The sequence below is a fragment of the Ensifer sp. ENS07 genome, from assembly GCF_014852185.1.
Lineage (GTDB): Bacteria > Pseudomonadota > Alphaproteobacteria > Rhizobiales > Rhizobiaceae > Ensifer > Ensifer adhaerens.
On the sequence record NZ_JACVBE010000018.1, the window covers coordinates 1 to 55,768 of the forward strand.

Consider the following 55,768-nt stretch of genomic DNA (forward strand, 5'->3'; position numbering starts at 1 on the left):
ATCCTTCATCCATGGCCGAATGTACGCTTCGCCGTCAAACACCCGAGGTAAGAGCCACGTGCGGGAAACCCGCCCGCGTGGATCTGTGCGGGGGGCGCTCAGTAATGGGCGTCCCTACCGCAATACGCGCTCACCGTGATTGCCGCCGCGCAAAAGTCACGCTCAACCTCGTCCAGGTCGTCGAACTGAAGAGTGAAAGAGGATGCAAGGATAGTCGCTAGAGCAGCTCCGCGTATATACGGTCCTGAAGCCAACGTGGAAGTGCGGCTCGTCGACGCTTCGCGATCGACCAAGGGTGACGCGCACCTCAATGTGACAATGGCTAACCAGGAAGAGATCTTTCCTTCTTGGCGAGGATTGGGGCTCGGTGACTGATCGAGAGAAGGTTGCAGCCAGGAGGTCCGCCAAAGCCTCCTGGAGTCGGTCTGCGGGATGGCCAACATCGATTTCCTTCCTATATGAAACCAACCAATGCGAGGGGACGTTTGGTGGGCAGCCCCGCGCACACTGGCCTTCAAGGCTGAATTTGGTGGTTGTCATGGAAGCTCTGGCAAGGCTCGACCAAGCACTCATCGACGCCGCGGAGAAGGCCCTCTTCGCAGGCAGGACCAAGCTTGGTTTATCCTTCCCGCGGGCGGTCAGCCTATGTGCTTCGATGACGGTCGTGATGTTGGCATTTTCAACCTTCCTTTCGTCCGGCGATTTTCTCACAGTGAAAATTCCGCTTTTGGCACAGTACGCGGTTCTCGCGCTCGCCATGGGGAAGACGCTCTTTCGACAACTCGCATATTTCGACGCGAACTGGACCTCCGAGATCGAAAGAGGCTTCGCGAAGAGCGCCATGGAAAACAGAGTGAAGCTCCGACCCGTGCGCACCGTATTAGCTAGGAGTTCTTGCCTTGATGTCGGTCCTTTTCTCGTTGACCTTCTCGCTGAGGCTTCTTGAAGTGGGTGCGATTTCCACGATGCCGGTCGCGACGTTCTTAGTAGTCTTCTCGGGATGCCGGTTCTTCTGACCTATCAGTACATAATGTGCGCCCGACCTTCCGGCAGGGTCACGTTTTAGACCCGGGTTTCCGGATGCGGCATGAATTATCGATGTCAGCGTGCGAATCACCAATGAGACACGCGTCCGCGAGCCAACAGAGAAATATTGCCCCAGTATAAGCCTATCAGTCGCTGCCGAGCCCGCGGCAGATGGCTTGATCTCGGTGTCAGTAGACGAACGCTCAGAAGGCCAGACGTGATCTGCTGAAGTTCGGGCACACTGAACTCCGGCGGCCATGGACGAAGGGTTCGCCTCAAAAGCATGGGGCCGCCGCCGGACGCCAGTTGATTGGTTTTTCGCCAATACGTTCTTCGAGGAGTGCTGCTTCGAGTTCCTCCTCCACACGCTTGTCTCCAACATCGGGATTTCGGTCGACGAAGCGATCGTGCGATATGACCTCCACCTGCTCGCCGTGATGCGCCAGTGCCTGCGCCACATGTAACCGCGCACGTCGGCGAACCGTCATGATGGATGAAAGCAGTCATAGCGGTCAGATCCGCCGTTGATGGATCTACCGCGCTTCTCGCAGCCAGGCTTCAAGTCGTTTTCCGATTCTTTTGCGAAGATCGTCTTTCAACGCATCGTTTCGCTCACTTTGAGGAACATTGGCAGGAAAATGAAAATCATGCTCGACATGGCCAATCCCACCAAGTGCCGCTCTCATTTTCGGAATTATCGTCGCTTTTTCGGTCCGATAGGTCCGCCAAGAGAAACCCATGGTTTCCACGATAATATCGGCGCGCCACCTCACCGGCAGGTCAGGGAAACGAACGATGAAGTCAGGGATAAGCACCGGGTGAGAGCCATTCTGCTCGACATGCCGACGGTCCTGCTCAAGCGTGGAATGATCGCTGTGCGGGGTCAGGCTCATGTCGAAAAGAGGCTTCTCGATATCAATCCGAATTCGATCTCGAAACTCCAGTTGAAGAATACGCAGCTCTCTGAAAGTCTCGCGCTCATAGTTGCTGTCCACCAGCATGAGGTCAGCCGTGGAACGGCAAGGATGGAGATAGGTTTCAAGTATCGTGGGCTTATCTCCAGGATGGGGTTTGCCGATAATCGCTATCGCTAAGTACGTACTGGATCGAGTGACGGGAGCGTTGGATCGACCAAAAATTGATATGCTTCCCGATAATTCAATGGGGTCACCTTTCCGCAAGATGAGTTTATCATCGTCAATGCCGGCCGCCACCGCTAGAGCGATGGCATGTGGGCGGGTTCCATTAGGCCAAGCAAACCCGGCCGCCTTGTTGTCGAACTCAGTGATGAATTGCTTATAGTCAGCCGCGTATCGACACAACATCGATGATACGGGAACATTTTTCACTAAGAAGAAGTCCTCGGCCTGTTTTGCAATGGAGCGAAACTGGTCGCTTACATTGAAATCGCCGGAGGCACGTTTTTGGACCCCAGATTTTTCCAAGAGAGACATCAGCAGTTTCGCGAGCCTTGGCCGTCGTGTGTTAGGTGTAACGCTGCTGTAGTTACGATCACCGGTCGTTGCCCTCGGGGCGTCACGGTCTTCAGCGAACGCCCGCAAAAGGTTGAATGGCTGATTCCTCGGCTGCGGCTGCATGCTTCGTGATATGGCAAACTGTTCTACCGGCTCGACGGAAAACGGGCAATTATCATCGTGTGCCGGTGATTTGTGATGCCTCCGATGCACGAATTCATGCTCGTATGGAATCAGAAGCGCACCTTTCCGACATGAGCAGAAAATCCATCTGCCGGAGTTTTGCGTCTCTCTTATGAACGGGACCGCTGCCTCCCTGCTGCTCTTCGCCCCGCCGAATCTTCCGAAAGCAGCGACCAGCGTCTTGGTTTGTGTTTCCGAAATCGGTGAGCGTTCAACACCGTTGTGTTGGGCTGTCCACAGATTTAGTTCGTTTGTCATATGCAGACCAAGAAGAGAGCCTCCTCGGCAGGGGAGAAAAATATGGACATCGTAGCCGCAAAACTACTGCTCGACTCGGTTGCGGAAGTTGAGAACGGAACTAGGCTTGAACTTCTAAGGAAACGTGAAGATTGCTCGGTAGTTCTCTTCATGGTGGTTTCTGATGAGTATGTGGCGTCGGGCGTTTGGCTAGACATTTCGTGGGAAGAGGAGGGGCGTAGGGAGGGGATTAGCCGCGGCGCCTATCCATCTCCATCAGCAGCTACCGACGATCTCCGAAAGATCGGGAGCGACCTTATGTTAGGCGACTTTACGCTTGTTCATCCGACCTTGCCCTTTTTGGAGCGCGCGTGGGACCAAGCGAATTCCCAAGCGTATTATGACGCATTCGACGTTTTGATGCGACACATCTCCAGCGAGCTAGAGGAGGAGGCGAATCAACGGCTAGCCTTAGCCTATATCCAATGAATGCATAGGTTTCGCGAAGTTGGCGCGGGCGGCGATTATAATCGACACTTTGTGGCTGCCGTGGAACAGGATTCGATGCCTCCGCGTGAACTGGTGGTTGAAGCCAGTTGTTGGCACAAGAGCCTGATCCGGCGTGATGTCTACCAACTACTGGGATCCGCACGTTGAGGGTAAACGAAAGTCACGCGTGGCAGCTCAGAGGGGGAACGCGCTTCCACGAAAATCCCGATGGGCGAGTGGGTGGCCCAGCCCACCCTGGCAAAGCCTCACGGTACCCGGCAGCTGGCCGGGAACGTCTCAGATCTTGATATCGATCGTGCTCACGCCTGGTCGAATTCGGAAGTGCTCCGTCCTCTTTGTAGCGCCTGGTGCGCTTTTAAAACCGGCCGATGAAAGCATCCCGTGTTCAATGACCTTCCTCCGGAAATTTTGGCCAATAGAGCAGCTGGAAGTCACCGCGGAATACACCCGGTTCAACTGCGAGATCGTAAATTCTTCATCTAAAAAGTGAGCTGGAATGATTGACCAAGCGCCCTTGCTGCGGAGGCGCGATACGGCGACCTCGATTATCCGGCTATGATCGAATGGCAGAACTGGAAGGTCATCCACGGGAACCGTTATCAGGCCATTTCCCGTTTGCTCAGCCCGGGCCAGTTTGGACGGGGGAGCCAGCGCCAGGTACGCTACGCTGATGGACAGGGAACGCGGTTCGCGCTTGTCGATATCGCGATGGGAAAATGTGAAAAGTTGCTCGAAGTACACGTCGCTGAGACCGGTGTAGTCAAACAGCGTGCGCTTGACGACAGTTTCTAGCTCGATGTCCCCTCCGCCGGTTAAAGGCCTCCCGAGCAGACACGGGGCGCCGGCTATTCCCTCTAACGGTGCCAGCGCGACGTGCAGCCGATCTTCCTTTAAAGTCAGGAGGACAGTGTCCACACTCACTTTGACTTCGTCGCGAGCCGTCATCAATTCACTTCCAGATAGGTGAGGGCGCAAAGCTGCCAGCCTGATTCCACCTCGGCCAATGCGTGCATGCAGGACGGGTGCGCGATGGGACTCCATTGTGCGAGATGATCGCCGGTCACGAGTGGAATTAGGTGTTAACTTCTAAGGAAGCGTGAATGCCACGGCAGACACGCGCCGCTGTGCCAAATGTCAGTAGCAAGCGGTGTTTGCGTTCACCCGCGGCGGCCGTAGATCGATCAAAACCCGGATCTGATGAGCCTAAATCCGGCCCACTACCCGCTTATTTTGATAGCGGCGCTGAGCCGCGCTAACCTGATGGAAATGGGCGTTTTTTCGCCCTGGGAAGAATGAGGCTTCTTTTTGAGGAAGCTTCAGCTTGCCGTGGGCAATAACAGCTTACTTTTAACAGTTTGCAGGCCTCTCTGGCCGGATTTGGATTATGAGTATTTTCAGATTGTATATTGGATCCAATTTTTCTAATAGTCGTTTCGTCGACGGGCGACGCCATCGCGTCACCCGGTGAAATGGGGGAGCGGCCGCAAGTGAAGGGCGCGCCCGGGTGGCGTCCGTCCACCGTCACGGAAGGAGAAAGCGCATGCGCAGCAACAAGGTCGTTCATATCGTTTCCTGCCACGCGGAAGGGGAAGTCGGCGACGTCATCGTCGGCGGTGTCGCGCCGCCGCCTGGAAACACGCTCTGGGAACAGCGCCGCTTCATCGCCGAAGACCAGACGCTGCGCAATTTCGTGCTCAACGAGCCGCGCGGTGGCGTCTTCCGCCACATCAATCTGCTTGTGCCGCCGAAGGACCCGCGCGCGACCATGGGCTTCATCATCATGGAGCCCGAAGATACGCCGCCGATGTCCGGTTCGAATTCGATCTGCGTCTCCACCGTTCTGCTCGACAGCGGCATCGTACCGATGCAGGAGCCGGAAACGCGCATGGTGCTGGAAGCGCCCGGTGGACTGGTCAACGTCGTTGCCGAGTGCCGCAACGGCAAGGCCGAGCGCATCACCGTCACCAACGTGCCGTCCTTTGCCGACAAGCTCGACGCCAAGCTTGAAGTCGAGGGTCTGGGCACGTTGACGGTCGATACCGCCTATGGCGGCGACAGCTTCGTCATCACCGACGCTCGCGCTCTTGGTTTCTCGGTGACGCCAGACGAGGCGCGCGAGCTTGCCGAAACCGGTATCAAGATCACCCGCGCGGCCAACGAACAGCTCGGCTTCACCCATCCGGAAAATCCGGAATGGGATCATATCTCCTTCTGCCAGCTGACGATGCCGGTCGAAGAAAAGGACGGCATTCTGCATGGCCGCAACACGGTGGTCATCCAGCCGGCCAAGCTCGACCGCTCGCCGACAGGCACCGGCTGCTCGGCGCGCATGGCGGTGCTGCACGCGCGTGGGCTGATGAAGGTCGGCCAGCGCTTCAGCGGCCACTCCATCATCGACTCGACCTTCAATTGCCGCATCGTCGGCGAAACGACGGTCGGCGGACGCCCAGCGATCGTGCCTGAGATCTCCGGACGTGCCTGGATCACCGGCACGCACCAGGTGATGCTCGACCCGGCCGATCCGTGGCCAGCCGGCTACCGCCTTGCCGACACCTGGCCGCGCAAGCAGTAAGGTCTGCCTTTGCGGGCCGCCTCGTTGCGGCCCGTACCTTTCGGCCCAGGCCTTTGGATTGTTCTGCCGGTTCAGTCTTCCTTGATGATCCGGGTGGTGCCGACCCAGAGTTCGCGGGCCGGTCCCGCGCCGACATTGCGGGCGCGGTGCGGCAGCGAGGCGGGGAAGTGCAGCGTGTCGCCGGCCTTCAGCAGATAGTCCTTGCCATCGATCTGGTAGAGCATCTCGCCCTCGATCAGGTAAAGGAAGTCCTCGCCCTCGTGGCTGGTCAGTTCCGACGCATAGCCCGGCGGCATATGGGTGATGCAGCCGTTGAGCGCCGCGCCCGGAAAGCCGCGTTCGATCAGTTCGTAGACGCGCTCCTTGGTCTCGACATTGTAGCCGGGGCGTTCCCCTGCGTGCGAGACCATCGAATGCGAATGCTGCGGCGGCTGCGACAGGAAGGTGTCGACGCTAGTGCCGAGCGCATTGGCGACGTTGTACAGCGAGATTAGCGACGGGGTGGAAATGCCGCGCTCGATCTGGCTGATGAAGCCTTCCGTCAGCCCGGCCTCGCGCGCCACGTCCTTCATGGTCTTGCCGATTTCCTTGCGGCGGGCTCTGAGCATTTGCCCGAGCGAGGCGGGTGTCGAGGCTTCGGGGAGGGAGGCGCCTTCATGGGCTCCGGGCGCCTCTTCGATCTTCAGGGGCATGACTTTCTTTCCGCTTGACTCACGTCTATCGATGTACTTTAGTCCAGCTAAAGTTGGTTCGGCAAGCCGATCAGATCGTATGCCAGCCTTCTTGAAAAGGGGAACTACAAGAACGTCTTCGCGGCAATCCGTCGGCGGCAAAAAATACTAAGAAAAATTGGATCCAATATCCAATAAACGTGTTCAGCGCGCGATCGATGTCGGCTGCGGTCAAAAGGAGGAGTGAGATGAAACCTATATTGCCTATTCTGCTCGGCACGACGCTGGGTCTGCTTGCGGCCACCTCGGCGTTTGCGATCGAACGCGGTGGCGCGATGACATTCGCCCGCTACGACGACTCGACCGTCATCGATCCCGTTTACGCCGACCGCAATCCCGATCTCTGGATGGTGAACGGTCTCTACGAAACGCTGCTCCGCAACGGTCCTGATGGTTCGATCGTGCCGGGTCTCGCCGAGGCTCACGAGGTTTCGGCAGATGGCAAGACCATCACCCTGACGCTTCGAAGCGGCCTCAAGTTTTCCGACGGCTCCGACCTTACCGGCGCCGACGTCGTCTTCTCGCTGGATCGGGCACGCAATGCCGAACTCGGCCCCTGGGCGGGGCTGCTCGGCGCCGTCGACGCGGTCACGGCCGATGGCAACAAGATCACTGTGTCGCTGAAAAATCCCGACCCGACGATCATCTCGATCCTTGCAACTTTCAACACCGGCATCATGCCAAAGGCAGCCTTCGAAAAGGCGGCCGGCGCGACCGACCAGGAAAAGGCGCGCGCCTTCTTCTCGGCTGGTCCGGTGACATCGGGGCCCTTCGTCATGAAGAGCCATGTGCAGGGCTCGAGCATGAGCTTCGAACGCAACCCGAACTACTGGCGCCAGGGCGAAGACGGCAAGCCGCTGCCCTATCTCGACCGGGTGGAATTCCTCGTCATTCCAGATGACGCGACCCGCATCCTCAAGCTTCAGGCCGGCGAAGTCGACGCCGCCGAGTTCATTCCGTTTGCCCGTGTCGGCGAGCTCGGCGCCGATCCGAACCTGAAGATGGAGCTCTTCCCCTCGACCCGCATCGTCTACGCGCCGATCAATACGCGCGAGGCGAAGAAGGACGGCGCGAAGAACCCGCTTGCCGACGTCAAGGTGCGCCAGGCGCTGAACTATGCGACCGACAAGAGCGTGCTGATCAAGCTCGTGACCTTCGATACCGGCAAGCCGATGACCTCGCTGATGTCGGCTGCGACGCAGCTGCATTACGGTCCGGCGCCGCTTTACCCCTACGATCCGGAAAAGGCCAAGCAGTTGCTGTCGGAAGCCGGCCTCAGCGGCGGCTTCGAGGTTAAGCTCACCACGCTTGCCGGCAGCGCCGACGATGCAACATTGTTTACCGCACTTCAGCAGATGTGGGCGCCACTCGGCGTCAACCTCAAGGTCGAGCAGGTCGACAACCCGACCCGCGGCGAGAAGAACCGGTCCGGCGATTTCGACATCCATACGTATGGCTGGGCGAACGACGTCAACGACCCGGCGCAGGTGACCGGCTGGCTCGGCTATTACAAGCAGCGTCAGGCCGTCGGCACCGGCTGGAACAACCAGGAATTCAACACGCTGTTCGAGGCCTCCAACGTCGAGACCGATCCGGCCAAGCGCAAGGACGAATACAAGCGCATGCAGGAGATCTACGCGGCCGAGGCACCGTTGCTCTTCCTGTTCGAAACGCCGTTTGCCGTCGCCGTCTCGAAATCGATCGAAGGCTACGTCCAGACGCCGCTCGGCGCCAATGACTTCTCTGAAGCCTGGCGCGCCGACTGATAGCGGAACGATCTGCGAAAACCGGGCGGCAAGCCGCCCGGTTCTCCGTTGAAGGTTGGAACCATGCCCCCACTTTCCTATCTCGTGGCACGGCTGCTGCAGATCATCCCGACGTTCCTGTTGGTGATGATCTTCATCTTCCTGCTCGTGCGCCTTTTGCCGGGAGATCCGGCCATCGCCATGGCCGAGGCCAAGGCGACCGATGCGCAGCTTGAACAGATCCGGCACAATCTCGGTCTCGATGAGCCGTTGCCGGTGCAGTTCCTCGTCTTCGTCAAGAACACGCTGACCGGCGATCTCGGCCGCTCGATCATGTTGAAGGCCCCGGTGACCGAGGTCATTCTCAGCCGGTTGCCGACGACGATCTTCCTGGCGCTCTATGCGGTCGTGCTCGCTGTGTTCCTCGCCGGGCCGCTCGCCTTCCTTGCGGCAGCGCGCGTCAACAGCCCTGTCGATGTCGCCATCCGCAGCGTCTTTCAGGTCGGTCTTTCCATGCCCGTCTTTTACATCGGGCTCCTGCTGCTCACCGTGCTTGCGGCGCAGTTGCGCTGGTTTCCGGTCGGCGGCTACGGCAAGACCTTTTTCGCCAATCTCTATCACCTGATCCTGCCCGCACTCAGCGTCGCGCTCTATACGTCGGCGATCATCCTGCGCAATCTGCGCGCCTCGCTGATCGAGGTGCTCGACGCCGACTATGTGCAGTTCGCGCGGGCCAAGGGCCTGTCGCCGCGCATCATCATGACCCGGCACGTGTTGCGCAATGCGCTCGTTTCGACGGTCACTCTGCTGGGGTTGTCGATCGGCAACCTGATGAGCGGCACGCTGGTGACCGAGACGGTTTTTGCCATTCCTGGTGTCGGCCGGCTGATGCTGGAGGCGATCTTTGCCCGCGACTATCCGCTGATCCAGGGCCTGACGCTCACCTTCGCCGTGCTCGTCTCCGTCGTCTTCCTCTTGACGGATGTCGTGCAATCCTGGCTCGATCCGAGGCTTCGCCAATCATGACGGTCCTGACTCTCACCCATTCGCGGACACGGGGACGGCTCGCCGCCTTTCTGGCACGCGCCTTCGCCCGTCCTTCTTTCGTGATCGGCATTGTCATTCTCGGCCTGTCGCTGGCGCTTGCGGTGTTCCCTCAGCTCTTTGCTCCTTACGACCCGCTTGCCTTCGACCTCCAGGCGATCCAGCAGGGGCCGAGCCTTGCGCATCCCTTCGGCACCGACAATTTCGGCCGCGATGTGCTCTCGCGCGTCATCTGGGCCTATCGCGTCGACATGCAGATGGCCTTCTTCGCGACGATCTTCGCGCTTTTGATCGGCCTCACCGTTGGCGCCTTCGTCGGTTACTACGGCGGCATTGCCGACGTGATCTTCGGCCGTTGCGTCGACGCGATCATCACCTTTCCCTTCCTGGTGCTGGTGATCGCGATCGTCGCGGTGCTGGGCCCTGGCCTCGTCAACATGTATGTGGCGATCACCGCGGTGAACTGGGTCTATTACGCCCGGCTGACGCGCGCCGAAATCATGGCGCAGAAGGCCAACGACTATGCCGCGGCCGGCCGGGTTCTCGGCTACTCCGATCGCCGCATCATCTTCCGCCATCTGCTGCCGAACGCGATCTCGCCAATCCTCGTCTATTGGATGACCGATATGGCGCTCGCGATCCTGCTCGGCTCGTCGCTCGGCTATCTCGGCCTCGGCGCACAGCCGCCGGCTGCCGAATGGGGCGTCTTGATCGCGGAGGGCCGCAACTTCCTGATGACGGCCTGGTGGATGAGCCTGATGCCCGGCATCGCCATCGTTCTGACCGGGCTCGGCTTCAGCCTCGTCGGCGACGCGCTGGCCGATCTGCTTCGGCCGAAGGGGCGCTGAGATGAAAAGCACAGAAAAACCGGTCGTGCTCGACGTCAGGCACCTTCGAACCGAGTTCGGCCCGCAAGATCGCCCACTGGTCGCGGTGGACGACGTCTCGTTCCAGGTGGGGCAGGGCGAGATCCTTGGGCTGGTCGGCGAATCCGGCTCGGGCAAGAGCATCACGCTGCGCTCGATCCTCGGCATCATCCGGCCGCGCGGCCGGGTCGCCGGCGAAATCCTCTGGAACGGCCGCGACCTCGTTCCGCTCGACGAGGCGCGTCTCCGGCGCATCCGCGGCCGCGAGATTGCGATGATCTTCCAGGAGCCGATGTCGTCGCTCAATCCACTGCTGACGGTCGGCCTGCAGATCCAGGAAAACCTCGTGGCGCATACGAACCTCGACGCAAAAGCGCGGAAGGCACGCGCGATCGAACTGCTCGACCTCGTCGGCATCCCCGGCGCCCGCAATCGTCTCGACGATTTCCCGCACGAGTTCTCCGGCGGCATGCGCCAGCGGGTGATGATCGCCATTGCGCTTGCCTCCAATCCGAAGCTGCTGTTGGCCGACGAGCCGACGACGGCGCTCGATGTCACCATCCAGGACCAGATCCTCAGGCTCATCCAGTCGCTGAGCCGCGATCTCGGCATGGCGGTGATCCTCGTCACCCATGACATGGGTGTCGTCGCCGAGACCTGCGATCGCGTGGCCGTCATGTATGGTGGCAGGCTTTGCGAAGTCGGTACGACGACGGATGTGATCGCCGACGCGCGCCATCCCTATTCCTTGGGGTTGTTGCGCTCGATCCCGCGCGACGTTGCGCCGCGAACGCCGCTCTATTCGATCCCCGGCGCGCCGCCGGCGTTGAACGCGCTTCCAGGCGGCTGCGCCTTCAGCGCCCGCTGTCCGGTCGCAGGACGCGAATGTCCTGACATTCGGCCAGCGCTCGAAGTGATTGGTTCGTCGCGGCTCGTTGCCTGCCATCATCTTGAAGATGCCCAAGCGCATTTCGGACCGCGGGAGGCGGCGCAATGATCATGCCCACTTCAGCAAGCACAACGCCTTTGCTTTCGCTGCGTGCGCTGTCGATCCAGTTCGAGAAACGGCGCTCGCTGTCCGACACGCTCGCCCGCCGTCCGCAGCAGGTCGTCTCGGCGGTCAACGGCATCGATCTCGATGTGATGCCCGGCGAGACGCTCGGGATCGTCGGTGAATCCGGCTGCGGCAAGTCCACGCTTGCGCGCCTGATCGCCGGCCTGCACCGGCCGACATCAGGCGATATCCTGTTCGAGGGCGAGAGCGTCGTCGGCCTCAAGGGGGCACGGCGGCGCGCCTATAACCGGCGCGTCCAGATGATGTTTCAGGACCCCTATACCTCGCTTAACCCCCGCATGACCGTGCGCGATACCTTGCGAGAGGCGATCACGGTGCATCGCATGCGCGATGGAGCGGCGATCGATCGTCGCGTCGACGAGCTGCTGGATCTGGTGCGGCTGCCCGAAGGGGCCGCGGATAAGTTCCCGCACGAGTTCTCCGGCGGCCAGCGCCAGCGCATCGGCATTGCGCGGGCGCTGTCGCTGGAACCGACTTGCCTGGTCGCCGACGAACTCGTTTCCGCGCTCGACGTTTCGGTGCAGGCGCAGGTCGTCAATCTCCTGATCGAGCTTCAGGACGAGTTGGGGCTGACAGTGCTGTTCGTTGCCCACGACCTTCGTCTCGTACGCCATGTCTCGCACCGCGTCGCCGTCATCTATCTCGGCGCCATCGTCGAAATCGGCCCGTCGGAGGCGCTGTTTTCGAAGCCGATGCATCCCTATTCCAAGGGACTGCTTGCTGCCGCACCGTCGCTTGACCCGGGCGCCAGGCGTCGCACGCCGGCACTGTCGGGTGAGCTGCCGAGCCCGCTCGCCATCCCGCCCGGCTGCCCCTTCCACGTGCGCTGCCCGCACGCGACCGAACGCTGCCGCCGCGAAAAGCCGGCGTTGCGCCCGGTCGGATCGGGCATGACCGCCTGCCATTTCGCCGAGACGATCGGCGGCGCCTCAAACTCCACTCGATAGGAAAGACATCATGGATACGAGAGCAAGGCCGGATATCTCCGGCCGCATCGGCGCGCTGCGGCGCAAACTTGCGGAAGCGGGGCTCGACGGCTACGTCGTGCCGCGCTTCGACGAACATCAGGGCGAATACTGCGCGCCACACGACCATCGACTGGCCTTTGTCACCGGCTTCACTGGCTCGGCCGGCGTGGCGATCGTCATGCGCGACCGCGCCGCGATCTTCGTCGATGGTCGCTATCAGGTGCAGGTGCGCGACGAAGTGGATCTCGGCACCTTCGCGATCGAACACTTCTATGACGCACCGCTCAAGGATTGGCTGAAGAACAATCTGCGCAACGGCGAACGCGTCGGCTTCAATGCGATGCTGCTGCCGTCCACCTGGGATGCGGATTGCAGCCGCTCGGTCGAGCTGGCGGGTGGCGTCTGGACGCCTGTGGACGGGGATCTTGTCGACGCGATCTGGACCGACCAGCCGGAAAAACCGCTCGGCAAGATTACCGCCTTCCCGGTCGCCAATGCCGGCGAAAGTGTTGGAGAGAAGAGGCGCCGCATCGCCGCCATGCTGGCGGAGCAGGGGGCCGATCTTTTGATCGAGGCGCAGCCGGACAATATCGCGTGGTTCCTCAATGTCCGCGGCCGCGACGTCGCCTTCAACCCGATGCCGCAGTCCTTCCTGATCTTCGACCGCGCCGGGCAAACGGAGTGGCTGGTCGATCATCGCAAGCTTCCGAACGACCTCTCGGACTTCGAGCTTGACGATGTTGCCATTGCCGAGCCTGGCAAGCTGCTCGACCGCGTCAGGGCGATGGCGGCCGGACGCACGGCGCTGATTGATCCCGGATTTGCCCCGTCGGCCACGGCCCATGCCACACGTGCCGCAGGTGGCACCGTGCAGCTCGCGAAGAGCCCGATCACGCTCGCCAAGATGCACAAGAACGCGACCGAGCTCTCGGGCTTCCGCGATTGTCACCGTCTGGACGGCGCCGCCTGGGTTCGCTTCTTTGCCTGGCTCGAGCGGCACGCCGCCGAACGGGAGGCGAGCGGCAAACCGGTGACCGAACTGGAAGCGGAAGAGCGTATCCTCGCCTATCGCCAGATGGCCGAAAGTTTCGTCGAGCCGAGCTTCCGCTCGATTTCGGCAGCCGGCGGTCATGCCGCCATGTGTCACTATGCAGCCACCGAGGCGAGCAACGGGCTGATCCGCAAGGACGGTGTCTATCTGCTCGATTCTGGCGGGCAGTATCTGACCGGCACCACCGATGCCACGCGCACGACGGCGATCGGTCCGGTCAGCGACGAGATCCGGCGGGCCTACACGGCCGTCCTTAAGGGGTTGATCTCTATGGCATCGCTGAAATTCCCCAGGGGAAGCTTCGGCCACCAGCTCGACGCCTTTGCCCGCCGCCCGCTCTGGGATCTTGGTCTCGACTATGACCACGGCACCGGCCATGGGGTCGGTCACTTTCTCTCGGTCCACGAACAGCCGCAGCGCTTCGATCGCCGCGTCAACGAGATCGAGTTGAAGCCGGGCATGGTGACGACGATCGAGCCGGGCTACTACAAGGCCGGCGCCTACGGCATCCGCATCGAAAACCAGGTGGAGGTGGTCGACGACGGCGACGGTTTCCTGAGCTTCCGCAGCCTGACGCTGGTGCCGATCGATCTGCGGCTGGCCGATTTCGGCTTGCTCACGGCGGCTGAGCGGACCTGGATCGATGCCTATCACCGTCGCGTCGCGCAGGAACTGGACGGCTTGCTTGAACCGGAGACGGTGGGCTGGCTTTCCGACCGGACGGCTCCGATCAGCGCGTGATAGCGCCTCGTCCGCTTCTTCTCGCGGATTAATATGACGACAGTGGAGCGGCGGGCCGGTAGGTCCGCCGTTGTCATTTCTTGGCGATGGGCTCCCCGGCCGCGATCAGGTCGCTTTCAATCAATGTGACTCCTCTTGCTTGGGGGAGATAGTTTGTGATATTTTTCACAAAACCTGTTCACGCCATGAACGGCTGCATAACTCGTCGGACACGGAAGAAATCATGGTCAGCCGCAAGACAGCCCGCATCATCCAGCTCGCCGATGCCCTTTCAGGACGGAGAGTCTTGCACTTGCGCGACGCCGCGGCCCTGCTCGGCGTCTCTGAAATGACGATCCGTCGTGACGTTGCCGACAATCCCGGCCAGTTTGCTTTTCTCGGCGGACATATCGTGCCGGCGTCGGAGATCGAAGGCGATGTGCCCTACGAGCTGGCACGCGAGGCCGACAGCCACGCTGCCGCCAAGCGCGAGGCCTGTGTCCACGCGGCGCGCCATATCCGCCCGGACGAGACGATCTTCATCGATTGCGGCACCACACTCGAATATCTCGTCGACCTCGTTCCCGAGAATTATTCAATAACAGCAGTATGTTATTCCCTGAACGTGGCAGAGAAGCTGACCCATAAGCCGAATGTCCGGATCGTCATGCTTGGTGGCGTCTATCACCCTTCGTCTGCGTCTTTTTCCGGCAACTCCGGTCTGGAGACTCTCGATTCGCTCGGCATCAACGTCGCATTCCTGTCGGCCGCCGGCATCGATCCGGCGCGTGGTGCGACCTGCGTGCATTTCCACGAAGTGTCGGTGAAGCAGAAGGTCATCTCGCTGGCGCGCGAGAGCCATCTGGTCGTCGACCTCAGCAAGATCGGCAAGCTGAAGCCGGCTTTTTTCGCGCCAATCGGCGTTTTTCGCTCTATCATCACCGAAGAGGGTGAAACGCAGCTGCCGGGCCTGTGAAGGCGGCATCCGCAAAAATATTACGAAATCGTCAAAACGGCGGTGTCTCGCTTGACACTCTCTGTTCTTGATGGAATAGTCACAAAAATTCGATAGAAAAATAACAAAAATGAGCTCTCGGCGGCTGTGCTCGAGTGCGGCTGGTCGTGACAGGGAGTTCAAGGAGCCATCGCTTGGAAGACCTTGCTGTGAAAACTGGCGCGCCGAAGGCCGCGCATTCGCCGGCGGCGGGCCATAACTGGCCGCGCAACAACGGCATCGATCTCGATCTTGGCTGGGTGCTGGACCAGCGCGTCAACCTGTCTGCCGCTGAGCGCCGTGTTGCGACGCTTCCCGGCCGCCGGACGGTCAAGAAGGACGCGCAGGCCGCCTGGCTTTTGAAGGCGGTTACCTGCATCGATCTGACGACCCTCAACGGCGACGATACGACCGAGCGCGTCAAGCGCCTCTGCGCCAAGGCCCGCCAGCCGGTGCGCCAGGATCTGCTCGATGCGATCGGCATGGGCAGTCGCGGTATCACGACCGGTGCCGTGTGCGTCTATCATCGTTTCGTTTCCACCGCCGTCGAGGCGCTCGAAGGTTCCGGTATCCCGGTGGCAGCCGTCTCCACCGGTTTTCCGGCCGGCCTGATCCCGCATGACGTGAAGCTGCGCGAGATCGAAGCCTCTGTCGCCGATGGCGCCAAGGAAATCGATATCGTCATCACCCGCGAGCATGTGCTGACGGGCAACTGGCAGGCACTCTATGATGAGATGCGCGATTTCCGTGCCGCCTGCGGTGACGCTCATGTGAAGGCTATTCTTGCGACCGGCGACCTGAAGACGCTGCGCAACGTCGCGCGCGCTTCGCTCGTCTGCATGATGGCTGGCGCCGATTTCATCAAGACCTCGACTGGCAAGGAAGGCGTCAACGCCACGCTGCTGGTGACGCTCATCATGCTGCGCATGATTAGGGCCTATCAGGAGCAGACCGGCCTCAAGGTCGGCTACAAGCCGGCGGGCGGCATTTCTGCGGCAAAGGACATCCTGAACTACCAGTTCCTGATGAAGGACGAGCTCGGGCGCGAATGGCTCGAGCCGGATCTCTTCCGCATCGGCGCATCGAGCCTGCTTGCTGATATCGAGCGCCAGCTCGAACACCACGTTACCGGCGCCTACTCGGCCCTCAACCGTCACCCGATTGGATGATCCCGATGACTGTCGCAAGGTATTTTGACGAAATGTCCTATGGTCCAGCACCGGAAGCCGACACGGAAGCCCGCCAGTGGCTGGCGCGCCACAAGGGCGAATTCGGCCACTTCATCAACGGCGCCTTCGTCGCCTCCGCGTCCGGCAAGACCTTCGAGACGAACGAGCCGGCAACCGGCAAGCTGCTCGCAAAGATCGCGCTCGGCGGTGCCAAGGATGTTGACGATGCCGTCGCCGCTGCCCGCAAGGCGCAAGCCGCCTGGGCGAAGCTGCCGGGCCATGCCCGCGCCCGCCATCTCTATGCGCTCGCCCGCGTGATCCAGCGCCATGCGCGCCTGATCGCCGTGGTCGAGGCGATCGACAACGGCAAGCCGATCCGCGAAACCCGCGACATCGACGTGCCGCTGGCCGCCCGCCACTTCTATCACCATGCCGGCTGGGCGCAGCTGCAGGAAACCGAATTTGCCGATCAGGTTCCGGTCGGCGCCGTCGGCCAGATCATTCCCTGGAACTTCCCGTTCCTGATGCTCGCCTGGAAGGTCGCGCCCGCTCTGGCGCTCGGTAACACGGTGATCCTGAAACCGGCGGAATTCACGCCGCTGACGGCGCTGCTCTTTGCCGAACTGGCCGCTGCAGCAGGTCTTCCGGCCGGCGTGCTCAACGTCGTTACCGGCGAAGGTGAAACCGGCGCGCTGATTGTCGAGCATGCGGACATCGACAAGATCGCTTTTACCGGCTCGACCGAAGTCGGCCGCCTCATCCGTGAGCGCACCGCCGGCACCGGCAAGTCGCTGACGCTCGAACTCGGCGGCAAGTCACCCTTCATCGTCTTTGACGACGCTGATATCGACGGCGCCGTCGAAGGCGTGGTTGACGCCATCTGGTTCAACCAGGGCCAGGTCTGCTGCGCCGGCTCGCGCATCCTCGTGCAGGAAGGCGTGGCACCGCTGTTCTACGAGCGCCTGAAGCGCCGCATGCAGACGCTGCGCGTCGGCCATCCGCTCGACAAGGCGATCGACATGGCAGCGATCGTCGCGCCGGTGCAGTTGCAGCGGATCGAAGACCTGGTCGCCAAGGGCGTCTCCGAAGGAGCAGCGCTGCATCAGCCGAAGATCGAACTGCCGCAGGGCGGCAGCTTCTATCCGCCGACCCTGCTCACCGGCGTGCAGCCGACCTCGATCGTTGCGACGGAAGAGATCTTCGGCCCCGTCGCCGTCTCCATGACCTTCCGCACCCCGGAAGAGGCGATCCAGCTTGCCAACCATACGCGCTACGGCCTTGCCGCCAGCGTCTGGAGCGAGACCATCGGCCTGGCATTGCATGTCGCGGCCAAGCTCGCCGCCGGTGTGGTTTGGGTCAATGCGACTAACCTCTTCGATGCGTCTGCCGGTTTCGGCGGCAAGCGCGAATCCGGCTTCGGCCGCGAGGGTGGTCGCGAGGGCTGCTACGAATATCTGAAGCCGAAGGCTTGGGCCGGCCGCAAGCCGCGTCCCGCCGCCGTCGAACCGGCATTGAAGCCCGTGGCTGGCGATTTCGCCATGCCTGACGTCGACCGTACCGCCAAGCTTTTCATCGGCGGCAAGCAGGCACGGCCGGATGGCAACTATAACCGCAACGTGCTCTCGCCCAAGGGCAAGGTGCTTGGCGAGGTCGGCGAGGGCAACCGCAAGGACATCCGCAACGCAGTCGTCGCAGCGCAAGCCGCATCCGGCTGGTCGTCGGCAACGACGCACAACCGCGCGCAAATCCTCTACTACATCGCCGAAAACCTGAGTGGCCGTGCGGGCGAATTCGCCGATCGGATCGCCGACATGACCGGCGCGTCTGCGGCCAACGCCAAGGCGGAAGTCGAAGCCTCGATCGCACGCCTCTTCACCTATGGCGCCTGGGCCGACAAGTACGAAGGCGCGATCCACCAGCCGCCGCTTCGCGGCGTAGCACTTGCGATCCCCGAGGCGATCGGTGTCGTCGGCGTCGTTTGCCCGCCGGAAGCGCCGCTGCTTGGCATGATCAGTCTGGTCGCGCCGCTGATCGCCACCGGCAACCGTGTCGTCGTGGTGCCGAGCGAACAGCATCCGCTGGCGGCCACCGATTTCTATACGGTGCTCGAAACATCAGACGTCCCGGCCGGTGTCGTCAACATCGTCACCGGTTCGACGATCGAACTGGCAAAGACGCTCGCAAGCCACAACGACGTGGATGCGCTCTGGGCTTTCGGCTCGGCGGAACTTTCGACCCTCGTGGAGAGGCTCTCGGTCGGCAACCTGAAGCGCACCTTTGTCGACTACGGAAAGGCGACGAACTGGCTCGATCGCGAGGCGGCAGAAGGCCCGGCCTATCTGCGCCGCGCGACGGACGTCAAGAACATCTGGATCCCCTACGGCGAGTAGGAGAGCCACCACGCGCGGGGCGGGGGGAGCCGGCCCGCGCTGTGGGACAAGTGAACAGTAGGCAGACGCGTTCGCCTGCAAGGGGGAATGCATTGCGCGCCACGGAAACCGGAGCGCGCCAGGAGGAGGACTGTATGCTGAAGAATATCGATCCGGCGCTGAACGCCGATGTGCTGCACGCGCTCAGGTCCATGGGACACGGCGACACGCTGGTCATTTCCGACACCAACTTCCCGTCCGACGCCATTGCCCGCAAGACCACGCTGGGCACGCTGTTGCGCATCGACAACGTCTCGGCCGCGCGTGCCGTCGAAGCGGTGCTTTCCGTGCTGCCGCTCGATACGCCGCTGCAGCCTTCGGCCGGGCGCATGGAGGTGATGGGTGCGCCCGACGAAGTGCTGCCCGTGCAGCAGGAAGTGCAGGCGGTAATCGATCGCGCTGAGGGTAAATCGGCGCCGATGTACGGCATCGAGCGCTTCAAGTTCTACGAGGAAGCCAAGAAGGCCTATTGCGTCATCACCACGGGCGAGACGCGCTTCTATGGCTGCTTCCTCTTCACCAAGGGCGTCATTCCGCCCAAGACCTGACGGACCGCGCGGTCGCCGCGCGGCACGAGACGACAGATGAAATCGCGAGAGATTGCCTGGGCACGCCGCTTTGCTTGCGGTGCGGTCGCAGGGGGAGGCTTGAATGAAGACTGGTGTTTCGATCCTTGGCATCTTCGTGGCCGACACGGCCTATCTGGCGCGGCGCATGCCGGTTGTCGGTGAAACGATTACCGGCAGCGGCTTTTCCGTCGGGCCGGGAGGCAAGGGCTCGAACCAGGCGGTCGCCTGTGCTCGGGCGGGAAGTCCCGTTTCCTTCATCTCCAAGCTCGGCCGCGACACCTTTGGCGAGATGGCGCTGCGCACCTATGCCGAGGCCGGCGTGACGCCGAAGATCGTTGAGATGGACGATCTGCCTACGGGGGCTGCCTTCATCTATGTCAACGACCAGAACGGCGAAAACGCTATCATCGTCTATCCGGGAGCCGCCGGCTCGATCGGGATCGACGATGTCGAGGCCGCGCGCGAGACGATCGAAGGTTCGCGCATCTTCGTCACCCAATTGGAGCAGCCGGTGGCCGCCGCTCGGCGGGCGCTCGAAATTGCCCATGCGGCCGGCGTCATCACCGTCTTCAACCCGGCACCGGCCGAAGCCTTTCCGGATGCGATCTATCCGCTCTGCGATTATCTTGTGCCGAACGAGACGGAAGCCGCAGCCATCGTCGGTTTTGCGCTCGCCACGGAAGACGACGTTCGTCGTGCCGGTGACGCGATCCTGAAGAAGGGTGCGAAAACGGCGCTGATCACGCTCGGTGAACGCGGCGTGCTCTATCACAACCACGAGCAGTCGGTGCTGGTGCCGGCGATCGCCAGCGGGCCGGTAATCGACACGACCGGGGCGGGGGACGCTTTTGTCGGAGGCTTCTCCGCAGCGCTCGCCCGCGACCTTTCACCGGTTGACGCTGTACGCTTCGGCTGCGCCACCGCCGGCATCGCGGTCACCCGCCGCGGCACCGCGCCCGCCATGCCGACGCTGGCCGAGATCGAGGCGCTGCTTGCGCGCGGGGCGTCCGCATGACGCGCAACGACCCGATCAAGCACTTCTTCATCTGGCCGGCGCTGATCATCGTGCTGATGATCTCGATCTTCCCGCTCGTCTATTCGCTGACGACCAGCTTCATGAGCATGCGGCTGGTGCCGCCGACGCCGGCCCGCTTCGTCGGCTTCGGCAACTATCTCGATCTCCTGCAGAACCCGCGGTTCTGGCATGTGGCGGGTACGACGACGCTGATCGCCTTCATCTCCGTCGGGCTGCAATATGTGATCGGCCTTTCTGTGGCGTTGGCGTTGAATTCAAGAGTGCCGGGAGAGGGCATCTTCCGCGTCAGCTTCCTGCTGCCGATGCTGGTGGCGCCGGTCGCCGTCGCGCTGATCGCCCGCCAGGTGCTGAACCCGACGATGGGCCCGCTCAACGAGCTGATGACGGCAATCGGGTTCCCCAACCTGCCGTTCCTCACCCAAACCAGCTGGGCGCTCGGCTCGATCATCGCCGTCGAGGTCTGGCAATGGACGCCTTTCGTCATCCTCATGCTGCTTGCCGGGCTACAGACCTTGCCCGACGACGTCTACGAGGCGGCCGCGCTCGAAAATGCCACGCCCTGGCAGCAGTTCCGCGACATCACCTTTCCTATGCTCCTGCCGATCTCGGTTGCCGTCGTCTTCATCCGGCTGATCGAGAGCTACAAGATCATCGACACGGTCTTCGTCATGACCGGCGGCGGGCCGGGGATATCGACCGAGACGCTGACGCTGTTTGCCTATCAGGAAGGCTTCAAGAAGTTCAACCTCGGCTACACCTCGGCGCTTTCGTTCCTGTTCCTGATTGTCATCACAGTCATCGGTCTCGTCTATCTCGCCATCCTCAAGCCCTATCTGGAGAAGCACAAATGAGCGTGCGCACTCTCAAAGGGAAACGGCGCTGGCTGGCGCTCGGCGGCTGCCTCGTCTGGCTCGCCATCACCTTCTTTCCGCTCTATTGGGTGCTGATCACCTCGTTCAAGACGCCGATCGCCGTCGTCGGCGGGCCGACCTATCTGCCCTTCGTTGATTTCGAACCGAGCTTGACGGCCTGGAGCGAGCTGTTGTCGGGCCAGCGTGGCCAGTTCTTCAACACCTTCCTGGCCTCGACAATCATCGGCCTTTCGGCGTCGATCGCCGCGACCTTCATCGGCGCCATGGCAGCCTATGCGCTGGTGCGCTTCACCTTCCGCTTTCGCCTGCTCTCGGCACTGATCTTCGTGATGATCGCCTTCGGAGGCTTCCTGCTCGGCCGCCATGTGCTTGGCTACGGCCAGGGCATCTCGCTGGTCTATGCCTTTGTCGCAGCGCTCGCGCTTGCGGTGATCTCGAGCCGCTTTCGCCTTCCGGGGCCGGAACTCGGCAACAACGACATCGTCTTCTGGTTCGTCAGCCAGCGCATGTTCCCGCCGATCGTCGCTGCCTTTGCGCTCTACCTGATGTATACCGAGATGGGAAAACTCGGCTTCAAGCTGGTCGACAGCTATATCGGCCTGACCTTCGCCTATATCGCTTTCTCGCTGCCGATCGTCATCTGGCTGATGCGCGATTTCTTCGAGGCGCTGCCTGTGGAGGTCGAGGAGGCGGCGATGGTCGACAACGTGCCGTCGTGGCGGATCTTCTTCGGCATCGTGCTGCCGATGTCGAAGCCGGGTCTGATCGCCACCTTCATGATCACGCTCGCCTTCGTCTGGAACGAGTTCCTGTTCGCGCTGTTCCTGACCAACTCCAAATGGCAGACGCTGCCCATTCTCGTTGCCGGCCAGAACAGCCAGCGCGGCGACGAATGGTGGGCGATTTCCGCTGCCGCCCTCGTTGCCATCATTCCGATGATGGTCATGGCCGGGCTTTTGAGCCGGCTCATGCGCTCCGGCCTGCTTCTTGGAGCGATCAAGTAACCAACCGCTTTGGCATGCATTCATTCACAGGGAGGATAGAATGAGGAAATTGCTACTGGCATCTGCATCTCTCGCCGCACTCGCATCGGGGAGCGCGGGAACGGCGCTCGCCTGCGACCCGGATTACACCGGCGTCGAACTGACGGCGACCACACAGACCGGTCCTTACATTGCCTCGGCGCTGCAGCTTGCGGCCAAAGGCTGGGAGGAAAAGACCTGCGGCAAGGTCAAGGTCGTCGAGTTCCCGTGGTCGGAGCTCTATCCGAAGATCGTGACCTCGCTGACCTCTGGCGAAGACGCTTTCGACGTGATCGCCTTTGCACCGGCCTGGGCCCCTGATTTCACCGACTTCCTGTCGGAAATGCCGGCCGACATGCAGAAGGGCGCCGACTGGGACGATATCGCGCCCGTCTACCGCGAACAGCTGATGGTCTGGAACGGCAAGGTGCTGTCGCAGACGATGGACGGCGACGCCCATACCTACAGCTACCGAATCGACCTCTTCGAGAACGCCGACAACCAGAAGGCCTTCAAGGAAAAGTACGGCTACGATCTGGCGCCGCCGAAGACCTGGAAGCAGTACCTGGACATCGCCGAATACTTCAACCAGCCGGCCAACAACCTCTGGGGCACGGCGGAAGCTTTCCGGCGCGGCGGCCAGCAGTTCTGGTTCCTGTTCAGCCACGTGGCCGGCTATACCAGCCATCCGGACAATCCGGGCGCCATGTTCTTCAATCCGGAAACGATGGATGCGCAGGTCAACAATCCCGGCTGGGTTCGTGGCCTCGAGGAATACATCCGGGCCTCAAAGCTCGCGCCGCCGAACGCGCTGAACTTCTCCTTCGGCGAAGTGAACGCCGCCTTTGCCGGCGGCCAGGTGGCGGAATCGATCGGCTGGGGTGATACCGGCGTCATCGGCGCCGACCCGAAGCAGTCGAAGGTGGCCGGCAATGTCGGCTCGGCATCGCTGCCGGGATCGGACGAGATCTGGAACTACAAGACCAAGAAGTGGGACAAGTTCGACCACGTCGTCCAGACCTCCTTCATGGCCTTCGGCGGTTGGCAGGCGGCAGTTCCCGCGACCTCGACCAAGCAGGAAGCAGCCTGGAACTACATCCAGTATCTGACGAGCCCGGCCGTCTCGGGCCAGGCGGCGATTACCGGCGGCACCGGTGTGAACCCTTACCGCATCTCGCACACGACCAATCTCGATCTCTGGTCGAAGATCTTCTCCGAGCGTGAGGCGAAGGAATATCTTGGTGCGCAGAAGGAGGCGGTGACCGCCAAGAACATCGCGCTCGACATGCGCCTTCCCGGCTACTTCTCCTACACCGAAGTGCTGGAGATCGAGCTTTCCAAGGCGCTTGCCGGCGAAGTGACGCCGCAACAGGCGCTCGATAGCGTCGCCGAGCAGTGGAACAAGCTGACCGACGAGTTCGGCCGCGACAAGCAGCTTGCCGCCTATCGCGCCTCCATGGGCTTGCCGCAGCAGTAACGAAACCACGCCCGCCCCGAAGCGATCGGGGCGGGCGCCACCGTCCCCGGCGAGACCGGGCACAGACAGCATCAGAGGCTACAGCATGTCACAGGTCCGATTGCAGCAGATCACCAAGTCCTTCGGGAGCGTCACCGTCATTCCGCCGCTCGATCTCGACATTGCCGATCGTGAGTTCGTCGTGCTCGTCGGTCCCTCCGGCTGCGGCAAGACGACGACGCTCAGGATGATTGCCGGCCTCGAAACTGCGACTTCGGGTTCGATCCGGATTGGCGATCGCGACGTGACCGATCTCAGACCGGGCCTGCGCAATTGCTCCATGGTGTTTCAGAATTACGCGCTCTATCCGCACATGACGGTCGCCGAGAACATCGGCTACGGCATGAAGGTGCGCGGCACGCCGAAGGCGGAGATCGAAAAGGCGGTAACGGATGCCGCTCGCATCCTCAACCTCGGCGCCTATCTCAATCGCAAGCCGAGCGCACTTTCGGGCGGCCAGCGCCAGCGCGTGGCGATCGGCCGGGCGATCGTACGCCAGCCGGATGTCTTCCTCTTCGACGAGCCGTTGTCGAACCTAGATGCCAAACTTCGCATCGAAATGCGCACCGAAATCAAGCTCTTGCACCGGCGTCTTCAGACGACTGCCGTTTACGTGACCCACGATCAGGTGGAAGCCATGACCATGGCCGACCGCGTCGTCGTCATAAACCAGGGCCGCATCGAGCAGGCGGCCGATCCGATCACGCTCTATGAGGCCCCCGCCAATCTTTTCGTCGCCGCCTTCATCGGTGCGCCGAGCATGAATTTCCTCGAGGGGCGGCTGGAGCGCGGCGATGGAGGGATGCAGTTCATAGCGGATGGGGACGTGGCCGTGGCTATCCCGGAAAACCGCGCCGAAAAACTCGGCGCCTACGTCGGAAAAGCGGTCGTGCTCGGCATCCGGCCGGAACATACGATGGCGACGGACGCCAATGCGCCAACAGTCAGGCTGATCGTGCGCGATATCGAACCGCTCGGCCCGCATACGCTGGCTCTTGGCCGCGTCGGGCCTGCCGCTTTCACGGCGCAGGTTCACGCCGCGTCACGCATCGGCCCCGACGATCAGATCGCGGTGCCGATCGAGACGGAGAAAATGCATTTCTTCCTGAAGGAAACCGGTGGGGCGATCGGCCGCTGAGCGGATGGATGGCCGAAGGCGATGACGCCTCCGGCCTGCTGTCTTACTTCTTCTCGGCGCGTGCTGCGGCGAGGAAGGCGAGCTTCGCCGGCAGCTCCAGGTGCTTGGAGAGTGCCACGCGCTCCAGCGTGTAGTGATGCTCGACGTCGAGGCAGTTGACGGTGCCGAGCAGCTCGCCGCCGACAACGACCGGGATGTTGGCAACCGAGCCGCAGCCGAGCGACCAGATCGTCTCGTGGTCCGGGAAAACCTTGGCGATATCGGCGATGGTGTTGGCGACGAAGGTCTGGTGCGCCTTGTGCACGATGTCGAACCAGCTGTCGTAGCGGATCGGCTTGGTGCCCGAGGTCGGGTACTCCGCGGGGTGCGAGGTGTAGGCGCGGCGCGCGACTTCGTTGACCATATCTACGGTCATGATGGTGAAGAGCTTGGCGCCGATCACCTGGCGGCTAAGCGTCTGCAATGCGGTCCATACCGCATCGGCATCGGTGGTCTTGGCAATGGCCGCGTCGAATTCCGCCACCGCGGCAGCGATCTGTTCACTGTTCATGCTATGTCCTTGGGGTTACTCGATATCTTAGAAGGGGACAGACGATAAATCGTCGGTGTTGTCCCATCCTAGTTGGCATGCGCGGCGCTGATCTGCATCAGCTCGCGCGAATAGGGATCCTTGAGGTCACCGCGCTTGAGGTCGGCGACATCGGCAATCTCGACGATCCGGCCCTGGCGCATGACAGCGAGGCGATCGCAGAGGAAGGAGACGACCGCCAGGTTGTGGGTGACCATCAGGAAGGTGAGGTTCTGCTCGCGCCGGAGGCGCTTCAACAGGTTGAGGATTTCGGCCTGGACCGAAACGTCGAGCGCGGATGTCGGCTCGTCGAGTAAGAGCACCTTCGGCTTCAGCATCAGCGCCCGGGCGATTGCCACGCGCTGGCGCTGGCCGCCCGAGAGCTGGTGCGGAAAGCGGAAGCGGAACTTGCGATCGAGGCCGACCGAGGTCATGACCTCCTCGATGCGGGCGTTGCGGTCGCCGATGCCGTGGATCGTCAGCGCTTCGCCGAGCGTGGCGTCGACCGTCTTTCGCGGATGCAGCGAGCCGTAGGGATCCTGGAACACCATCTGGCACTGACGCGAAAAGGCGCGGTCGATGCCGTGGCCGCGGGGCGAGCCGAGCACGGTGATCTCGCCGGTCCATTCCGGCGCGAGACCTGCGATTGCCTTCAGCACCGTCGATTTTCCCGAGCCGCTTTCGCCGACAAGGGCAAAGCTCTCGCCGTCGGCGATATCGAGATTGACGTTGTGGGTGATCTGCACGTCGCCGTACGAGATGTCGAGGTTCTTCAGAGAGAGCGCGGTCATGCCTTGGCCCATGCGCTGCGGTCGAGCACCGGCAGCTCGTCCCGTGTTTCATCGAGGCGCGGAATGGAGGCGATCAGCCCGCGCGTATAGGGGTGCTTGGCCGCCATCAGTTCGCCGGCCTTGCATTCCTCGACCACCTCGCCGGTGTTCATCACGAGGATGCGGTCGCAATAGCTGGAGACGAGATTGAGGTCATGGCTGATGAAGATCAGGCCCATGCCCTTGCGTTTCACCAGTTCGTCGATGATGTCGAGCACCTGGGCCTGGACGGAAACGTCGAGCGCCGAGGTCGGCTCGTCGGCGATCAGAAGGTCCGGCTCGGGGATCAGCATCATCGCGATCATCACGCGTTGGCCCATGCCACCGGAGACTTCGTGCGGGTAGAGCTTGGCGACGCGTTCCGGATCTGCAATGCGCACCGATTCCAGCATCGTAAGCACGCGCGCGTTGACCTCGCGGCGCGGCAGCTTCTGGTGCGTCAGCAACGCTTCGGCGATCTGCTCGCCGATGGTCATGACCGGGTTCAGCGAGAACTTCGGGTCTTGCATCACCATGGAAATGCGGGCGCCGCGGATGGCGCGCATCTGCCGCTCGGACTGCTTCAGGAGGTCGACGCCGTCGAAGACGAGCTTGTCGGCGGTGACCCGACCCGGTGCCCGGATCAGCTGCAGGATCGAGCGACCGGTCATCGACTTGCCCGAGCCGCTCTCGCCGACGATGCCGAGGCGTTCGCGGCCGAGGGTGAAGGAGATGCCGCGCACGACTTCGAGATCACCGCGGGGCGTCGGGAAGGTGACGCGCAGGTTTTCGACTTCGAGAAGATTGCTCATCAGCGCTGCTCCCCGCTCTTCGGATCGAGCACGTCGCGCAGGCCATCACCGAGGAAGCAGAAGCCGAGGCTAACGAGAATGATGGCAAAGCCGGGCATGGTCGCGACCCACCACTGATCGAGAATGAAGGAGCGACCGCGCGAGATCATCGCGCCCCATTCGGGAAGTGGCGGCTGAGCGCCAAGTCCGATGAAGCCGAGACCGGCGGCCGTCAGGATGATGCCGGCCATGTCGAGCGTGACGCGGACGATCATCGATGAGGTGCAGAGCGGGAGCACGTGGCCGAGATTGACCCGGAGGCTCGACGCGCCGAGCAGACGCACCGCCGAAATGAATTCGGAGTTCTTGAAGGTCAGCGTCTCCGCACGAGCGACACGGGCATAGCCGGGCCAGGAGGTGATCGCGATGGCGATGATCGCGTTCTCGATGCCGGGACCAAGGGCCGCAACGAAGGCAAGCGCCAGGATGAGCTTCGGCAGCGACAGGAAGATATCGGTAATGCCCATCAGTATACGGTCGACCCAGCCACCGAAATAACCGGCGGCCACGCCGATCACCAGGCCGGCGGGGGCTGCGAGCACTGCAACCAGCGTGACGATGGCCAGCGTGATGCGTGAACCGTAGACAACGCGGGACCAGATGTCGCGGCCGAGTTCGTCGGTTCCCATCCAGTGGGCAGCACTCGGCGGCAGCAGGCGTTCGCTCAGCGACTGGCGCAGCGGATCATGGGTGGCGAGCCACGGCGCAAAGAGCGCGGTCAGCACCAGAACGAGGATGATGACGGCGCCGACAACGGCGAGCGGATTGCGCATCAGCGCGCCGAAGATGCGATAGAAGCGCCCGAGGCGCGCCTGCATCGGCGAGGCGGGGCTGTCGTCGATCAGCCAGTCGCGAAGTGTGGTCATGGTCGCTCCTCCCTTAGCGTGCACGCGGATCGAGCACGCGGTAGAGCACGTCCGAAATCTTGTTGATGCCGATAAAGACCGCGCCGATGACGAGGGTCGAGCCGAGCACGGCCGACATGTCGGCATTGAGCAGAGCGACGGTCAGGTAGTTGCCGATGCCGGGCCAGGAGAAGATCGTCTCGATCATCACGGAGCCTTCGAGCAGGCCGGCATAGGACAGGCCGATAACGGTGATCAGCGGCACGCGGATCGGCCGGAAGGCATGGCGCCAGATGACCAGGCGCTCCGGCACGCCTTTGACCCGGGCGGTCGTCACATATTCCTGGCTCAGCTGGTCGAGCATGAAGGAGCGCGTCATGCGGGCGATATAGGCGAGCGAGAAGAAGCCGAGGCAGGACGCCGGCAGGATCAGGTGCCAGACGGCGTTGCGGAAGATTTCCCATTCGCCAGCAATGATGCTGTCGACAAGGATCAGGCCTGTGACCGGCGACACCATGCCGTCGTAGAAGATATCGACACGGCCGGGGCCGCCGACCCATTTCAGCTTCGCGTAGAAAATCGCCAGGCCGACGAGACCGAGCCAGAAGGCAGGCACTGAATAACCGAGCAGACCGATGACGCGGATGCCCTGATCGAGCCAGGAGCCACGGCGGGCGGCGGCAAAAACACCGAGCGGCACGCCGATCAGCACGCCGAGGATGATGCCGAGCGTCGCCATTTCGAGTGTTGCCGGGAAGACGCGAGCGAGGTCCTCGATAACCGGCTTGCCCGTCGAAACCGATGTTCCGAAATTGAAGGTGGCGACGTCACGTACGTAGCTGACGAACTGGGTGATCAGCGGCTGGTCGAGCCCCATTTCCTGGCGCACGCGCTCATAGACAGCGACGGGTGCGCGGTCCCCGACGACAGCCAACACCGGGTCGATCGGCACGATGCGGCCGATGAAGAAGGTGATTGCGAGCAGGCCGAGGAAGGTTATCGCAAGCGTTACCAGAAAGCCTGCCAGTGAAAGAAGTCGCTGCCGTCCCCGACTGGGTCTGGCGGCGCGGCGCGCCGGCGCTGCTGCTGTCGTGCTGTCGTTTGCCACGTGGCGTCACCATCCCTCTTCGCTTGCGGTCTCACTTGTCGATACCGCAAAAATTTGCTTGGAGTATATAAATAAGTTTGCTTAAATCAAAAAAATTTTACTGGGGCGGAAACGGGAGGAATAACCGCTGTGAGCGATCCGTCAGAGGATACGCAGGCCGCGTCGGGCAAATCGGCCGGGGCAGGGCAACCGAAGGTGGGCGCGCTGGTGCGTGCGCGCCGCCGGCAGATGCATATGACCCTGCAGACGCTCAGCGACGCAGCGGGCGTTTCGGTCGGCTATTTGAGCCAGATCGAGCGCGATCTTGCCATGCCCTCGCTCGGCACACTGGCCCAGATTGCGCAAGGCCTGGGCGCCGAACTCAACCATTTCATCCTGGCACCGGCGATCGACACCGGGCTTTCGCGCGCCGAGGGGCGCATGGTGTTTTCGGTCGGCGGCTCGCCTGTTTCCTATGAGCGCATTGGCGCGGATTTCGCCGGCAATCAGCTTTCGAGTTTCGTCATCACCATTCCGCCGGGGCATCGCTCCGAGGTCTTCAGCCATGAGGGCGAAGAGCTCGTCTATATGCTCGAAGGCGAGATCCTCTTCGGGCTCGATGGCGACGACACCATGCTTTCGCCTGGCGACGGCCTGCACTTCCGCGGCATCCAGCCCCACTACTGGTGGAACAAGACAGACGCACCCGTGCGGTTGATCTGGACCGGCACCCTGCCGCTCTTCCGGCCCCGCGCTTCCCAATCCAACGAGACCGGTCAGCCGCAATCGGCGCTGAAGCCGGCACCGACAAAAACCAAGCCTCATCGAAAATAGGAGAATGATGATGAGAATGTTCAAGGCCGCGGTCTTCGCGGCGTCCCTGATGATGAGCGTGGCGCCGGCCGCACTCGCCGAAACGCCAGCCGATGTGTTGGTCGTTGCCCAGAATATCGACGACATCGTCAGCATCGACCCGGCCGAGGCCTACGAGTTCTCCTCGGGCGAATACGTCACCCAGACCTATGACCGCCTGGTGCAGTACGATGCGCCCGACGTGAAGAAGCTGGCGCCGGGTCTTGCCTCCGAATGGACGGTCGACGATGCGGCAAAGACGATCACCTTCACGCTGCGTGATGGCGTTACCTTTTCCTCCGGCAATCCGCTGCGTGGCGAAGACGTCGTCTACTCCTTCAAGCGCGTCGTCGTTCTCAACAAGGCGCCGGCCTTCATCCTGACGCAGCTCGGCTGGACGCCCGAAAACATCGACAAGATGGTGACCGCCGAAGGTAACAAGGTCACGGTCAAGTATGACGGCGACTTCTCGTCGGCCTTCGTTCTCAACGTTCTCGCCGCTCGCCCGGCTTCGGTGATCGACGCGGAAACCGTCAAGGCCAACGAGGCCGATGGCGACTTCGGCAATGCGTGGCTCAAGGCCAATTCGGCCGGCACCGGCCCGTTCGTGCTCAAGGCCTTCCGCGCCGGCGAGCTGCTCAACCTTGCGAGCAACCCGAACTACTTCGGCGGCGCTCCTGTTATCAAGGGCGTCATCATCCGTCACGTGGCCGAAGCCGCAACCCAGCAGCTGATGCTGCAGACCGGCGACGTCGACATGGCGAAGAACCTGACCCCGGACCAGGTTTCGGGTCTTGAAGGCAAGGACGGCGTGAAGGTCGAATCCTATCCGCAGGCCGCCGTACACTTCCTGTCGTTCAACCAGAAGGACGCGGCACTGCAGCCGGAAGCCGTCTGGGAAGCCGCCCGCTACCTGGTCGACTACAAGGGCATGACCGACAGCTTCCTCAAGGGCCAGATGGAAGTTCACCAGGCCTTCTGGCCGAAGGGCTTCCCGGGCTCGCTCGACGAGACCCCCTACAGCTACGACGTCGAGAAGGCGAAGAAGATCCTGGCCGATGCCGGCATCAAGACGCCGATCAAGGTGACCCTCGACGTCATCAACTCGACGCCGTTCACCGACATGGCGCAGTCACTGCAGGCGTCCTTCGCCGAAGCCGGGATCAACTTCGAGATCATCCCGGGCACCGGTAGCCAGGTCATCACCAAGTACCGCGCGCGCACCCACGAAGCGATGCTGCTCTATTGGGGCCCGGACTTCATGGACCCGCATTCGAACGCCAAGGCCTTCGCCTATAACGAAGACAACGCCGACGACAAGTATCAGTCGACGACCACCTGGCGTAACGGCTGGGCGGTTCCGGCGGAACTCAACGAAGCGACCAAGGCAGCCCTCAAGGAAGCCGATCCGGCCAAGCGCGACGCGCTTTATGTCGACCTGCAGCGCAAGGTGCAGGAAAAGTCGCCGATCGTGATCATGTTCCAGGCCGCGACCCAGGTCGCGATGAAGGACAAGGTCGAAGGCTACGTCAATGGCGCCATCTCGGACTATGTCTTCTACCGCCTGGTGAAGAAGAACTGATCCGCCAGCGATCGCCCTTGCGCCGATGAGAAAAAGGCGCACATATCAAAACGCCCTGGGCCTTCCGGCCCGGGGCGACGTGCTTCTACCGATCGGTTTGATAAGTTCTGGGAAGGTTTTACGACATGGCGGATGTGAAGGTGAGAACGCGGGAAACCGGTGCGACGGCTGTGGTCGGCAAGACCGGCTTTCCGCATGTGACCTCGGTCACCGGTGGTGAACTCGATATCGTCACCGGCCCGTCGCAGGCGGGCTACGGCCCGCTCGATCTGCTCTATGCGTCGCTCGCAAGCTGCCTGGTGCTGAGCGCCCGCATCGCCGCCAGCCGTTTTGGCGTGCTCGACCGGCTGACGGAAGTGAGTGCCAAGGTGACGGGCGAGAAAGCCCATGACGAGCCGTCCCGCGTCGCAAAATTCAACATCGTCTTCGACATCAAGGGTGATTTTGACGACACGGTCCGCCATGCGATCGCGGAAGCCGCCGAAAACGAGATCTGCACCGTTAGCAATACGATCCGCGGCAATCCGGAATTCGTGACCGAGTTTGCCCACTGACGTTCATTGGGTCTCAGCGTCCAACAAAAGGGCGGGCTGCCATTGGCAGCCCGCCCTTTTCGATGCAACCGGCAGAAGGACTCAGGCCGGTTGCGGCGTAAGCGCCTCCGGTTGACGCCGACCGATCGTCAGCACCAGCAGGGCCGCGACAATGCAGAGCATCCCGGCGGCAATCAGCGCCGGCGTATAGGTTTCAAGCGACGTCCGGCTGGCGCCTGCGAGGAAGGTCGCACTGGCCGCACCCAGCTGGTGACCGGTGAAGACCCAGCCGAAGACGAGGGCGGCGCGTTCCGGACCGAAGCGTTCGGCCGAAAGTTTCACCGTCGGCGGTACCGTCGCGACCCAATCCAGGCCGTAGAAGATCGCAAAGATCGACAGCGTGTAGATGTTGAAGCCGCTGAACGGCAGGAACATCAGCGACAGGCCGCGAAGGCCGTAGAACCAGAAGAGCAGCCAGCGGTTGTCATAACGGTCCGAGAGCCAGCCGGAACCGATGGTGCCGATCAGATCGAATACGCCGATCAGCGCCAGCAGGCTGGCTGCTGCGACGGGGGCAATACCAACATCGCCGCAGATCGAAACCCAATGGGTCTGGATCAGCCCGTTGGTGCTGAAGCCGCAGACGAAGAAGGTCGCAAACAGCACCCAGAAGGTGTTGGTCTTGGCGGCGTCGGAAAGCGCCCGGATCGGTGCCATCAGCAGTTCCCCGAAGCTCTTCGCCTTCGGCGGCGCCGCCACCATTTGCTTGCCGCCGAAGGGCGCAAGGCCAAGGTCCCCAGGGCGATCCTGCATCAGAAGCAGGACCAGGGTGAAGGCCGCAAGCAGGATGACGATGATCAGCGTCAGCGCCGAGCGCCAGCCGATCGTTTCGGTGAGAGAAGCGAGCAACGGCAGGAAGACCAGCTGGCCGGTGGCGTTGCTGGCGGTCATCAGCCCGACGACGAGCCCGCGCCGTTTGTCGAACCAGCGCGTTGCGACCGTCGCGCCGAGCACCAGCGCCGTCATGCCGGTACCCACGCCGAGCACGACGCCCCAGATCGCCACCAGGTGCCAGAGTTCCGTCATGTAGAACGAGGCGGCGATGCCGGAGATGATCAGGATCAGCGCCGTAGACACGACCGGGCGCACGCCGAAATGGTTCATGAACGAGGCTGCGAACGGACCGAGCAGACCGAAAAGGCAAAGCCGGATGGCGAGCGCCAGCGAGATTTGCGCATTGGTCCAGCCGAATTCGGTCTCGAGCGGTTTGATGAGCACGCCGGCCGAGCCCATGGCGCCCGCTGTCGAAAGCATGACCAGGAAGGTGACGGCGGCGACAGCCCAGCCGTAGTGGATATTGCGTCTGGCAAGATAACGCGCAAGCGCCGGACCGAGCATCGTCGACTTCCTTTCGTCGGTGTTTTTAGGGCGTGCGACAGCGCTGCGCGGGCTTTCGGAGCGCAGGTCGCAGATTGAACTGTTGTTTGGCAGTTTTCTGCCGGTTCCTGGCAGCTTAGGCTGCCCGGATTCTTCTGGCCTCAAGTCGCAGACTGCGACCAGAAAGTTGGTCTGGAAACGACGCGCTAGAGCGCCAGCAGCAGGTCCTCCAGCTGGGCGGCGGCGTCGGCTCCCAGCCGCGCCTCGATCTTGTCCTGAGCGGCCTGCCAGAGCGGCGCGCCGTCAGCCAGTATCCGGTGGCCGCTCTCCGTAAGTTCGACAATGGCCTCCCGCTGATCCTTTCCGCTTCCAGTTGCGGTCAATCCCATTCCCTCCAGCACTTTGACGTTGCGGCTGACCGTCGATCGCTCGAGTTCGATCTTGCGGCCAAGCTCGGTCATCGAGATCGGTTCATCGCGCGCGATGTGTCGAAGCAGGCTGAACTGGGCAAGGTTAAGACCAATCGGCTGCAGCGCGTCGTCATAGACTGACGTCACTCGCCGGGTGGCTTTGCGTAAGAGGGCACAATAGCAACGAGACATAATGTGTGTATATACACGCAAGCGATCGACGTCAACCGTTTCTTGGTGTGAAGGCGCTGTTCGAAGCGATCAGCGGTCCAAGCGAAACTGAAGAACGTGGTTGGGGTAAGCCTTGTCGCCGATCGTGAAATGGGTTTGTCCCGCCATCTCAAAGCCACTCGCGAGGTAGAAGGCCGTGGCTTTTTCGTTTTCGGCGTTCACCGCCAGCCAGGTGCCTGGCTGGCCCGTGTCCAGGCAGAATTGCAGGCCGGTCTTCAGGAGCGCCTTGCCGAGGCCGCGACCATGGTGACGGGGCTGGACATAGAGCGTCGTGATTTCCAGGTCGGAGGCGATATCGACCGGTGCCGGCGAATTCGCGGACATGCGCAAGAAGCCGTCGATACCGACAACGTTCTGCGAAACCCAGACGGTCTCGTTGCGGTCGCCCAGAATTTCTTCGAAGCGCGCGGTGGTAAAGTGCTGCAGCGCATAATCGGCAAAGAATGCGTTGACGCCATCCCTGATATACGTGTTCAGCCAGACTTCCAGGCTGATCGCCGCAAGGCTTGACGCATCCGCGACGGACGCGCGCCTGATTGTCATATCGTTTGTCACGCTGCTCTTCACTGTCTCAATCGACGAAGGGTTCCAGTTCCTTGTCGAACTCCACTTCGACGACATTGTTGAAAAGCGCCGTCGCCACCATGATACCGGAGAAAGCGACGAGGTCGACCAGCGCCTTGGCGTCGTAGCGTGCCTTGAGGCCAACCCAGATTTCCTCCGTAACGGCATTGCTGTCGGCGACGATGGCGCGGCCGAACGCGATCAGGCGCTGTTCGTCTTCGCTCGGCACGTCCGTGTGAAAATCGATGCCGGCATTGGCGAAGGCGCGACGAAAGAAGCCCATGGCGATTGGGGATTTCATGGCCTCCGAAATGGAATGGGAGAGGAACCAGATCGCCCTGTCGTCGAGGGTAGGGCGTAGTTCCTCGCGGAGCGTGAACCATTCCGCATAGATCCGGTGCGCGACCGGCGAATGTAAAAGCGTGCGCTTCATGTTGGTCATGCGGCCACGCACGCGCACCTCCTCGTCGTGGGCGGCGCGGATTTCATCCGAGGCGGTGTCGTAGTCGATCTGGGGGATATGGCTCATGGTCATGCCTGTCTTGGTCGTGCGCGAGCTGCGCAGATGATGGGTAGGAGCGTCAGACGGTGCTGAGCAGAATGCTCGTTTCGCTGTTCGACACGCCCTCGACGTCGCGCACTTCGCGCAGGATGCGGTCGAAATCGCTGAGGCTGTTGGCGCGGATTTCGGCGACCAGGTCCCAACCGCCGTTGGTGGTGTGCAGGGCATAAAGTTCCGGCAGGCCGCGCAGGTATTTGATCACCTTGGTGGTGTTTCGGCCGCTCACCTCGATCATCATGATCGCACGGATGGCGCGATCGTCATAATCCTGCCGCACGCGCAGCGTGAAGCCCAGGACCGCGCCGCTTTCGAGCAGCCGGTCGATGCGAGTCTGCACGGTCGCCCTCGATATGCCGAGCACCGCAGCGATCTTGGAGTAGGGCGCGCGCCCGTCTTCTCGCAGGAGCGAGATGAGCTGGTGGTCGAGGTCATCGAAGATATGCATGAAAGGTGTATATTACGATTGCGCAAATTGCTCAATATGTCCTGTAATTTTGCGCAGGTTTAAAATTTCAACTCACTTCTTGCAAGCCTAGGCTGACTTCATCGAATTTCTCCGATGGAGTTTTAAACGTGGTTCAGTATGTCGGTGTCGGCAACGTAATCGAGCTGGTCAAATCGATCGGCATTGAGACGTTTCTTGTGGGTCTTGCGGAATACATCGAAGACGATTTCCGCCGGTGGAACGTTTTCGAAAAAACTCCGCGGCTGGCCAGCCACTCGAAGACCGGCGTCATCGAGTTGATGCCGACCTCGGACGGCGAGCACTACGGCTTCAAATACGTCAACGGCCATCCGAAGAACCCCAATGTCGGCCTGCAGACGGTGACCGCCTTCGGCGTTCTTTCCGACGTCAGCACCGGCTACCCCTGTCTCGTTTCCGAAATGACGATCATGACGGGACTGCGCACGGCGGCGACATCGGCGCTTGCCGCGAAGTACCTCGCACGTCCTGATGCCCGCTCGATGGCGATCATCGGTCTCGGCGCCCAGTCCGAATTCCAGGCGCTCGCCTTCCGCGCCCTTCTTGGCGTCAAGCGCCTTCAGGTCTTCGATATCGATGCGGAAGCCGCCGCCAAGTTCTGCAACAACCTCTCGGATATGGACTTCGACATCGTCGTCGCTGCCACGGCTGAAGAAGCCGTATTCGGTGCGGACATCATCACCACCGTTACCGCCGACAAGCGCAATGCCACGATCCTTTCCGACAACATGGTCGGCGCCGGCGTGCACATCAACGCGGTCGGTGGCGACTGCCCCGGCAAGACGGAGTTGCAGGGGGACATCCTGCGCCGCGCCGACGTCTTCGTCGAATATCCGGAACAGACCCGCATCGAGGGCGAGATCCAGCAGATGGCGCCGGACTTCCCGGTCATCGAACTCTGGCAGGTGATTGCCGGCGAGGCCGAAGGCCGTCGCTCGAGCGCCCAGATCACCATCTTCGATTCCGTCGGTTTTGCTACCGAAGACTTCTCGGCCCTGCGCTTTCTGCGCGACAAGATCCAGGGTACCGCATTCTACACCGAGCTCGACCTGACGACCCAGCCGGACCATCCGCGCGATCTCTACGGCCTGTTCCGGCAGCAGCCGGCGGTCCCTGCCGAGCGGAGTGCCGCATAACATGAAGAGACTGTCCGTACAGGCGCCGAAGGGCGTCGTGATGATCCGCCCGCACCACTTCGGCCCCAACCCGATGACGGCCAAGGACAATGCCTTCCAGGCGACCGACGCGGCGCGCCAGCCGACTGCGATCGCCAAGGCCGCCTATGACGAAGTGAGCCGCATGGCCGACGGGCTTTCGAACGCCGGCGTCGCAGTCCATCTCTTCGAAGACGAGACGACGACGCGGCCGGACTCGGTGTTCCCCAACAACTGGTTCTCGACCCATTCGGGTGGCCATGTCGCGATCTATCCGATGTATTCGGAAAGCCGCCAAAGCGAGCGCCGCTCCGACATCATCGAGATGCTGAAGAACGAGTACCGCGTTCAGGACGTGATCGATTACTCCGGCCTTGAAAAGGACGGCGTCTATCTCGAAGGCACGGGCGCCATGGTGCTCGACCATATCGGTCGTGTCGCCTATGCCGCACGTTCCAACCGCACCAATGAAGTGGCGCTAGAACGCTTCTGCACCCACTTCAATTTCGAGCCGATGATCTTCGGCGCGGTCGATCGCCAGGGCAACTCGATCTACCACACCAACGTGCTGATGTGCATCGGCACCGAGTTTGCACTGATCGGCACGAGCATGATCCCGGATCTCGCCCGTCGCCAGGAGATCTGCTTGCGGCTTGAGGAAACCGGCCGCCAGGTCATCGATCTGACGCTGGAGCAAATCGAGAACTTCGCCGGCAATGCTATCGAACTCGACGGTGCCGATGGCCGCGTCGTGGTCATGTCGGCTCGCGCGCTCGCCTCGCTCCGCGCCGACCAGATCAAGGCGCTCGAAGTCTCTGCCCGTGTTCTCGCCTTCGACGTTCCGACCATCGAGCTCGCGGGCGGCTCCGTGCGCTGCATGCTCGCTGGCGTTCACCTGTCACGTCGGGAAAACGTGAACAAGCAACCGCTTTACGCCGCCATGTCCGATCGATAGAAGCACCTCATCCAAGCCAAAGGTACTACAAATGTCGCAGTCACGCCCCGTCTACCAGTTCAACAACATCATCGTCCGCACCCCGTCGAAGTCGGTCGTCAACGGCCTTCGCGCCGATGACCGCGGCAACCCCACCTTCGAAGGTGTAAAGGCAGAACACGATGCCTATATCGCGGGGATGAAGGACGCGGGCGTCAAGGTGACGGTGCTGCCGGCGCTCGAAGCCTTCCCGGACTCGATCTTCGTCGAAGATCCGGCGCTGGTCTTCACCGAAGGCGCGATCCTCTTGCGTCCGGGTGCCGAAACCCGCGTCAAGGAAACGCCGGAGATCGAGCCGACGCTTCGCGCCATGTTCGAAACGGTTCTCGATCTGCCAGGCACCGGCTTTGCGGATGGCGGCGACGTTCTGACCACCCGCGAAAGCGTGATGATCGGCCTTTCGGCCCGTACCAACAAGGTTGGCGCCGAAGCACTTCAGGCCTGCCTGACCAAGCTCGGTCGCAAAAGCGAGATCGTCGCCACGCCTGAAGGCGTGCTGCACTTCAAGACCGATTGCTCGCTGCTCGACGACGAGACCGTGCTTTCGACCGCGCGCCTCGCCAAGTCCGGCGCCTTCGAGCGCTTCAAGCAGGTGATCATTCCCGAAGGCGAAGAGCCGGCAGCGAATGCGCTGCGCGTCAACGACGTCGTCATGGTCGGCTCGGACTTCCCGCGCACGATCGAGATGCTCGACAAGCTCGGCTACAAGGTCGTGCCGATGAAGACGACGGAGATCGGCAAGATCGACGCAGGTCTTTCCTGCATGTCGCTACGCTGGTTCAGCAACACGCTCTGATCCGACGCAATCCCCGAGGAGGAACATATGAAGACGTTGAAGACCGCCCTGTTCGCAGGGATCGCCCTTTCCATGGCTGCCGGCAGCGCGTTTGCCGAGGAGACGCTGCGCCTCGGCATGACGCCGGAGCCCTACATGCCCTTCACCCAGGTGAACGCCGGCGGCGAGTGGGAGGGCCTTGAAGCCGATCTCTCCCGCGCGCTCTGCGAGAAGATGGCCGTCAAGTGCGACATCAACCAGATGGCCTGGGACGGTCTCATCCCGTCGCTGAAGGAAAACAAGGTCGATTTCATCATCGGCGCCTTCTCGATCACCGACGAGCGCCGCCAGGTCGTCGATTTCTCGACGCCCTATTACACCGAAGGCACGTCCTTCGTTGGCTCCAAGGGTGACACGAGCGAGATCAAGACGGCCGACGCCGCCGACGGTTCTGGCAAGATCATCGACCCGGCAAGCGTCGAGGGCAAGATCATCGGCGTGCAGACGTCGAGCGTGCAGTCGGCCTATGTCGCCAAGTACCTGACCGGCGCCGAAGCCAAGAGCTACGACACCGCCGACAACTCGGTCGCCGACCTCATCGCCGGTCGCGTCGACTACGTGCTCATCCCCGACCTCTACATCCAGACCTTCCTGAAGACGCCTGAAGGCGCCGACTACGAGGTCAAGGTCGAAGTGCCGAAGAACGTCACGCTCGGCGAAGGCGTCGCCTATGCCGTCCGCAAGGGTGACGCTGCGACCCTCGACAAGGTCAATGCCGGCCTTGCCGCGCTCGAAAAGGACGGCACGACGCAGAAGCTCGTCGACAAGTGGATCTTCGGCAAGAAGTAAACCGAATTTCGGAGGGCGGCGGCCAGCCTCGCCGCCCTCATTCGCCAGAACCGGCCGCAGCGCCGGGGCACCATCGCAGCAACCGCTACAGCCACCTTGCCCGCACCGATCGGGCAGCGGCGTAGGGGCTGACGAGACAATCGGGAACAGGTAACGACGGATGGACTATTACTGGCAATTGCTTGCCTGGGGCGGCGAGGGCTGGGGCGACGATTTCGCCTGGGGCCTGGTGATGACCCTTCAGGTCTCCGTGGTCGCCTATGCGGTTGCGGTTCTCTTCGGCTTCCTGGGCGCTGCCGGCAAACTATCGAAGCACCGGATCCCGCGTTTCCTTGCCGATATCTACACGACGGTCGTGCGCTCGCTGCCTGAGCTGCTCGTCATCCTGCTTCTCTATTTCTCGGTCGCGAGCGGGGCGGAACGGCTGTTGAAGCACTTCGGGCTCGTTGCCGAAACCTTTCAGTTCAGCTCGTTCTGGGCGGCGATCATCGCGCTCGCCTTCGTCTCCGGCGCCTTCATGACCGAGGTGCTGCGCTCGGCCTTCCTCTCCGTGCCGCCGGGCCAGATCGAGGCGGCGGTTTCGATCGGCATGAACAGGCGTAAGGTCTTCACCCGCATCATCTTCCCGCAGATGATGCGCCACGCGGTCCCCGGCATGGGCAATCTCTGGCTGTCTATCACCAAGGAAAGCGCCATCATCAGCGTGCTCGGCTCCTTCAGCGAGCTGCTCTACACGGGCTATCGCGCGGCGGCAGGCACCAAGCAGTACATCTTCTTCTACGGGCTGACGGCCATTCTGTTTCTGGCAATTACGCTCGTTTCCGTCCTGGTGATCGCCCAGATCGAGCGCCGCCTCAATCGGGGGCACAACTGATGGAAACGATCTCCAACGTCGTCGGCTTCCTGCCGGCGCTGATCAAGGCGACACCGCTCACGCTGCTTCTGACGGCGGTCGCCGGCGTCTTCGGCCTCGTCATCGGCACGCTCGTGGCGCTCGCCCGGCTTTCCGGTCGCCGCGTGCTTTCGGTTCCGGCCTATGTCTTCACCTTCGCCTTCCGCGGCACGCCGCTTCTGGTGCAGATCTACCTGATCTATTACGGCCTCGGGCAAATCCTACCCGGCACCTGGGTGCGCCATAGCTTCCTCTGGCCCTATCTGCGTGACGGCCTGTGGTATGCGATCTTTGCACTCAGCCTCAACCAGGCTTCCTACAATGCCGAGGTCATCCGCGGCGCGATCAAGGCGATCCCGCGCGGCCAGATCGAGGCGGCAAAATCGATCGGCATGCGCTCGTCGATGGTCCTGCGCCGCATCACCCTGCCGCAGGCGTTCCGCTCGTGCCTGCCGGTTTTGACGGGTGACCTGATCATCCTGCTGAAGACGACGTCGCTTGCCTCGACCATCACCATTCTTGAGGTCATGGGCACCGCCCGCATGCTGCAGCGCCAGTCGCTGCTGATCTTCGAACCGCTGATTGCCGCCGGCATCATCTATTTCACCGTCGTGTTCATCCTGACGCGCATCATGGGCGTCGTCGAGAAGCGGCTCACGCGCTACCGCACGGCGAAGGCATAAAGAGGAGACGCGCCACGGCGCGCGAGAGGAATGAACATGGTCGCATCAGCGCTTTCGGTGAAGAACATTCACAAGAGCTTCGGGTCCGTCGAGGTGCTGAAAGGCGTCTCCTTCGAGGCGAAGTCCGGCGACGTCATCTCGCTGATCGGCAGCAGCGGCTCGGGCAAGAGCACGCTTCTGCGCTGCATCAACTATCTGGAGACGCCGGACGAGGGCGAGATCTCCGTCTCGGGCGAGGTGATCCGCACCGTCAAGGGCAAGGACGGCAAGTTCCATGCAGCCGACAAGCGGCAGCTCGAACATATCCGCACGCGCCTCGGCATGGTGTTCCAGAGCTTCAACCTCTGGTCCCACAAGACCATTCTCGAAAACATCATCGAAGGGCCGATCCACGTGCTCGGCATGACCAAGAAGGATGCGATCGGCGAAGCCGAACTGCTGATGGAGAAGGTCGGCATCACGCCCAAGCGCGACCATTATCCCAATCAGCTCTCGGGCGGTCAGCAGCAGCGCGCGGCAATCGCCCGCGCGTTGGCAATGAAGCCGGAAGTGATGCTCTTCGACGAGCCGACCTCGGCGCTCGATCCGGAACTCGTCAACGAGGTGCTGCTCGTCATCAAGAAGCTTGCCGAAGAGGGCCGCACCATGGTGATGGTCACCCACGAAATGTCACTCGCCCGTGATATCTCCAGCGAAGTGATCTTCCTGCACAAGGGTTTGGTCGAAGAACGCGGCGCGCCGTCTGAGATGATGCGTGACCCGCAATCGGCGCGCCTGCGCCAGTTCCTGCAGATGGCTTGAGGAAACCCCGATGCGCGACACCAATTTTTCCGAGTTCCTGCCCGAACTCGTCGATATCCGCCACAAGCTGCACGAAATGCCCGAGATCGGCCTTTCCGAGGTGAAGACCTCCGAGTTCGTTGCGGAACTGCTGCAGTCCTGGGGCTTCGAGGTCACCCGCGGTCTTGCGACAACCGGCATCGTTGCAACGCTGAAGCGTGGCAACAGCAACCGCGCCATCGGCTTTCGCGCCGACATGGACGCGCTGCCGATGCAGGAGGAAACCGGTCTTGCCTATCAGAGCAAGCATCCGGGCGCGATGCATGCCTGCGGCCATGACGGTCATACCAGCATGTTGCTCGGGGCTGCCTGGGCGCTGTCGAAGGACGAAAGCTTCAACGGTACGGTTCATCTGATCTTCCAGCCGGCCGAGGAAAACTTCGGCGGCGGCAAGCTGATGATCGAAGACGGCCTTTTCGAGCGCTTCCCTTGCGAGCGGGTCTATGCGCTTCACAACTGGCCGGGTCTTCCAGTCGGCCAGTTCTCCAGCCGCGCCGGTGCCATGGCGGCATCGATCGACGTGCTGACGCTGACGATCAAGGGTAAGGGCGGCCACGGCGCCCAGCCGGAACTGACGGTCGATCCGGTCGTCATCGGTTCCAGCGTGGTGATGGCGCTGCAGACGCTGGTGTCGCGCAATGTGTCGCCGCACCAGCCGTCCGTGTTGACGGTCGGTTCGTTCCAGGCGGGTTCGGCCTCGAATATCATTCCGGATACCGCAGTGCTGGAAATCAGCATGCGCGCGATGGATCCTGTTGTCCGCAAGCAGTTGCAGGAGCGCGTCGAGCAGGTCGCCCGCCTGCAGGCGGAAAGCTACAACGCCGAAGCCGTCTTTGACTGGCAGGTCGGGTATCCCGCGACGATCAACGATGCTGAGGCTGTCGAGGATGCGCGTGCGGTGATCGCCGACACATTCGGCGCGGATGCCTATGTCGAACTGCCCGAGCCGCTGATGGGCAGCGAGGACTTCTCCTTCCTGCTGGAAAAGGTGCCGGGCGCCTATGTGCTGATCGGCAATGGCGACAGCAGCGGGCTGCACACAACCCGCTACGATTTCAACGACGACATCCTTGAGCGCGGCGCGACCTATTTCTACCAGCTCGCACGCGCAGCGCTCGTTTAAGCGCGCGGCATCAATTGCCCGGCCGCTCAGGTGGCCGGGTGCAGGTCGCCGAAGACCGTCGGGATCAGTTCCGACACGGTTGGGTGGATATGAACTGCGTGCGTGATCGTCGTGTAGGGCTTGCCCGCATACATCACGTCGAGGATGCTCTGCACTGCCTCGTCGCCGCTCGTTCCGAGGATCGATGCACCGAGGATCTCCTTGCTGTCGGCGTCGACGATCACCTTCATGAAGCCTTCAGTCTCGCCCTTTTCCACGGCGCGGCCGACGCGGGTCATCGGCCTCGTACCGATGAGCAGCTTGCGCCCCGACTTGCGCGCCTCGGTCTCGGTCATGCCGGCGCGGCCGAGCGGCGGATCGATGAAGAGGCCGTAGGTTGAAATGCGATCGCTGACCTTCCGCGCCTCTCCGTCGAGCAGATTGGCGGCGATGATCTCGAAGTCGTTATAGGCCGTATGGGTGAAGGCGCCGCGGCCATTGCAGTCGCCCATCGCGAAGACGTGCGGTACGTTGGTCTTGAGCGTCTCGTCGACTTCGACATAGCCGCGGGTGTCGGTCTTGACGCCGCCCCGGTCGAGATCGAGGTCGTCCGTGTTCGGCCGGCGGCCGGTTGCCAGCAGCAGGTGAGAGCCGACGATCTCGGGTGCGCCCGCCGTGCAATCCACGCCGGCGACGACATCGTCGCCGCTCCTGGCAAAGCGGATGCATTCGGCATTGAGGCGAAACTGGATGCCCTCTTTTTCGAGGATCGCGAGAATGGCGTCGGAAACGTCCGCATCCTCCCGGCCGATCAGCCGCGGCCCCTTCTCGATTACGGTGACCTCGGAGCCGAAGCGACGGAACATCTGCGCAAACTCGAGTCCGATATAGCTGCCGCCGACGACGATCAGGTGGCGGGGCAGGGTGTCGAGATCCATGATCGAGACGTTGGTGAGATAGGGCACCTCGGCGACACCAGGGAAATCCGGGGTTGCGGCGCGTCCGCCGACATTCAGAAAGATCTGGTCGGCCGAGAGCAGCGCGTCGCCGACTCGGATCTCATGCGGGCTTTCGAAGCGCGCATGGCCTTCGAAGACGGTGCAGTTCTCCATGCCTTTCAGCCAGTTTTCGATGTTTCCCCGGGACGTGAACCGCACCGTGTCCTTGCGCGCCATGACACGGGTAAAGTCGATGGTGATGGGGCCGGTCGTCACGCCATAGTCCGCGCCCCGTCGCGCCAGATGCGCGGCATAGGCGCTCGCGACCATCGCCTTTGTCGGCATGCAGCCGGTGTTGACGCAGGTGCCGCCGAAGTGCTTGCGCTCGATCAGCGCGACGGTTTTGCCCGCTGCCGTCAACCGGCCGGCAAGCGATGGGCCGGCCTGGCCGGCACCGATGATGATTGCGTCGAAATGTTTCGTCATGAGACCGAGGACACCACCCAGAGTGCGAGGAGAACGGCAACAGCATCCTCGAGAAGGGCGATCGGCAGGTCCTTGCCGCCGATGGCCGCGACGAGGCGCTTGCGGGCTTCATAGCCGCCGAGCGTGCCGATGACGGCACCGATGATGCCGGCGACCAATCCTTGGAGCATAGCATGTCCGGTCAATCCGAGCGCGGCCCCGCAGAACGCGCCGCTGACGATGCGGGCGCCGAACTGTTGCGGCACCTTTCGGCTCGGTGTGCTTGGCAATTGGTCGGTGACGAATTCCACCAGGGCCAGAAGGCCGAAGATGTAAGGTGTGAAGCGAAAGCCCATGAAGGCCGCCCAGGTACCGCTGAGCGGCAGCCATCCCGCGGCTGCGCCAATACTGACGGCGGCGGGTGCGGTCATGGTGCGCAGGCCAGCGACCACGCCGATAATGAGCGTCAGAAAATAGATCGACATCGTGTCCCCGAACGTTCGCCGGGCGAACCCAAGCCACCAGCCCCCAAGCGGTTCGGGTCGAGCGGCATCGCAACCAAGAGTGAAAGCGGATGTTTCTGGCGGGCCGCGATCAGAGTGGCCGACAACGCCGGCGATTGCAACGCCCAATCAGCTACCGCCATAAACGGTAGTCTATGCTTTCGATCGTGTTTATCAATGTAGGAAAATATTCGCCTGCCACAGTCTCTGGATGCAACCCTATTTTTTGCCGGGGGCTGACATATATGGAATGGCTTGCCCCGACGGAGCGGACGTTCCGTGATCAAACTTGCGCATCGAAATCCGAGGAGAAACCTATGCGCCTGACCAGACTGCTTATCGGAACTGCCCTTGCCTTGACCTTGACTGCCGCCGCGGCGAGCGCCGATGTGGTCGTATCCTCGAAGATCGACACGGAGGGCGGGGTGCTCGGCAACATCATCCTTGCCGTGCTCAACGCCAACAACATCAAGACGGTCGATCGCGTCCAGCTTGGGGCGACGCCGGTCGTACGCAAGGCGATCACCGCCGGCGAGATCGACATCTATCCGGAGTATACCGGCAATGCCGCCTTTTTCTTCGAAAAGGCCGACGATCCGGTCTGGAAGGATGCAGCCAAGGGCTACGAGACGGCCAAGAAACTCGACTATGACGCCAACAAGATCGTCTGGCTGACGCCATCGCCGGCCAACAACACCTGGGCGATCGGCCTGCGCAAGGAAGTCGCCGACGAAAACAAGCTGAAGACGCTGAGCGATTTCGGCAAGTACATCGCTGGCGGCGGCAAGGTCGTGCTGGCGGCGTCGTCGGAATTCGTGAATTCGGCCGCCGCACTGCCGGCGTTCCAAACCACCTACGGCTTCACCTTGAAGCAAGACCAACTGATCACGCTTTCCGGCGGTGATACCGCGGCGACGATCGCGGCCGCGGCGAACCAAACCAACGGTGCGAACGCAGCCATGGTCTATGGCACCGACGGCGGCATCGCCCCGTCCGGCCTCGTGGTCCTGGAAGACGACAAGGCCGTCCAGCCCGTCTATCAGCCGGCCCCGATCATTCGCGAAGCGGTGCTCAAGGAAAACCCGCAGATCGAGGAACTCTTGAAGCCCGTGTTCGAGAAACTGGACCTGGTGACGCTGCAAGACCTGAACGGTCGCGTGCAGGTCGGCGGCGAACCGGCCAAGGCGGTCGCCGAGGACTTCCTGAAGAAGAACGGCTTTCTGAAATAAGTTGACGGAGATCCGGGACGCTGGTCGGATGGCTGGCGTTCCGGGGATAGGCCTGCAGGTGCCGGAGATGCGCCGGCACAGGCGGGGAGGGAATGTGGTTTGAAAGCACTCCGCTTTGACAAGCTCGGAGCGATCATTGCGGCCCTGGCGCTCGGCGGCGCCTTCATAGCGCCTTTTGCAACGTTTCGTGCCAACCGTATCGTCGCCGGTGAGGTCAAGTCGGTGGCCGACGCCCTGCCTGCGGGGTGGAGTGCCGTGCTGCTGGGCATCGTGGTCTGCGCGGTCATCGTCGCGCTGGTCCGATCGCCCGCTTACCTGCGTCTCGCTGCCGCCTTTGTCGCGCTCGCCGCGCTGGCGCTCGGCATCGGCGTTGCCGCCACGCATCTGACACCCGAAGCCAACACCTATGCCCGCGTCTCGCCGGCTTCGGGCTTCTGGATCATGCTCTTTGCCTTCGGGCTGCTCGCTGCCGACGCCTTGACGCGACTGCGCCCGGCGCCCTTCGTGCGCATCGTCGTTCTCGCCGTCGTGCTGGCCTTTGCTTCGGCCATCCTTCTCGCCGGCGCCTGGGACGGCCTGTCGATTCTCAAGGAATATGCAAGCCGGGTGGACACGTTTTGGGCGGAGGGCCGCAAGCATGTGACCCTGGCGCTCGGTTCGCTCGTGGCTGCGACCCTCGTCGGCATCCCGCTCGGCATCCTCTGCCACCGCGTCACGCGGCTGCGCGATGGGTTGCTCGGCGTCCTGAACGCGATCCAGACGATCCCGTCGATTGCGCTCTTCGGCATTCTCATCGCGCCGCTCGGCTGGATCGCCCTCCATGTGCCGGGTGCGGCTGCCATCGGCATTCGTGGCATCGGTGTTGCCCCGGCCTTTGTTGCGCTCTTTCTCTATTCGCTGCTGCCTGTCGTCGCCAACACCGTCGTCGGTCTGGCAGGCGTTCCGCGGGACGCGAATGATGCCGCGCGTGGCATCGGCATGACCGATTGGCAGCGGCTGGTCGGCATCGAATTTCCGCTGGCCTTCCCGGTGATCCTCACCGGCATCCGCATCGTGCTCGTCCAGAATATCGGCCTTGCGACCATTGCCGCGTTGATCGGCGGCGGCGGCTTCGGCGTCTTCGTCTTTCAGGGCGTCGGTCAGACCGCGATGGACCTCGTGCTGCTCGGCGCCGTCCCGACGGTCGTGCTGGCGTTCGCCGCGGCGATCGTGCTCGACGCGGTGATCGAGATGGCCACACCCAACACCAGGCAGGCAGAGGCCGCATGATCGAGATCGAGAACATCACCAAGCGATATGGCGAAAGCACCGTTGTCGACGACGTCAGCCTGACGATCGCGCCGCGCACCGTCACCGTCGTCGTCGGCACCTCCGGCTCCGGCAAGACCACGCTCTTGCGCATGGTCAACCGGCTGGTTGAGCCGACCTCGGGCGCGATCCGTCTCGATGGCGAGGACAATCGTTCGCTGCCCGGTTATGAGTTGCGCCGGCGGATCGGCTACGCAATCCAGGGGCACGGTCTGTTTCCCCATCGCACCGTCGCCCAGAACATCGCGACCGTGCCGACCTTGCTCGGATGGGAACGGGCGCGCATCGATGCGAAGGTGGAAGAACTCCTGCGCCTTTTCCAACTCGATCCCGCAGATTTCGGTCCACGCTTCCCACACGAGCTTTCCGGCGGCCAGCAGCAGCGCGTGGGCGTTGCCCGGGCGCTTGCCGCCGAGCCGAAGGTGCTCTTGATGGACGAGCCCTTCGGGGCGCTCGATCCGATCATCCGCGCCAAGGCGCAGGACGACCTGCTTGCCATCCAGAAACACTTCCAGACGACGATCATTCTCGTCACCCACGATATGGAAGAGGCCTTTCACCTCGCCGATCGCATTGCCGTCATGGACAAGGGCAAAGTGGTGCAGTACGCGACCCCCGCCGAAATGCTGCTGAAACCGGCCACGCCCTTCGTCGAAAGCCTGATCGGGACGGGCGAACGGCCCTACCGCCTGCTCGCGATCGCGCCGGTCTCGAGCGCGGTTGAGCCCGGGGCCGCCGAAGGCGCGCCGATATCGAGCGATGCCAGCCAAAGGGAAGCCCTGGCCGAACTCCTCTGGTCCGGACGAGATGCGTTGCCGGTGGCAGGTCCCGACGGCGCCGTAATCGGCAGGGTCAGCCTGGAGGGGTTGGCCAAACGCGCGGCCGGTCCAGCCTGATGCCGAAGCTCGCCACTCTCATTCGCATCGCGGTTTTCCTGGTTCTCGTCGCGTTCCTGCTGCAGCCCCATTGGTTCGAGCCGCTGCTGCGGCCGCTGGTGCAGGACAACGCCCCCGTCATCTACAACCAGGGAAGCCTGCTGCAGCTGACGTTCTTGCATCTGCGCACGGTGGCGCTGGCGGTGGCAGCGGCCGCGCTGGTTGCGCTTGCGCTTGCCATTCTCGTCACGCGCACGTCCGGAGCAGAATTCCTGCCGCTGTCGCGCAGCCTGGTGAATATCGGTCAGACCTTTCCGCCCGTCGCGGTTCTTGCGCTCGCTGTTCCGATCTTCGGTTTCGGCGAAAAGCCGACGCTGATCGCGCTTTTTCTCTATGGCCTGCTGCCGATTTTCGAGAATGCGCTGACGGGGCTGACGACCTTGCCTTCCTCCGTCATGGAGGCGGCGCGCGGCGCCGGCATGACCAGCGGCCAGCGGCTTCTCAAGGTGGAGTTGCCGCTGGCGATGCCGGTGATCCTGGCGGGTATCCGGCTTTCGGTCGTCATCAGCCTGGCAACCGCCACGATCGGATCGACGGTCGCCGCAAAAACACTCGGCGAAGTAATCATCGCCGGGCTGCAATCGAACAACCTTTCCTTCGTCGTCCAGGGCGGCCTGATCGTCGCAACGCTTGCGGTGCTTTTGCACGATGGGTTGCAGGCGGCGGAGCGGAAGCTTGCCGCGCGGATGGGGCGCTAGGCGCAGGCGGTGGAGATGCGCAACCGGGCAATCGGCCGGCTGTCTCAGCAAACTGCCGTTCCCCGTGTTAGGATGGCCGATGCTCTACCGCGGCGCCAAAAGTCCTATTGTCAGGGACATGGGTGGATTCAAGGTCAGGCTCAACATGCCCGGCTGGCTGTTGCCATGGCCGCGCGACCATGGCTACGGACCGCTCGCGATGGTCGCTGAAACGATATTGGATCCTGGCAGGCTGGTCGCCATGCACGAGCACAGGAACGACGAGATCCTGTCATGGGTGCCGGAAGGGGTCATGCGCCACGACGACCGGGCGACCGGCAGACTGGTCACCGATCGCGCGCATCTGATGGTGATGAACGCCGGGCAAAGCTTCTGGCATTCGGAGGAAACCTTGTCTGGTGATCCTCCGCTGCGCATGCTGCAAATTCTCGTGCGCCCCCACAGCGTCGATCTCCCGCCAAACATTCAGTACGGTCCGATCGAGCCGGCGCCCCTCAATTGCTGGCGGCATCTCGTTGGGGCCGAGGGGGAGGGAGCGCCATTCTACGTGCGCAACGCCATCGATTTCTTCGATCTCAGGCTCGAGGCGACGGCAAAGGTGGCGTTTCCCCGGAAGGAGGGGAGGCACCTTTACTTCTATGTGTTCTCCGGTTCGGTGGAAGTCGGGGGCGTCCGGTTTGACGAGGGAGATCAGGGTCTCCAACGGTCGGACGGACCATTGGACCTCGTCGGCATCGGCAACGCGCTGATCGTCGCGTTCCTGATCGATCCGCGGGCGCCGGCAGCGCGCAAGGGGACGGTCGGCGATCATCCCAAGATCCCGTCACCCGTTCTGGCGCGGACCTTGCTGACACTGCTACGCTTGCGCGATCGTCTCCGACGGAGGAGCTAAGTGGATCAGCGACCCCTCACGCAACGTGCAGTGGTCTGGACCGCTTTCCTCCTGCCGTAGAGTTGCGATGCGTGCACCCTTCTTGGTTGTCTGTAGAATGCCTGCTTTGTCGGCATTTGCCTGAGATATGAAAATGAATTTCACAATTTTACAAAATATGCGGATTTGAGTTGACGGCCTGAAAAAACTGTCCCAGTCTGCGAAAATAAATTACGCCAAAAGGCAGGGGAACAGGACGAGCATGAAAGTTGGCATCATCGGACTCGGATTCCGTTTGGGTTATCTCGGCTATGTCTTCAAGGCCATGGACGAGAGCTTCGCAATCGCCGGATACGTCGATCCGAACCCGGCCGGTCTGGCCACGCTCACCGAAAAAGGCATCTCGCCTGGCAAGGCCTACGCGACGCCCGAAGAACTGATCGCCAACGAGAAGCTCGATCTCCTGATGATCGGCTCGCCCAACCACATGCACCTCGACCACATCCGGATCGGCCTTGAAGCCGGCCTGAAGGTCTTCAGCGAAAAACCGATCGTCACGACGATCCAGGAAAGCCTGGAACTCGCAGCGCTGATGGCGAAGTTTGGCCATGAACGGCTGATGGTCGGTCTCGTGCTGCGCTACGCGCCGATGTACCGCGACCTCCGCCAGGCGCTTGCCGAAGGCAAGCTAGGGCAGGTGGTCTCGATCGAGGCTTCCGAGCATATCGAGCCCTATCATGGCGCCTTCTTCATGCGCGACTGGCGCCGCTACGAGCGCTATTCCGGCAGCTTCATGCTGGAGAAATGCTGCCACGACCTCGACCTCTACAATGGCGTCGTTGGAGCCCGGCCGGAACGCGTCGCAAGCTTTGGCGGCCGCAAGAGCTTCATCCCTGCCAACGACCCGGCCCGCGAAGGCATCAACGACCTCGAACTCTTCCATCGCAAGCCGAGCGGCTGGATGGGGTCCGACAAGGTGTTCGACAGCGACGGCGACATCATCGACTACCAGGTGGCGATCGTCGAATACGCCAACGGCGTCGGCATGAACTTCCACACCAATCTCAACGTGCCGGATCAGTTCCGCCGCTTCTGCATCATGGGCTCGCGCGGCATGGCCGAGGGCGATTTCATCCGCGGTTACTTCGACGTACACGAGATGCTGACCGGCAAGAAGGTCATCGAGAACAAGTACAAGGCCACCGAACTGTCGCAGCACTATGGTGCCGACGAGCAGATGGCAACCGACATCATCGGCCACGTCCGCGACGGCCGACCTCTGCCGGTTTCGACGCGCGATGCGCTGGAAGCCGGCATTCTGGCGCTCTCCATGGACGAGGCTCGGCGCAAGAAGAGCGTCATAGACCTCCGGCCCATATGGGACCGTTTCGACGAAGCCCTGCATTCCCGCGCGGCGTAAGGGGAGGCGACGGATGAGTGTTCAACGCAGCACAGTCATCTTCGCCTGGATCCTGCTTCTTCCTGCTGTCCTTTACGTCACGGTGATCGTCGCCTATCCGCTGGTCGACACCTTCATCCTGTCGTTTACGGACGCGTCGCTGAAGAAGACGACCAATTGGGTCGGCTGGACCAACTACGACAAGATCTTCAACGAGACCTTCGCCGAGGTCATCTTCCGGACCTTCATCTGGACGTTCTTTTCGGTGTCGATCAAGATGATCATCGGCGTTTTCGGCGCAACGATGCTGAACGCGGCCGTTCCCGGCCGGGCGCTTTTCCGTCTGCTCACCATGCCGCCATGGATCGTGCCGATGGCCATCGGCATCTTCATGTGGGGCTGGATGTACAACGGCCAGTTCGGGATGATCTCCGGCGTGCTGCAGAACATGGGGTTGTCGAACGGGCCGATCGCCTTTCTCGCGCGCGGAGAGACTGCCTTCTGGGCGACGATCATCACGGACGTGTGGATCGGCGTGCCGCTGGTGACGCTCTATATGCTGGCAGCCATGCAGGCGATCCCGCAGGATCTCTATGAGGCCGCGTGGACCGATGGGGCAGGGCGTTTCTATCGCTTCCGCCGCATCACGTTGCCTCTGCTCGTGCCGTCGCTGATCACCATGTCGATGCTGTCGCTGATCGCGACCTTCAACTCGTTCGATATCATCTGGATCCTCACCCAGGGTGGACCCAACGGTGAGACGACGACGATGATCATCGACACCTATCGCACCGCGATCGGGTCGAAGAAGTATGGCGAAGGGGCAGCGCGCGCCGTGCTGATCTGCATCTTCCTGTCGATCTTCTGCTTTGCCTATTTCCGGGTGACGAGCCGCCTTTCTCAGGGGGAACAGAAATGAGCCAGCCTGCCCTGATCAATCGCTACCGCTGGTACGAGCTTGTCGGAATCTATGCCGGTATCTTCGTGTTCCTGTGCTTTATCCTGGCGCCCTTCGTCGAGGGCTTTCTGGTGTCGCTGAAGCCGCTCGGGCTGCTGTTCTCGTCACCCTATCGCTTCTGGCCGGAAAACGGCTCGTTCGCCGCCTACTTTACGATGTGGGAGAGCGTGCCGGGCTTTGCCCGCTACATCTTCAATTCCTTCTTCATCTCCACCATCGTCACGGCCATCGTGCTGGTGCTGGTCATACCCGCTGCCTATGCCTTCGCCCGCTTCAACTTCCGTGGCGCCGGCGTGCTTTTGGGGGCATTCCTTGCCGTCAACATGTTTTCGGGCGCGGTGCTGCTGATCCCGCTCTTCCGGCTGATGCGCACCTTCGGCGTCCTCAACACCTATCTGGCCATGATCGTGCCGGGCGTTGCCTTCCTGATCCCGTCGGCGATCTGGCTGTTGCGCACCTACATGATGCGCATCCCGCGTGAACTGGACGAGGCCGCCTTCGTCGACGGAGCCAGCCACTTCTATACGCTGCGCCGGGTGATCCTGCCGATCGCCATGCCCGGCATCACCGTGGTGGCGATCACCACCTTCATCGGCGCCTATGCCCAGCAGTTTATCTACGCGCTGACCTTCAATTCCAAGAGCGAATACATGCCGCTTCCCGTCGGGCTGTTTGCCTATTTCGGACGCCAGGAAGTGGTCTGGAACGAACTGATGGCGGCAAGCTTCGTCGGCATCGCGCCGGCCGTCGTCGTGATCTTCCTCTTGCAACGCTATCTCGTCAGCGGGCTCACCGCGGGCGCGGTGAAACAATAAGACTTAAGTCAACCACCAGAGAACGGGAGCATAAAAACGTGTCTATTCAATTCAAGACGGGGGTGCTCGCCCTTGCCCTGCTCGGCTCGACCGCGCTGGGCGCCGTGACCGCCAAGGCGGCCGACCAGGAGATCAGCTGGATCTACTGCGGCGACACCATGGATGCGGTCCACCAGAAGTACATCAAGCAGTGGGAAGAGAAGAACCCGGGCTGGAAGGTAACGCCTGAAGTCGTCGGCTGGGCCCAGTGCCAGGACAAGGCAACGACCCTTGCCGCCGCCGGCACACCGGTCGCCATGGCCTATGTCGGGTCGCGCACGCTGAAGGAGTTTGCACAGAACGACCTCATCGTTCCGGTGCCGATGACGGACGACGAAAAGAAGACCTACTACCCCAACATCGTCGATACCGTGACCTTCGACGACAACCAGTGGGGCGTTCCGATCGCCTTCTCGACCAAGGCGCTCTACTGGAACAAGGACCTGTTCAAGCAGGCCGGCCTCGATCCGGAAACGCCGCCGAAGACCTGGGCTGAAGAGATCGAATTCGCCAAGACGATCAAGGAAAAGACCGGCATTGCCGGTTACGGCCTGCCGGCCAAGACCTTCGACAACACCATGCACCAGTTCATGCACTGGGTGTACACCAACAACGGCAAGGTCATCGACGGCGACAAGATCGTCATCGACAGCCCGCAGGTGCTCGCAGCGCTGCAGGCCTACAAGGACATCACGCCTTTCTCTGTTGAAGGCGCCACCGCCTACGAACAGAACGAAATCCGCGCCATCTTCCTTGACGGCAAGGTCGGCATGATCCAGGCGGGCTCGGGTGCCGCAACGCGCCTGAAGGAAACCAAGGTCAACTGGGGCGTAGCACCGCTGCCGCTCGGCCCGGAAGCAAAGGGCGAGGGCACGCTGCTCATCACCGACAGCCTGGCGATCTTCAAGGGCTCGGGCGTTGAGGAGAAGGCGATCGAATTCGCCAAGTTCATCACCTCGCCAGGACCGCAGGGCGAATACGAGCTTCAGGGCGGCGCTGGCCTGACGCCGCTGCGTCCGTCGCCGATGGTCGATGAGTTCGTCAAGAAGGATCCCTATTGGAAGCCGTTCATCGACGGCATCACCTATGGTGGTCCCGAGCCGCTCTTTACCGACTACAAGGGCTTCCAGAACGTCATCATCGAGATGGTTCAGTCGGTCGTGACCGGAAAGGCTGAGCCGGCCGACGCCTTGAAGAAGGCGGCTTCCAGCCTCGAAGAGTACAAGTAAGGCCACCGGGGCCGCGCGCCGACAAGATCGGTTCGCGGCCCCACCTAACTCTGCTATAAATGAGCCGCTTCTCGCCGGTGGCCGGAGACAGTTTCTTGGGACAGCTCAATCTCAATCGGGTTCAGAAATTCTACGGGACGTTCGAGGTGCTGAAAAGCATCGATCTCGAAGTCAGGAACGGTGAGTTCGTCGTTTTCGTCGGGCCCTCCGGTTGCGGCAAGTCGACCTTGCTCAGGATGATCGCTGGTCTCGACGAGACCAGCTCGGGGGACATCCTGATCGAGAACAAGCGCGTCAACGATCTGCCGCCGGTCAAGCGCGGGATCGCCATGGTCTTCCAGTCCTACGCGCTCTATCCGCACATGTCGGTCTTCGAGAACATCGCCTTTCCGCTTCGCGTGGAAAAGATGGCCGAGGAGAAATTGAAAGCCAAGGTGGAGCATGCCGCGCGCATCCTGCACCTGGACCAGCGGCTGCAGCAGAAGCCGGGCATGCTTTCGGGCGGCCAGCGCCAACGTGTCGCGATCGGGCGGGCGATCGTGCGCGAGCCGAAGATCTTCCTCTTTGACGAGCCGCTCTCAAACCTCGATGCGGCCCTTCGGGCCGACATGCGCATCGAACTGGCGAAACTGCACCGGCAACTGAAAGCAACGATGATCTACGTCACGCACGACCAGGTCGAAGCGATGACGATGGCGGACCGGATCGTCGTTCTCAATGCCGGTGAGATTGCCCAGACCGGCGCGCCGCTCGAGCTCTACCACAAGCCGGCCAATACGTTCGTTGCCGGCTTCATCGGCAACCCGAAGATGAACTTCCTGCCGGTCACCTGCAAGGGCGTCAGCGATGCCGGCGTCGAGGTCGACTACAAGGGGCAGACGGCGGTCATCCCCGTCACCCCGCAAAGCGGCCTTGCCGGGCGCACGCTGACGCTTGGCGTGCGGCCGGAGCACATCATGCTCGGGTCCGGCGACCTGACGCTCAAGGTGACGCCAACGGTCATCGAACGGCTCGGCGCCCATACGGTCGCCTATGCGGCGGTCGGTGGTGAGGGCGAGAACTTCTGTGCCATGCTGCCGGGAACAGCAGCTGTGCGACCGGAGGAGACCATCCAGACAGGCATCAAGGCAGCCGATTGCCACCTGTTCGACGAGGCTGGCCTCGCGCTCGAACGTCGCGTCGAGTTGACCGACATCGATATGGGCGTGCTCGACCCCGCGGCTGCCTGACGTCGTCGAAGCCAGGATCATGGTCTCGGCCAATCAGGGCGCGGCCAGTGTTTGGCCGTTGTGGCTGGATATCCGGCAGCTCTACCTGTAAGGATTGCCGGTCGCCGACGCCCTCTATTCAAAGGCGATCAAGCGCACTTGGATAGAGTATCATGACGCT

Annotated in this window: 56 protein-coding genes (1 of these 56 cut by a window edge); 41 read left to right on the forward strand and 15 right to left on the reverse strand. The window is 62.1% G+C overall.

Annotated features, from left to right (window positions below):
- Positions 1-538 precede the first annotated feature (538 nt).
- Both IB277_RS33520 and IB277_RS33525 read left to right on the forward strand, forming a co-directional pair.
- Positions 539-946 carry a hypothetical protein gene (locus tag IB277_RS33520; protein WP_192372770.1) on the forward strand — a complete coding sequence of 136 codons (408 nt, stop codon included), beginning with the start codon at positions 539-541 and terminating at the stop codon, positions 944-946.
- A 337-nt stretch (positions 947-1,283) separates the two neighbouring features.
- On the forward strand, positions 1,284-1,490 hold the full coding sequence (locus tag IB277_RS33525) for a hypothetical protein (RefSeq protein WP_192372772.1): 207 nt from the start codon (positions 1,284-1,286) through the stop codon (positions 1,488-1,490).
- A 69-nt stretch (positions 1,491-1,559) separates the two neighbouring features.
- Here IB277_RS33525 and IB277_RS33530 read toward each other — a convergent pair whose 3' ends face one another.
- Positions 1,560-2,480, reverse strand: coding sequence for a hypothetical protein (locus IB277_RS33530; protein WP_192372774.1), 921 nt, complete (start codon positions 2,478-2,480; stop codon positions 1,560-1,562).
- A gap of 504 nt (positions 2,481-2,984) precedes the next feature.
- Between IB277_RS33530 and IB277_RS33535 the strand changes: the two genes are divergently transcribed.
- Complete coding sequence (locus IB277_RS33535) at positions 2,985-3,410, forward strand: hypothetical protein (RefSeq protein WP_192372776.1); 426 nt, start codon at positions 2,985-2,987, stop codon at positions 3,408-3,410.
- A gap of 297 nt (positions 3,411-3,707) precedes the next feature.
- Here IB277_RS33535 and IB277_RS33540 read toward each other — a convergent pair whose 3' ends face one another.
- Entirely contained in the window at positions 3,708-4,376 is a 669-nt protein-coding gene (locus IB277_RS33540; RefSeq protein WP_192372778.1) for an NUDIX hydrolase, read from the reverse strand.
- A 595-nt stretch (positions 4,377-4,971) separates the two neighbouring features.
- On the opposite strand from IB277_RS33540, the gene IB277_RS33545 reads away from it, so the two are divergent.
- Positions 4,972-6,003: a proline racemase family protein gene (locus IB277_RS33545; RefSeq protein WP_060586175.1), complete on the forward strand. Its 1,032-nt coding sequence runs from the start codon at positions 4,972-4,974 to the stop codon at positions 6,001-6,003.
- A gap of 71 nt (positions 6,004-6,074) precedes the next feature.
- Here IB277_RS33545 and IB277_RS33550 read toward each other — a convergent pair whose 3' ends face one another.
- Positions 6,075-6,695: a helix-turn-helix domain-containing protein gene (locus IB277_RS33550; protein ID WP_082566307.1), complete on the reverse strand. Its 621-nt coding sequence runs from the start codon at positions 6,693-6,695 to the stop codon at positions 6,075-6,077.
- Between the two features lie 227 nt (positions 6,696-6,922).
- On the opposite strand from IB277_RS33550, the gene IB277_RS33555 reads away from it, so the two are divergent.
- From IB277_RS33555 to IB277_RS33625, 15 genes are all read left to right on the forward strand, one after another.
- Positions 6,923-8,500 carry an ABC transporter substrate-binding protein gene (locus tag IB277_RS33555; RefSeq protein ID WP_060586177.1) on the forward strand — a complete coding sequence of 526 codons (1,578 nt, stop codon included), beginning with the start codon at positions 6,923-6,925 and terminating at the stop codon, positions 8,498-8,500.
- Between the two features lie 63 nt (positions 8,501-8,563).
- Entirely contained in the window at positions 8,564-9,505 is a 942-nt protein-coding gene (locus tag IB277_RS33560) for an ABC transporter permease (protein ID WP_060601471.1), read from the forward strand.
- The gene (locus IB277_RS33565) at positions 9,502-10,371 is read left to right on the forward strand and encodes an ABC transporter permease (RefSeq protein WP_034799417.1); all 870 of its coding nucleotides are present in this window, start codon (positions 9,502-9,504) and stop codon (positions 10,369-10,371) included. The genes IB277_RS33560 and IB277_RS33565 overlap by 4 nt, the downstream gene beginning before the upstream one ends.
- A 1-nt stretch (position 10,372) precedes the next feature.
- Positions 10,373-11,386, forward strand: a complete 1,014-nt coding sequence (locus IB277_RS33570) for an ABC transporter ATP-binding protein (protein WP_060518295.1) — start codon at positions 10,373-10,375, stop codon at positions 11,384-11,386.
- A gap of 2 nt (positions 11,387-11,388) precedes the next feature.
- Entirely contained in the window at positions 11,389-12,411 is a 1,023-nt protein-coding gene (locus IB277_RS33575) for an ABC transporter ATP-binding protein (protein ID WP_063894882.1), read from the forward strand.
- Positions 12,412-12,421: 10 nt separating this feature from the next.
- Positions 12,422-14,224: an aminopeptidase P family protein gene (locus IB277_RS33580; RefSeq protein ID WP_083523539.1), complete on the forward strand. Its 1,803-nt coding sequence runs from the start codon at positions 12,422-12,424 to the stop codon at positions 14,222-14,224.
- Between the two features lie 223 nt (positions 14,225-14,447).
- Positions 14,448-15,179, forward strand: a complete 732-nt coding sequence (locus IB277_RS33585; RefSeq protein ID WP_060601463.1) for a DeoR family transcriptional regulator — start codon at positions 14,448-14,450, stop codon at positions 15,177-15,179.
- A gap of 173 nt (positions 15,180-15,352) precedes the next feature.
- Positions 15,353-16,366 carry a deoxyribose-phosphate aldolase gene (deoC, locus tag IB277_RS33590; protein ID WP_060530293.1) on the forward strand — a complete coding sequence of 338 codons (1,014 nt, stop codon included), beginning with the start codon at positions 15,353-15,355 and terminating at the stop codon, positions 16,364-16,366.
- A 5-nt stretch (positions 16,367-16,371) separates the two neighbouring features.
- Positions 16,372-18,756 carry an aldehyde dehydrogenase family protein gene (locus IB277_RS33595; protein ID WP_060586188.1) on the forward strand — a complete coding sequence of 795 codons (2,385 nt, stop codon included), beginning with the start codon at positions 16,372-16,374 and terminating at the stop codon, positions 18,754-18,756.
- Between the two features lie 134 nt (positions 18,757-18,890).
- Positions 18,891-19,343: an RbsD/FucU family protein gene (locus tag IB277_RS33600; protein WP_060518285.1), complete on the forward strand. Its 453-nt coding sequence runs from the start codon at positions 18,891-18,893 to the stop codon at positions 19,341-19,343.
- 103 nt (positions 19,344-19,446) lie between these two features.
- Positions 19,447-20,379: a ribokinase gene (gene rbsK, locus IB277_RS33605; protein ID WP_060586191.1), complete on the forward strand. Its 933-nt coding sequence runs from the start codon at positions 19,447-19,449 to the stop codon at positions 20,377-20,379.
- Positions 20,376-21,251, forward strand: coding sequence for a carbohydrate ABC transporter permease (locus IB277_RS33610; protein ID WP_034799444.1), 876 nt, complete (start codon positions 20,376-20,378; stop codon positions 21,249-21,251). Before rbsK ends, IB277_RS33610 begins: the two co-directional genes overlap by 4 nt.
- The gene (locus IB277_RS33615) at positions 21,248-22,276 is read left to right on the forward strand and encodes a carbohydrate ABC transporter permease (protein ID WP_134887169.1); all 1,029 of its coding nucleotides are present in this window, start codon (positions 21,248-21,250) and stop codon (positions 22,274-22,276) included. Before IB277_RS33610 ends, IB277_RS33615 begins: the two co-directional genes overlap by 4 nt.
- A 40-nt stretch (positions 22,277-22,316) precedes the next feature.
- On the forward strand, positions 22,317-23,771 hold the full coding sequence (locus IB277_RS33620; protein ID WP_034799450.1) for an extracellular solute-binding protein: 1,455 nt from the start codon (positions 22,317-22,319) through the stop codon (positions 23,769-23,771).
- An 85-nt stretch (positions 23,772-23,856) separates the two neighbouring features.
- A complete protein-coding gene (locus IB277_RS33625) occupies positions 23,857-24,948 on the forward strand; it encodes an ABC transporter ATP-binding protein (protein ID WP_192372780.1) in 1,092 nt (363 codons plus the stop codon).
- A gap of 43 nt (positions 24,949-24,991) precedes the next feature.
- On the opposite strand, the gene IB277_RS33630 is transcribed toward IB277_RS33625, so the two are convergent.
- The 5 genes from IB277_RS33630 to IB277_RS33650 form a co-directional block, all read right to left on the reverse strand.
- Positions 24,992-25,498: a GAF domain-containing protein gene (locus tag IB277_RS33630; protein WP_192372782.1), complete on the reverse strand. Its 507-nt coding sequence runs from the start codon at positions 25,496-25,498 to the stop codon at positions 24,992-24,994.
- A 68-nt stretch (positions 25,499-25,566) separates the two neighbouring features.
- Positions 25,567-26,307 carry an ABC transporter ATP-binding protein gene (locus IB277_RS33635; RefSeq protein WP_060586295.1) on the reverse strand — a complete coding sequence of 247 codons (741 nt, stop codon included), beginning with the start codon at positions 26,305-26,307 and terminating at the stop codon, positions 25,567-25,569.
- The gene (locus IB277_RS33640; protein ID WP_034799458.1) at positions 26,304-27,137 is read right to left on the reverse strand and encodes an ABC transporter ATP-binding protein; all 834 of its coding nucleotides are present in this window, start codon (positions 27,135-27,137) and stop codon (positions 26,304-26,306) included. Before IB277_RS33640 ends, IB277_RS33635 begins: the two co-directional genes overlap by 4 nt.
- Complete coding sequence (locus IB277_RS33645) at positions 27,137-28,042, reverse strand: ABC transporter permease (RefSeq protein WP_034799460.1); 906 nt, start codon at positions 28,040-28,042, stop codon at positions 27,137-27,139. Before IB277_RS33645 ends, IB277_RS33640 begins: the two co-directional genes overlap by 1 nt.
- Before the next feature lie 13 nt (positions 28,043-28,055).
- The gene (locus IB277_RS33650; RefSeq protein WP_060601454.1) at positions 28,056-29,129 is read right to left on the reverse strand and encodes an ABC transporter permease; all 1,074 of its coding nucleotides are present in this window, start codon (positions 29,127-29,129) and stop codon (positions 28,056-28,058) included.
- Between the two features lie 129 nt (positions 29,130-29,258).
- Between IB277_RS33650 and IB277_RS33655 the strand changes: the two genes are divergently transcribed.
- The 3 genes from IB277_RS33655 to IB277_RS33665 all read left to right on the forward strand — a co-directional run bounded on the left by IB277_RS33655 (position 29,259) and on the right by IB277_RS33665 (position 32,096).
- A complete protein-coding gene (locus IB277_RS33655) occupies positions 29,259-29,942 on the forward strand; it encodes a helix-turn-helix domain-containing protein (RefSeq protein ID WP_034799462.1) in 684 nt (227 codons plus the stop codon).
- A gap of 10 nt (positions 29,943-29,952) precedes the next feature.
- Positions 29,953-31,542 carry an ABC transporter substrate-binding protein gene (locus IB277_RS33660; protein ID WP_060518279.1) on the forward strand — a complete coding sequence of 530 codons (1,590 nt, stop codon included), beginning with the start codon at positions 29,953-29,955 and terminating at the stop codon, positions 31,540-31,542.
- 125 nt (positions 31,543-31,667) lie between these two features.
- Positions 31,668-32,096, forward strand: coding sequence for an OsmC family protein (locus IB277_RS33665; protein WP_060518277.1), 429 nt, complete (start codon positions 31,668-31,670; stop codon positions 32,094-32,096).
- Positions 32,097-32,177: 81 nt separating this feature from the next.
- Here IB277_RS33665 and IB277_RS33670 read toward each other — a convergent pair whose 3' ends face one another.
- From IB277_RS33670 to IB277_RS33690, 5 genes are all read right to left on the reverse strand, one after another.
- Positions 32,178-33,473: an MFS transporter gene (locus IB277_RS33670; RefSeq protein WP_034799465.1), complete on the reverse strand. Its 1,296-nt coding sequence runs from the start codon at positions 33,471-33,473 to the stop codon at positions 32,178-32,180.
- Between the two features lie 185 nt (positions 33,474-33,658).
- Positions 33,659-34,054, reverse strand: coding sequence for a MarR family winged helix-turn-helix transcriptional regulator (locus IB277_RS33675; RefSeq protein ID WP_034799468.1), 396 nt, complete (start codon positions 34,052-34,054; stop codon positions 33,659-33,661).
- 69 nt (positions 34,055-34,123) lie between these two features.
- On the reverse strand, positions 34,124-34,648 hold the full coding sequence (locus tag IB277_RS33680) for an N-acetyltransferase family protein (protein ID WP_371813741.1): 525 nt from the start codon (positions 34,646-34,648) through the stop codon (positions 34,124-34,126).
- 16 nt (positions 34,649-34,664) lie between these two features.
- On the reverse strand, positions 34,665-35,186 hold the full coding sequence (locus IB277_RS33685; protein ID WP_034799759.1) for a hypothetical protein: 522 nt from the start codon (positions 35,184-35,186) through the stop codon (positions 34,665-34,667).
- Positions 35,187-35,238: 52 nt separating this feature from the next.
- On the reverse strand, positions 35,239-35,664 hold the full coding sequence (locus IB277_RS33690; RefSeq protein ID WP_034799473.1) for an Lrp/AsnC family transcriptional regulator: 426 nt from the start codon (positions 35,662-35,664) through the stop codon (positions 35,239-35,241).
- A gap of 92 nt (positions 35,665-35,756) precedes the next feature.
- On the opposite strand from IB277_RS33690, the gene IB277_RS33695 reads away from it, so the two are divergent.
- The 8 genes from IB277_RS33695 (at position 35,757) to IB277_RS33730 (ending at position 43,013) form a co-directional block, all read left to right on the forward strand.
- Positions 35,757-36,839: an ornithine cyclodeaminase gene (locus IB277_RS33695; protein ID WP_210339710.1), complete on the forward strand. Its 1,083-nt coding sequence runs from the start codon at positions 35,757-35,759 to the stop codon at positions 36,837-36,839.
- A 1-nt stretch (position 36,840) separates the two neighbouring features.
- Entirely contained in the window at positions 36,841-37,812 is a 972-nt protein-coding gene (gene ctlX / locus IB277_RS33700; RefSeq protein ID WP_034799479.1) for a citrulline utilization hydrolase CtlX, read from the forward strand.
- Positions 37,813-37,843: 31 nt separating this feature from the next.
- Entirely contained in the window at positions 37,844-38,647 is an 804-nt protein-coding gene (locus tag IB277_RS33705; RefSeq protein ID WP_192372784.1) for a dimethylarginine dimethylaminohydrolase family protein, read from the forward strand.
- A gap of 27 nt (positions 38,648-38,674) precedes the next feature.
- Entirely contained in the window at positions 38,675-39,475 is an 801-nt protein-coding gene (locus tag IB277_RS33710; protein ID WP_034799485.1) for a transporter substrate-binding domain-containing protein, read from the forward strand.
- A 160-nt stretch (positions 39,476-39,635) separates the two neighbouring features.
- Positions 39,636-40,349 (forward strand): ABC transporter permease, encoded by a 714-nt coding sequence (locus IB277_RS33715; RefSeq protein WP_034799489.1) that lies wholly within the window; start codon positions 39,636-39,638, stop codon positions 40,347-40,349.
- The gene (locus IB277_RS33720) at positions 40,349-41,050 is read left to right on the forward strand and encodes an ABC transporter permease (RefSeq protein ID WP_060586196.1); all 702 of its coding nucleotides are present in this window, start codon (positions 40,349-40,351) and stop codon (positions 41,048-41,050) included. The genes IB277_RS33715 and IB277_RS33720 overlap by 1 nt, the downstream gene beginning before the upstream one ends.
- 36 nt (positions 41,051-41,086) lie before the next feature.
- Positions 41,087-41,851, forward strand: coding sequence for an ABC transporter ATP-binding protein (locus tag IB277_RS33725; protein ID WP_090296061.1), 765 nt, complete (start codon positions 41,087-41,089; stop codon positions 41,849-41,851).
- 10 nt (positions 41,852-41,861) lie between these two features.
- Positions 41,862-43,013 carry a M20 aminoacylase family protein gene (locus tag IB277_RS33730; RefSeq protein ID WP_060586197.1) on the forward strand — a complete coding sequence of 384 codons (1,152 nt, stop codon included), beginning with the start codon at positions 41,862-41,864 and terminating at the stop codon, positions 43,011-43,013.
- A gap of 26 nt (positions 43,014-43,039) precedes the next feature.
- Here the strand turns inward: IB277_RS33730 and IB277_RS33735 are convergent, their stop codons facing one another.
- Positions 43,040-44,416: an FAD-containing oxidoreductase gene (locus IB277_RS33735; RefSeq protein WP_192372786.1), complete on the reverse strand. Its 1,377-nt coding sequence runs from the start codon at positions 44,414-44,416 to the stop codon at positions 43,040-43,042.
- The gene (locus IB277_RS33740; protein ID WP_060518257.1) at positions 44,413-44,880 is read right to left on the reverse strand and encodes a hypothetical protein; all 468 of its coding nucleotides are present in this window, start codon (positions 44,878-44,880) and stop codon (positions 44,413-44,415) included. The genes IB277_RS33735 and IB277_RS33740 overlap by 4 nt, the downstream gene beginning before the upstream one ends.
- A gap of 335 nt (positions 44,881-45,215) precedes the next feature.
- Between IB277_RS33740 and IB277_RS33745 the strand changes: the two genes are divergently transcribed.
- From IB277_RS33745 to IB277_RS33795, 11 genes are all read left to right on the forward strand, one after another.
- A complete protein-coding gene (locus IB277_RS33745) occupies positions 45,216-46,127 on the forward strand; it encodes an ABC transporter substrate-binding protein (protein WP_134887177.1) in 912 nt (303 codons plus the stop codon).
- 99 nt (positions 46,128-46,226) lie between these two features.
- Entirely contained in the window at positions 46,227-47,396 is a 1,170-nt protein-coding gene (locus IB277_RS33750; protein ID WP_060586201.1) for an ABC transporter permease, read from the forward strand.
- Positions 47,393-48,331, forward strand: a complete 939-nt coding sequence (locus IB277_RS33755; protein ID WP_060586203.1) for an ABC transporter ATP-binding protein — start codon at positions 47,393-47,395, stop codon at positions 48,329-48,331. The genes IB277_RS33750 and IB277_RS33755 overlap by 4 nt, the downstream gene beginning before the upstream one ends.
- Entirely contained in the window at positions 48,331-49,068 is a 738-nt protein-coding gene (locus IB277_RS33760; RefSeq protein ID WP_060518250.1) for an ABC transporter permease, read from the forward strand. The genes IB277_RS33755 and IB277_RS33760 overlap by 1 nt, the downstream gene beginning before the upstream one ends.
- 79 nt (positions 49,069-49,147) lie before the next feature.
- A complete protein-coding gene (locus IB277_RS33765) occupies positions 49,148-49,960 on the forward strand; it encodes a pirin family protein (RefSeq protein WP_134886954.1) in 813 nt (270 codons plus the stop codon).
- A 241-nt stretch (positions 49,961-50,201) separates the two neighbouring features.
- Positions 50,202-51,359 (forward strand): Gfo/Idh/MocA family protein, encoded by a 1,158-nt coding sequence (locus IB277_RS33770; RefSeq protein WP_134886956.1) that lies wholly within the window; start codon positions 50,202-50,204, stop codon positions 51,357-51,359.
- A gap of 13 nt (positions 51,360-51,372) precedes the next feature.
- Complete coding sequence (locus IB277_RS33775) at positions 51,373-52,257, forward strand: carbohydrate ABC transporter permease (RefSeq protein ID WP_034799524.1); 885 nt, start codon at positions 51,373-51,375, stop codon at positions 52,255-52,257.
- The gene (locus IB277_RS33780; protein WP_034799530.1) at positions 52,254-53,111 is read left to right on the forward strand and encodes a carbohydrate ABC transporter permease; all 858 of its coding nucleotides are present in this window, start codon (positions 52,254-52,256) and stop codon (positions 53,109-53,111) included. The genes IB277_RS33775 and IB277_RS33780 overlap by 4 nt, the downstream gene beginning before the upstream one ends.
- Before the next feature lie 38 nt (positions 53,112-53,149).
- A complete protein-coding gene (locus IB277_RS33785; RefSeq protein ID WP_034799533.1) occupies positions 53,150-54,379 on the forward strand; it encodes an ABC transporter substrate-binding protein in 1,230 nt (409 codons plus the stop codon).
- Positions 54,380-54,474: 95 nt separating this feature from the next.
- Positions 54,475-55,608: an ABC transporter ATP-binding protein gene (locus tag IB277_RS33790; protein WP_192372788.1), complete on the forward strand. Its 1,134-nt coding sequence runs from the start codon at positions 54,475-54,477 to the stop codon at positions 55,606-55,608.
- Positions 55,609-55,760: 152 nt separating this feature from the next.
- Positions 55,761-55,768 carry the start of a helix-turn-helix transcriptional regulator gene (locus IB277_RS33795; protein WP_060586208.1) on the forward strand. The gene runs 769 nt beyond the window's last position, so only the first 8 of its 777 coding nucleotides appear in the window; its start codon is at positions 55,761-55,763; its stop codon lies off the right edge, out of view.

Excerpts from the sequence above, each read along its gene's own strand:
- IB277_RS33520 (WP_192372770.1), top strand. The coding sequence starts at position 539 with ATGGAAGCTCTGGCAAGGCTCGACCAAGCACTCATCGACGCCGCGGAG.
- IB277_RS33525 (WP_192372772.1), top strand. The coding sequence starts at position 1,284 with ATGGACGAAGGGTTCGCCTCAAAAGCATGGGGCCGCCGCCGGACGCCA.
- IB277_RS33530 (WP_192372774.1), bottom strand. The coding sequence starts at position 2,480 with ATGTCTCTCTTGGAAAAATCTGGGGTCCAAAAACGTGCCTCCGGCGAT.
- IB277_RS33535 (WP_192372776.1), top strand. The coding sequence starts at position 2,985 with ATGGACATCGTAGCCGCAAAACTACTGCTCGACTCGGTTGCGGAAGTT.
- IB277_RS33540 (WP_192372778.1), bottom strand. The coding sequence starts at position 4,376 with ATGACGGCTCGCGACGAAGTCAAAGTGAGTGTGGACACTGTCCTCCTG.
- IB277_RS33545 (WP_060586175.1), top strand. The coding sequence starts at position 4,972 with ATGCGCAGCAACAAGGTCGTTCATATCGTTTCCTGCCACGCGGAAGGG.
- IB277_RS33550 (WP_082566307.1), bottom strand. The coding sequence starts at position 6,695 with ATGCCCCTGAAGATCGAAGAGGCGCCCGGAGCCCATGAAGGCGCCTCC.
- IB277_RS33555 (WP_060586177.1), top strand. The coding sequence starts at position 6,923 with ATGAAACCTATATTGCCTATTCTGCTCGGCACGACGCTGGGTCTGCTT.
- IB277_RS33560 (WP_060601471.1), top strand. The coding sequence starts at position 8,564 with ATGCCCCCACTTTCCTATCTCGTGGCACGGCTGCTGCAGATCATCCCG.
- IB277_RS33565 (WP_034799417.1), top strand. The coding sequence starts at position 9,502 with ATGACGGTCCTGACTCTCACCCATTCGCGGACACGGGGACGGCTCGCC.
- IB277_RS33570 (WP_060518295.1), top strand. The coding sequence starts at position 10,373 with ATGAAAAGCACAGAAAAACCGGTCGTGCTCGACGTCAGGCACCTTCGA.
- IB277_RS33575 (WP_063894882.1), top strand. The coding sequence starts at position 11,389 with ATGCCCACTTCAGCAAGCACAACGCCTTTGCTTTCGCTGCGTGCGCTG.
- IB277_RS33580 (WP_083523539.1), top strand. The coding sequence starts at position 12,422 with ATGGATACGAGAGCAAGGCCGGATATCTCCGGCCGCATCGGCGCGCTG.
- IB277_RS33585 (WP_060601463.1), top strand. The coding sequence starts at position 14,448 with ATGGTCAGCCGCAAGACAGCCCGCATCATCCAGCTCGCCGATGCCCTT.
- IB277_RS33595 (WP_060586188.1), top strand. The coding sequence starts at position 16,372 with ATGACTGTCGCAAGGTATTTTGACGAAATGTCCTATGGTCCAGCACCG.
- IB277_RS33600 (WP_060518285.1), top strand. The coding sequence starts at position 18,891 with ATGCTGAAGAATATCGATCCGGCGCTGAACGCCGATGTGCTGCACGCG.
- rbsK (WP_060586191.1), top strand. The coding sequence starts at position 19,447 with ATGAAGACTGGTGTTTCGATCCTTGGCATCTTCGTGGCCGACACGGCC.
- IB277_RS33610 (WP_034799444.1), top strand. The coding sequence starts at position 20,376 with ATGACGCGCAACGACCCGATCAAGCACTTCTTCATCTGGCCGGCGCTG.
- IB277_RS33615 (WP_134887169.1), top strand. The coding sequence starts at position 21,248 with ATGAGCGTGCGCACTCTCAAAGGGAAACGGCGCTGGCTGGCGCTCGGC.
- IB277_RS33620 (WP_034799450.1), top strand. The coding sequence starts at position 22,317 with ATGAGGAAATTGCTACTGGCATCTGCATCTCTCGCCGCACTCGCATCG.
- IB277_RS33625 (WP_192372780.1), top strand. The coding sequence starts at position 23,857 with ATGTCACAGGTCCGATTGCAGCAGATCACCAAGTCCTTCGGGAGCGTC.
- IB277_RS33630 (WP_192372782.1), bottom strand. The coding sequence starts at position 25,498 with ATGAACAGTGAACAGATCGCTGCCGCGGTGGCGGAATTCGACGCGGCC.
- IB277_RS33635 (WP_060586295.1), bottom strand. The coding sequence starts at position 26,307 with ATGACCGCGCTCTCTCTGAAGAACCTCGACATCTCGTACGGCGACGTG.
- IB277_RS33640 (WP_034799458.1), bottom strand. The coding sequence starts at position 27,137 with ATGAGCAATCTTCTCGAAGTCGAAAACCTGCGCGTCACCTTCCCGACG.
- IB277_RS33645 (WP_034799460.1), bottom strand. The coding sequence starts at position 28,042 with ATGACCACACTTCGCGACTGGCTGATCGACGACAGCCCCGCCTCGCCG.
- IB277_RS33660 (WP_060518279.1), top strand. The coding sequence starts at position 29,953 with ATGAGAATGTTCAAGGCCGCGGTCTTCGCGGCGTCCCTGATGATGAGC.
- IB277_RS33665 (WP_060518277.1), top strand. The coding sequence starts at position 31,668 with ATGGCGGATGTGAAGGTGAGAACGCGGGAAACCGGTGCGACGGCTGTG.
- IB277_RS33670 (WP_034799465.1), bottom strand. The coding sequence starts at position 33,473 with ATGCTCGGTCCGGCGCTTGCGCGTTATCTTGCCAGACGCAATATCCAC.
- IB277_RS33675 (WP_034799468.1), bottom strand. The coding sequence starts at position 34,054 with ATGTCTCGTTGCTATTGTGCCCTCTTACGCAAAGCCACCCGGCGAGTG.
- IB277_RS33685 (WP_034799759.1), bottom strand. The coding sequence starts at position 35,186 with ATGAGCCATATCCCCCAGATCGACTACGACACCGCCTCGGATGAAATC.
- IB277_RS33690 (WP_034799473.1), bottom strand. The coding sequence starts at position 35,664 with ATGCATATCTTCGATGACCTCGACCACCAGCTCATCTCGCTCCTGCGA.
- ctlX (WP_034799479.1), top strand. The coding sequence starts at position 36,841 with ATGAAGAGACTGTCCGTACAGGCGCCGAAGGGCGTCGTGATGATCCGC.
- IB277_RS33705 (WP_192372784.1), top strand. The coding sequence starts at position 37,844 with ATGTCGCAGTCACGCCCCGTCTACCAGTTCAACAACATCATCGTCCGC.
- IB277_RS33710 (WP_034799485.1), top strand. The coding sequence starts at position 38,675 with ATGAAGACGTTGAAGACCGCCCTGTTCGCAGGGATCGCCCTTTCCATG.
- IB277_RS33715 (WP_034799489.1), top strand. The coding sequence starts at position 39,636 with ATGGACTATTACTGGCAATTGCTTGCCTGGGGCGGCGAGGGCTGGGGC.
- IB277_RS33720 (WP_060586196.1), top strand. The coding sequence starts at position 40,349 with ATGGAAACGATCTCCAACGTCGTCGGCTTCCTGCCGGCGCTGATCAAG.
- IB277_RS33725 (WP_090296061.1), top strand. The coding sequence starts at position 41,087 with ATGGTCGCATCAGCGCTTTCGGTGAAGAACATTCACAAGAGCTTCGGG.
- IB277_RS33730 (WP_060586197.1), top strand. The coding sequence starts at position 41,862 with ATGCGCGACACCAATTTTTCCGAGTTCCTGCCCGAACTCGTCGATATC.
- IB277_RS33735 (WP_192372786.1), bottom strand. The coding sequence starts at position 44,416 with ATGACGAAACATTTCGACGCAATCATCATCGGTGCCGGCCAGGCCGGC.
- IB277_RS33740 (WP_060518257.1), bottom strand. The coding sequence starts at position 44,880 with ATGTCGATCTATTTTCTGACGCTCATTATCGGCGTGGTCGCTGGCCTG.
- IB277_RS33745 (WP_134887177.1), top strand. The coding sequence starts at position 45,216 with ATGCGCCTGACCAGACTGCTTATCGGAACTGCCCTTGCCTTGACCTTG.
- IB277_RS33755 (WP_060586203.1), top strand. The coding sequence starts at position 47,393 with ATGATCGAGATCGAGAACATCACCAAGCGATATGGCGAAAGCACCGTT.
- IB277_RS33760 (WP_060518250.1), top strand. The coding sequence starts at position 48,331 with ATGCCGAAGCTCGCCACTCTCATTCGCATCGCGGTTTTCCTGGTTCTC.
- IB277_RS33765 (WP_134886954.1), top strand. The coding sequence starts at position 49,148 with ATGCTCTACCGCGGCGCCAAAAGTCCTATTGTCAGGGACATGGGTGGA.
- IB277_RS33770 (WP_134886956.1), top strand. The coding sequence starts at position 50,202 with ATGAAAGTTGGCATCATCGGACTCGGATTCCGTTTGGGTTATCTCGGC.
- IB277_RS33775 (WP_034799524.1), top strand. The coding sequence starts at position 51,373 with ATGAGTGTTCAACGCAGCACAGTCATCTTCGCCTGGATCCTGCTTCTT.
- IB277_RS33780 (WP_034799530.1), top strand. The coding sequence starts at position 52,254 with ATGAGCCAGCCTGCCCTGATCAATCGCTACCGCTGGTACGAGCTTGTC.